The organism is Brevibacillus sp. IT-7CA2 (genome assembly GCF_949767855.1).
Lineage (GTDB): Bacteria > Bacillota > Bacilli > Brevibacillales > Brevibacillaceae > Brevibacillus.
In genome coordinates this window covers 518,699-576,369 of sequence record NZ_CATKQT010000033.1, presented here as the reverse complement: position 1 = coordinate 576,369, position 57,671 = coordinate 518,699, and the positions used below count along the sequence as shown (strand labels likewise).

The following is a 57,671-nucleotide window of genomic DNA, read 5'->3' as shown; positions in this document are numbered from 1 at the left end:
TGCCAAAGCCGCGATGTTTGCCAATCTGGAACCATTTATTGCCATGCTTTTTGGCTTATTATTGCTGGCAAAGCCTGTAACAGCCGTACAGTTTTTCGGTGCGATTCTCATCATCGCGGGCGTGACTTTGACCACAACTTCCAAGGAGCCGCGTGAAAAGAAGAACCTCTCCTCACTTTCATCCTGAGCAAAGCAGTTCGCCGCATTTTCATACTAAAACAGTCGGAATTGTAGTTGAGAAGTACAATTTCATTGCTTTATACTAGAAGAAAGCGGGCGAGTCTGTACCGTTACATCGTGATAAGAGGAGGGACAGTCCATGTCTACCGTAAAACTATCCCAGTGGGAAACGATGCTGTTAGAGGCAGCCCGTGCCCATGGATTCGTCGATGAAGAAATCATCCACAAGCTGAGAACTGGTGACTCTGCGCCTTTTTCGGACGTGGAGGGCGGTAAGTACGATTACACCCATCTCTTTGAACTGTCCAAAAATGATCCCTCTACGCTGGAAGCTGCGATTCGCGAAGGCTACCAGATCAAGTTCACCACTTTTAACGGGATCAAATTTTTGCTGAACAAACGCTACAACATCCAGGCGGAAAGCGATTATCAAGTCGAGGAAACAGCGCTGCACCACGTTCGCTTACCAGACGATGCATTGGCGTGGATGCGCAGGACAATCTCCCATAACTGGCGAATTGTTGAACTAGAAAAGCTCGCGGACACCAAAGAAACGCTCGTCAGATTTGAACTGGCAGCATCGTAAATACGAAAGAGCACTTTCCTTTGGGGAGAGTGCTCTTTTTTCGAAATGCGGGGTATTGGAAGGAGAATCATGATGACAACGCAAGCGTATATCCAATACATTCAAGCAACGTATCCAGAATGGACCATCACTTCCGCCTACTTTAACGAAATGGGCCAAAACAATGATGTGCTCATCGTCAATGACGCGTACGTGTTTCGCTTCCCGAAATATACCGCCGGAATCGAGCAACTGAAGGTCGAAACGAACATTTTACGTACGGTAAAACCATATCTCTCCCTGCCGATTCCGGCTCCAATCTATTTGTCCTTTGCCGAGGAAATACCTGGGCGGGTGTTTGCCGGATATCCGCTACTCGAAGGTGAGCCACTTACTCGAGAAGCTTTTCAAGCAGCCTCTCGTCAAAATTCCGTACCGACTGTCGCTGCCCAGCTGGCACAATTTCTTCATGAACTGCACCAGCTACCCGTCTCTTCCTTGCTCCCGGAGCTTATCCCTGGCCATTTTGACATGGCCAAGCAGTTGACTGAGCTGTATGAACAGATTGTATCGCAATTGTTCCCAGCCATGCGTGAGCAAGCGAAAAAGGAAGTAGCAGAGCGGTTTGAAGCATACCTGACTGACCCCGCCCACTTTGATTTTCAGCCTTGCCTGACTCACGGAGATTTCGGCACAGGGAATATCTTGTACTCCCCGGCAAAACAACGCATCACAGGCATCATCGACTTTGGCGGCTCGGGTGTGGGCGATCCGGCATACGACCTCGCAGGACTCTGCGCAAGCTACGGGGAACCGTTTTTGCAGCATTTCACTCCGGTGTACCCCCAGCTTGAGCAGGTGATGACAAGGATGCGATTTTACCGCAGTACTTTTGCTTTGGAAGAAGCGCTGTTTGGTCTGGAAAACGACGATGAGGCAGCGTACCAAGCTGGCATGCGTGACTACCTCTAGCCTTTTACGGCACCTTGTGTGAGCCCTTCCACCAAGTACTTTTGGCAAAAGGCAAACAGCAGCATCGTCGGGATGACTGACAGCACCGTAGCTGCCGACATCGCTCCCCACTCGATGTCGTACTTTTTGATGAAGGCATTCATCGCGACGGGAATCGTTTTGACCGACTCTTCATCAATGAACAGAACTGCCATAATCAGCTCGTTCCAGCATTGCACAAAGGCGAAAATAAACGTGGCCGCAATTCCGGGGAGCATGATCGGCACGATGACGCGAAACAGGGCGCTCAACCGGGAACAGCCGTCCATCATCGCTGCTTCCTCCAAGGCGTTGGGTATCCGTTGGAAAAAGCCAGACATGATGATCGTACAAAATGGAATTAGCATGACCGTGTAGATGAGCATCAACGAAAACAGGCTGTTTAAGATGTGCATCTTGGACATCATCATGTACAACGGCGCCATGCCAATGAACATCGGGATCATTTGGGTGACGAGAAATCCGAACATCACCTGCCGCTTCCCTTTAAACGAAAAGCGGGCCAACACGTAGCCGCCGAGCATCGAGATGAACACGACCATAGCCGAAGCGACCAAGGAAACGAGAAAGCTGTTCCAGATATATACCTGAAAGTGGGAAATCTGAAAAATCTCCAAGTAGTTGATCAGTGTCACCTGTTCCGGCCAATATTGAATCGGGAGCGAAAAGATTTCCTTTTGACCTTTGAGCGACGTAATGATAATCCAATACAGCGGGAAAATCGCGAATGCAAGAAACAAGGTCAATACAATCGCTCTGACAGTCCTCCACCCTAGATGTTCACGGTGCATCAGAAGTCCCCTCCCTTCTCTACTTTGGTCGCTTTCACGTAAAAGATCGTGAATAACATCAAAATCAGCACGATGATGACACCCACTGCCGAGGCTTGCCCGTAGTCTTGTCCAAAGATGACTTTATCGATCATGTAGGTAGCGAATATATGCGTGGAGCCTGCTGGAGCTCCATTCGTCATCGCGTAAATAATGTCCGGGAAGTTGAGAATCCAGATGACCCGCAACAGGATCGTCACCAGCATCGTGGGCATGATATACGGCAGCGTCACTCTCCAAAACTGCTGAATCCGTCCCGCTCCGTCCATCGCCGCCGCTTCGTACAGCTCCTCTGGGATCGATTGCAACGCAGCCAGAATCATGATGGCAAAAAACGCGACGCCATACCAAATATTCGCGATAATGACAGCAGCCATCGCCCAAGTGCCATCCGCCAAAAAGGAGATCGGCGCATCGATCAGACCTGTTTTCAAGAGCAAATCGTTAATGACGCCAAACTGAGCATTGAACATCCACCGCCAAATCAACCCAATCAGAAAGCCGGACATCGCCCACGGGAAAAAGACAAATGCCTGGTAAATCCCTCTCCCGCGAAATTTTTTGCGCATCAAGAGCGCCAGCATGAAGCCAAACAGCAATTGAAAAACGAGCGAGAAAAACACCCAGTAAAAGCTGTTCATGGCAACTCGCGGGAAGTCTGGGCTTGTCAGAACGTTCACGAAGTTGTCCAGCCCGATGAACTGAATATTCATCAAGTCAAAGAGCGTGTAGTTCTGAAAAGACATGATGATTCCACGCGCGAGTGGATAATACGTAAAGACCGAAACAAACAAAAGGGCGGGCAATAGGCACAAAAATATAAAGCGACCTTCTTTGGATATCTGGAACGATTTCTTCCCTTCCGGCACAACCTGCTTCGTCGTCATGACGATGGGTTTTTGTGTGTCCAAGCTACCATCCCCCCACGTCTACTTTCGCTCGGCTTTTTCTTTCATCCAGTATTGATCCCATTTTTTCAATAGGTCCTCTGCGGTGAGCTGATCGAGCAAAAAGCTTTGAATATCTTTATCCGCCGTGCTTTGCCAAGCTCCCCAGCCTTTGTAATCCACAGGACGTGAAACATCGAGGAATTTCGTTGGCTGCTGGCTCATCTCAATAAACGGCTGGAAGTAACCTGACTTGTAAAACTCATCTTCTGCCGCGCTTTTCACGACGGGAATCGTGGAAGTCTTTTTCGCAAAATGAGTGCTCTGTTCAGGATCAGAGAGGAATTCAATCAGCTTCCACGCCTCTTCCTTGTGCTTCGAGTACGAAGCCATCCCCCAGCCTGGTCCACCGACTACTTGTTGCGCGACACCTGAAGGACCAAACGGAATCGGAGCGGTCGCCCACGTCCCTTCCTGCATCTTCTCTTTGGCTCCATCGATAACGTCAGGGTCTTGAATCAGCATGGCAGTCGAACCCGCTACAAAGCCCTGTACCATCTCCTGAAAGCCCCAGCTCACCGAATCTTTTGGTGAGGCTTCCTTGTAAAGCTGTTTGTAATACTGCATCGCTTCCAGTGATTGCGGCGTGGAGAAGAGCGTGCGTCCATCCTTCATGAAAAAGGCTGAGTCAGGGTCAACCTCTGTCCCGTTATAGGCCCACATGGTGATCAACGCGTAATCCCACCCGGTCGCACCTCCCCGGAAGCTGTACCCGTAGCGGTTTTTGGCCGGGTCCGTCAACTTTTTAGCTGCGACCAAGAGCTCATCCCACGTCTTCGGCACCTCGATCCCTGCTTCCTTAAACCAATCCGTCCGATAATACAAGACGCGCTGGTACAGTCCATTCGGAATGTAATAAGGAGTTTTGTCCACCCAGGTGGCTCGACGTTTGGCGACATCGGTCAGTTGATCGTAATTTTGCCATTTGTCTGTGTAGGGCTTCAAATTTTCAATAAAGCCGTTCATCGAAAACTGCTTGGCATTGAATTCGCGAACCTCTAGTACGTCCAGCTCTTCTTTTGCCATCAGCATCTGTGTGATCTTCTGATCCGCTCCTTCAAATGGAGGTGAAATCAGATCGACTTTGATCCCCGGATTCTTCGCTTCAAACTGGGCTAGCATTTCTTTTAACAGCACAGTTCGTTGTGGGCTAGTAATGCTCTCGACCATTTTTAGCGTGACGCCATTCGCACCTGACGACGCTGCTGAGTCTGGAGTGGCCGCTGGCTGACTACAGCCTACAAGCAATGCTGTCGCAATCGTTAATTGGAGCGCCACAGAAATCCAGGAACGAAATCCCATACACGAACCCCCTCATGATCTTTTTGTAAGACAGTTCGTATTATATTAAATATTCTGAATTATGAGTTTTAATATTTTTACCAGTTTTTTCGTTTTCTTTACTCTTTTTTCAGTGAGGCTTTCCCGACACTATTTATTTGACTAACTGGGTCAAATAAGTTAGCATTTTATATGCTACAGCATGTAAACGAAGGAGTTTGGATTTTCTATGGAATTATTCAATCTGACTGGATTTCTTCTTCACCGTACAGATATGAAAATGACGAACTATTTTAAGAAGAGGTTAAAACAATTTGAGATCACGCCAGAGCAATGGGGAATTCTTAGTGTAATGGATGGAGAAAGAGCGATAACACAAAAGGATCTTTCGGATGCTATTGACCGCGATCAAACCACAGTCGTCAGAATGATTTACTCGCTTGAAAAAAAGGGAATCGTCATTCGCACTTTAAATGACGCGGATAAACGCTCTCATAACTTGTTGCTGAGTGACAAAGGGATGGAGCTAAAATCAAAGCTTCTACCCGTCGTTACCGAAGCGCATATCCATGTAACGCAAAACCTTACCGATGTAGAGATTGCGGAATTGCATGCATTGCTCGACAAACTATATCAAGTAGTAAAAGATGAATAAATGGAGAGGCAGATACTTTCTCCATTAAATACATGCTATAGCATACATTTAGTTTAATACGGAATAACGAAAGTGAGGAAGCCGTCATGATCCTAATCGTTTTGCAAGTCATTGTTGCGATCTTCTTTATGTTTACAGGTACAAAAATTATTTCCGGTAAAATGGCGAATGAGTTTGATCGATTTGGACTCCCTCCCATCTTTAACTTCTTAACTGGCTTTATTGAAATCATCAGTTCCATTGGCTTGATTGTTGGAATATGGTTTTCGATCGCTGCATTACTATCAGGATTACTTTTAGGCGTGACCATGTTGGTAGCTGCCTTCATCCTACTTGTGATTGCTAGAGATCCTTTTCCAAAAGCAATACCGGCGCTCGTTCTTTGCTTTCTGTCCTTTTTAATCTCGACGTATCATTTTTAGTCTAGGCAGGGGAATACCAACCAAACTGAGGATACAGTCATAACAGCGGCGAGTCCAAGACTTTATTACCATGTCTTAGCTCGCCGCTGCTTCATTTATTGAGTCAGTCTAGACCTACTCGCTCCTACAAAGCATCCTCAGCCCCATGAGGACCGCCCATGCATGCTGCTGTTTTTTGAAAAAGAAGTGCAGCGGTTGACCGTTTTGTACGTCGATCAGCGTATCGTGGCTGCTGGCCCGTAACTCGTACTCCATACCAGCTACCTCTGCAACAGGAGCATCGTCTCGAAGGAAGAGTCGCAATCTTCCGCCTTCCCCTGACGTGTACGTCCCGACGAGCTTCTCTAGCTCTTCTCTCGTTGGCGAATAAAGCGGGGCTTCGTCTTCTTTATATGCAAGCGGTAAACCAAGGGCAGCATTCACAGCAGCCAGCCATACGCCCTGGATCGGCACGTTTTCCAGGTTAGAAAGAACAGTGACGACTAGACCTTTTTCTGGTACAAACCCGAAGTTCGACGACACCCCTGGCTGACCGCCCCCATGCTCAACTAGCGTTATTCCTGCATAATTGGGCGTTGTTTTGAGCGCATATCCGTACCAGGCGTCTTTTGTCAGTCGATGAACCGGCTGCCACATGGCTCTAAGCGAGGCTCCATCTGCTACCTGCTTCTCTTTATAGCGACCGGCATTGATATAGAGCTGACCGTATTTCAGCAAATCAACGACATTGGAGCGGATGCCTCCCCCCACTTCATAGTTGCCGAGCGTGGGCCACGGCACTTTTTTTAGTTGTTGCTCCTCCCCTTTGACATAAGGGACGGAGACATCGGAAAAGAGAGCGACTTCTTCCAGGTTATAGGTCGAGCGGTTCATTTCGAGCGGCGCTAGCAGGCGTTCTGTTACATAGGTACGGTAGCGCTGCCCAGTGACACGCTCGATAATAGCTCCTAGCAGGAGAAACATGTCGTTACTGTAACTGATATACTCACCCGGCACACCAAGGGGAGCAAAATGGACTTCGTTCAAATAGGCAATATGCTCGGGCAGTCTCGTCAGTTCTTCACGGCGCAGCAGCGGTGGAACACCTGAAGTGTGGGAGAGCAAATGGTGAATCGTGATTTTGTCAGTATGTATGTCCCCCTTTACTTGTAAATCAGGCAAATAGCTGCGAATTGAGTCGTCAACAGACAGCTGGCCTTCTGCTACGAGCTGCATGATGGCAGCAGCCGTAAACGATTTGGTAACCGAAGCAATGCCGAAAATGGTCTCGGGTGTTACTGACTGATTCGTCCCCAGATCGGTGACACCAAAGCCTTTTTGATAGATGGTCTCACCATCCCGGGAGATGCCAATGGAGAGCCCCGGCACCTTTTCCTTCTCCATGAACTGCTGCACAAATGCTTCCAGAGCTGAAACGCTTGCGTAGTCCATTCCATTCCCCTACCTTTGGCTATAGATTCTAGCTAGCAAAAAGAGTGTTCCAAAAGCCATTCAACATGCCTTAGGAACACTCCTTTTCTACGTAATCTCATATTTTTTCATTTTATTGTACAACGTGCCCCGGGAAATCCCCAGCAGCTTGGCTGCCTTTGTGTAGTTGTAGCGGCTGTCGTTCAATGCTTCCACGATTTGCGTACGTTCATCATCTAGCGGCGTGGGCTGCAAAAGCCGTTTGCTGTCTTCCGTTGTCCCTGTTGACTCCTGGATCATATCCGGTATATGCCATGGGAAGATTCGGTCATCCTCCGAAAAGACGACAGCATGCTCGATCGCATTTTTCAGCTCACGGACATTTCCTGGCCAATCGTACAGTCGCAGTGCGTCCATCGTGTCGGGCATCAAGCGATATGCAAATGATCCGTGCCTCTGTGCGCCCAAAAAGTGTTCCGCCATCGGGACGATGTCTTCTTTTCGCTCGCGCAGTGGTGGGACTTTTAGTTCTATCGAATTCAACCGGTAATAGAGATCCAAACGGAATTGTCCGGCGTCAGCCATTCTTTTCAGGTCCTTATTGCTAGCAGCGACGATCCGAATGTCTAAAGGACGAGCTTTGTATTCTCCGATGCGGGTCACTTGCTTCTCCTGCAATACACGCAGCAGCATCGCCTGAATGGGTAATGGGAGCTCCGCGATTTCATCCAGGAACAAGGTGCCCCCGTCCGCAACTTCAAACAGCCCCACTTTCCCTTCCTTCAAGCCGCCCGTAAACGTCCCCGGCGCATAGCCAAACAATTCGCTCGCGACCAGATCATGGGCAAAAGCGGCGCAGTTTACCGCAACAAAAGGCTTATGTCTTCGCAAGCTATGGTCGTGAATGTACTGGGATAGCACTTCTTTCCCCGTTCCGCTTTCCCCAATTAAGAGCACAGACATATCACGCCCAGCTACCTTGTCCAATTTTTGCAGCAACCCAAGCCATTGAGGTGACTCTCCCACCATTTCTTTCGCAGTTCCCTTGATAGGCAGTCCACGGTTTTGGGATGGATTGTCGGCAATTTCAACGATTTTCGCAGAACGCGCAGGTTGGCGGCGCATTTGAATAAGCGCACCGATCATCCGATTTTTGTAGTACACGAGCTGAAGTCTGCCTGTAGCAGGATCGGGAGAAAAAGGCAAAGGCCGCTCAGCCGGAACGATTGTGGATAACAAGGAAAGGTCGGATTGCTCCTGACAGGATTGGAAGAAGCGCTGCCAGTCGAGTCTGTTGCACCACTCCTGCTGGTCGCTCGTAGTCGGATCATTGCTCCGTACGATCTGCCCTTCCAAATCAATGGCCACCAGTAAATCGTTGGTAATGGACAGCTCTTTTTCTAAAAACGTATTTTCGAGATACAGTCGATGAATTTGAAGCTGATTGAAAATCTCCATCTCCATGCTTTTCGCAACCGTTTGCGTTAAAACCAAGGCATGGGCAGGAAAGTCTTCTGCAAAGCTCGTCAAATCCAATACGCCAATCACCTGTTTCGTGATCGGATGAAAAATTGGCACACCCGCGCAGGAAATGTTTTGCCAGCTCTCACAAAAGTGTTGTGCATCATGGATGACGACTGGCTGCCCCGCCACGAGGGTGGTGCCGAACGCGGTCGTTCCGCATAGCTCTTCGCTCCACACTCCGCCTGGAACTGCATTGAAGCTGGTTAACAACTCCATCAATTGGTGGTCGGCATTGACATGGAGTAATCTCGCTTTATGATCTGCTAACATGATGGAGTATTTTGTATGAATGAAAGATTGGATCTTTGGAATAATCGATTGATATGCATGGTATAACAAGCTGGATTCCTGTAGCATGTGGACATCCATTTGGTTGAGTACTTCAGGCGTTTTTCGCAAATTCGGATCGATTTTATAGGACAGGCTCCTGCTCCACGACTCTGAAATACTGACGGGAACATCAGCCTTCACTTGTCCGGCAGAGAGAAACGTATCTCTGGCATTCATCCGATTTTTGTACATAGCCTACCCTCCCATCTAGTTATCTCTCCTTCTTTTATTATACCTCTATGTCGGGCTGTAGTGGTGGGGAGAAAAAAGAAGAAAACGCTCAAGTTCTTGGGCTACCTGCTACGGGGTCATCCCTGCCCAGCTCCATGGAAAAAAAGAAACCCGCGTCCAAAGTCGCGCATCTACGAAGCATCTCAGAGGTGGACGCTACAGGCAGGTTTCCTTTTTTCCATTGCGCTTCGGTTGGTATCCCAAAGACTTTCGCTAATTTCTTCTTTTTTCTCTTACCAGCTTGGGTCGTTTTACTCACTTAAAAGATTATTGCTCAGATTAAGCTTAGGAAGATACTTCGATGCAAAGCTTGCGAGATCATTGCATCCTCTCATGAATAAACGAACAAAGACTTTGACAAAAGCTGCGTAGAAGAAGCGCATTTCCAGTCCAAGCGCCTCTGGAGCCCAACCCAGCTCCGGAATAAATGGCGGGGAATTTCAGCTTTTATCACATACAAAAACGTTGGAACGTTTTCTGGTTTGAAGCGCTCCCGCCATTTATTCCGGAGTGGGCAGTCAATCCCCCTTGCGGGGCGGAGGCCGAAGCGTAGACTGGAAATGCGCTTCTTCCCCCCACTACAGCTACTCAAACAAAAAACAAATCCCTTCGGTCTTTTGAACCGAGGGGATTTGACATTTCATGATTAAAACGGAAACGGACGAGTTTCCTTCTGAACGGATACCCAGCGCGGAGACGTAAACTCATGCAGAGACCAGTCGCTGCCATGGCGTCCCAAGCCGGATGATTTTTCTCCACCAAATGGTACGTTCGGCTCGGTGTTGATGCTTTGATCGTTGATATGCATCATACCTGTTTCGATTTGCAGAGCCACTTCTACGCCATGCTCCAAATCGCGTGTAAACAAAGATCCGCTCAAGCCAAAATCTGTTTCGTTTGCCATGCGGATTGCTTCCTCTTCGCTATCCACCGGCAAAATATTGGCAACAGGACCGAAAACTTCATTCTTAGCTGTCGCCATATCATTCGTGACATCTGCCAGAATCACCGGCTCCATCAATGTGCCATTTACTTCACCGCGTTTGATGACACGCGCACCTTCCGCGATTGCTTGATCGACCAAGCCTTGAATTTTATCCACTTGTCTTTCGTTAATAAGCGGACCGACAAAGGTATTCGGGTCTGCTGGATTGCCCGCTTGGATGACGGAAGCTTTTTTCGCGAAAGCGTCAATAAATTGATTATAGATTTTGCGATGAACGATAATGCGGTTCAACGCCATGCAAACTTGTCCTTGGTGGAGGAATTTACCGAAGACAGCCGCACTTGCTGCTTGCTCGACATCTGCATCTTCCAGGACAATCATCACGTTGTTTCCGCCTAATTCCAAAGAAGCTTTCTTCAAGTTTCTGCCACAGATTTCGCCGATTCGACGACCAGCAGCGGAAGAGCCTGTGAAGGAAATGACTTTTGGAATCGGATTTTCGATCATGGCATCGCCGATTTCTGCAATATCTGCAACGACTACGTTAAACAAGCCTTTTGGCAGTCCAACTTCTTCAAGCAGCTTCGCAATGACCAATCCACCAGAGATGTATGTTTGCAGATCCGGCTTGACTACAACGCCGTTACCAGTAGCCAGAGCAGGGATGATGGCACGGATAGACAAGTACAGTGGGAAGTTAAACGGGCTGATTACACCTACTACTCCAACTGGCAGATGGTAGACGCGGTTTTCTTTGCCCGGAATGAAGGAAGGCAAGATTTCGCCTTTCATCCGTAATGGCAAGGAAGCATATTCCTTGATATCGCCGACCACAAAATCAACTTCCGCGTTTGCTTTTGCAAATGTGCTGCCTGTCTCGGAGACTAAAATATTCACGAGCAGCTCACGTTTTTTTTCTACCACTTCTGCGATTTTGTGAATGATGCCAGAACGAACGTACGCATTCGTTTTTGCCCACTCTTTTTGTGCTGCTTTTGCAGATTGGTACGCCTGCTCTACATCTTCAACCGTAGCAAGCTTGATGCTCACCAGCTCCGATTGATCGTATGGGTTGCGGTTGGTATAGCTATTCTGGCTCTTGCCTTCTCGCCATTCGCCATCCATGAATTGTTTTGTGTACTCGTTGAAAATGTTGCTCATATGAAGTGTCCTCCTAGCTTAGTCCATCTTGATGATTGCTTTGATTGTTTTACCGCTATGAGAATCGGCTACCGCTTGGTTGATTTCATCGAAACGATAGAATTTTACCAGCTTGTCCATCGGGAATTTTCCTTGCTTGTACAAATTGATCAACTGCGGAATGAAAATGCGCGGTACGCAAGCCCCTTCTACTACGCCAGTAATCGTTTTATTGAGCAAGAGCAAGTCGTTCGTATCGATTTTCTCATCGGTTCCGAGTGGTGGTGCCCCGATTTGCGCTACGACTCCGCAGAATGTGAGTGCATCGACAGCTTGACGCAATACGCCTGGTCGACCAGCAGTTTCTGCTGCATAGTTTACGCCGCCATTGGTAATTTTCTTGATCTCTTCTACCGGATCAACGTTTCGCGCATTAATGACATGGGTCGCACCCAGTTCTTTTGCCAGCTCAAGACGGTTTTCATGTACATCGACCGCAATGATCGTGCCGCAGCCGATTGCATTCGCAGCCATGATCGCGCTAAGCCCAACCGCTCCTGCACCAAACACGGCAATGCTTGATCCTGCCTCTGGCTTCAGCCTGTTAATGACCGTACCACTACCTGTTTGAATACCGCAGCCAAGTGGTCCCAAAAGAGCCAAATCTACATCTTTATCTACTTTCACCAGATTGCGCTCGTTTACAATCGTGTACGTTCCGAAGGAGGACTGACCGAAAAAGTTGGACAACCCTTTCTCTTCGCAGTGATGTCTTTTTGTCCCATCTTCCATATTGCCAAGGAAATTCAGCTCGAAAAATCTTTCACATACATACGGGCGTCCACTCAAGCAATAGTGGCATTTTCCGCAATGGGCAAAACCGAGCACCACATGATCGCCTGGCTGTACATAAGTAACACCCTCGCCTACCTTTTCAACTACTCCCGCACCTTCATGGCCCAGAACGGCAGGAAGCGGAACAGGATATTCTTGATCACGCGCAATCATATCTGTGTGGCAAATTCCAGAAGCTACGACGCGAATCAGAACTTCTCCGCTCTTAGGTTCATCGAGTTGAATCGTTTCAATACGAAATTCTTCACCTTTTGAGTGAGTAACAGCAGCTTTCATTTGCATAAAATATCCCTCCGGTGATTTCTTCGCACCACTCGATCATTTTTCGAGGATTAACCTACCAGATTCATTTATGATTTCGTAAAGACACATGAATATAACACCTTGCTGTAGGAAATGAAGAAAAATCCAATCGAGTGTTGTGCGTCGAGAGTAAAGTATTAGTTTCTCTTCTCCGAGGATTATTCCAATAGCAATTTTCATGCCAAATATATTTTTCAACTGAAAATGAACGTAATCCTGACTCTATCCGTACTTTTTCTACGCGTACATTTGTCGATTGCCTTTGAACGAATTGAACAAATTGTCTAGCTCACGTTGAACAAATTGTTCAACGTAAGACAAAAAACAAAGGCATCGCCCTCTTGTTTGCAAGAACGGGCAATGCCTTTTAATTTCTCTTGGTATTTCTAGCTGGGAGAAACCGTTATTTTATTTTACTTTCCCCCATTCTACCTCTTCCCATTCAAATGAATAGGCCAACACATCGATACATGAATCATGCGCGCATAATACCCAATGCTTTATTCTAGGGGACGTAAAACCAAATCCTTCTTTTACTGTTGACTCAACAACTTCGTAAAATCCTGGATTTGGGCAAACGTCAGTTTTATCCCATTCATCACGAAAAGACAGTCTCCCATCATAGTACTGATCGAGCATGCTGAAATCATATCGCTCGTAACCCTCTATTTTGCCGTACATCGTAAAAAGACAAATCGGCTGGAAAGTAATTTTGATGATAGCACTGCCCGCCTTATTGTATTCGTCGTCTGGGATGTCCTCCCCATATTGCTCTTGCAGCTTAGACAAGACTTTATCGTAGCGCTTTTTATTATATCCACACATCACTTCCACGCTTACTTCCCGCTCCTCATAACCAGTAAAACCGACGAAATCATGTGAGGGGCTGATCATCCAGGGAACTTCGACAGGTACAACTTTCATTTTACTCATCGACTTACCCCCGCTTCAAAGAACACCCTTTGATCAAATGTAATTCCAAGATAGCTGTACTTTATATTCACTCTGTCTATTGCTTCATGATGAATAAGACTAAGCCCATAAATTTCATCGTTTTTCGTAGCAGTACCCTCATCCATTTTTTTAAAATAAACAGAAGGAGATGTGCCAGCTTTTATCGCTACATCCTCTATATTCTGAAATCCATACGGTTTGGAGCCCGGATTATCAAAATCATCCGTTATGATGAACCCTTGTAATGCATTACTAACCTGCACTTTTGTTTTTGATGGTTTTTCATCGTTATTCACTGAGACATCTATGATTTTCACTTCACCAAAGCCCTTATTACCCATTCCCACAACAACAGATTTATGATCTTTGCTTGAAGCAAGGGTACCAATATCCAATGACAGATTAGCTTTTACAAGGGAATAAAAACCTCCCACCAATATTGCTATAAGTAGTATAGATATCCACCGTTTTTTCTTCAATTTCCCCATCCTTACTCGTTGTTTTTCCAGTGCTATTGAAAACCTTGTTTTGGTAAATTCTATAAAAAACAGCCAATATCCTGCACATAAGGCAGAAGTATCGGCTGTCAGTGCCCTTACGAATTATGATTGAATAAACGCCATCAGCTTCTTATTAAAGTCATCCGCCTGACATATCGGCAAGCCGTGTCCACTGTTATCAAACGGAAACAGCTTCGACCCTTTGATTTGTTGCTGGGTGAGCTCGGCGCTTTTAAATGGAATCAATTGATCGTGAATCCCATGGAAGATTCCGGTTGGCACACGGATTTGACTCAAGTCATTGATGACATTCTCTTTCGATGCTGCTTGCATGATTTTGATGAGCGCATAGGAAGCGGAGTCCAGCCCCATTTTGACAAACCACTGGAGCGTAGCAGTCCCTAAATTTCGATTGAAAAACTGCAAAGAAACCGTGTTTAATAACTCAGGTAAATTGGCGTACATCTGACTGATCAGCCCATCCGCTTGCTCCTTCGGGACGCCGTATGGAGAACCCGGCATTTTCACAAAGGAAGGAGAAACCGCATCCACTAACGCTAGCTTGGAAATATGGCGCCCCTCATAACGAGACATATACCGAATCGAAATGGCTCCACCCACTGAAAAACCTAGCAAGACGGCATCCCTTATCTTTAATGCTTCCAAAACGACATAGATGTCATCTGCTAAGCGATCATACGTATAGCCGCTCCACGGTTTGTCCGATTGGCCGTTGCCGCGTATGTCCATAGCAACACAGCGGAACCCGTGCTGGGGAAGTACGTTGAATTGGTAGGAATACATGTTATGGTTGAGCGGCCAGCCGTGAACGAAAAAAATCGTTTTGCTATTCGGGCCAGGATTGAGGTCTTCAACGAAAACCGTGACACCCTTTTCGACTTCAATGTACATAACCCTACCTCCTGTTTCACACCATGCACCTCTTTACACTCAAGGTATGTCACCAGTTGTAGGGTTATGTTACTACTCTCCTATGTCCTGACTCGGATACGCATGAACGATGCGTCCTTTTCGTCCCGTAGTCGTGACTGCTTGCGAAAGAGAATGGTAGATGGCTTCCTCTGTCGCTTCTGCCGCAGCAGCAAACAGTTCGTTCATGATCGGGTGATCCTCGCGTAATTGCACACGCGTTTCCGTAACGGCTGTTGTCTGATGTGGGATTTTTTGCGCTGTGGAAAAAGCGATAACGATGTCGCCACTCCCATGCCCAAAATGGCTCCCCGTTCGTCCCAAGCCGATTCCTGCACGCTTTGCTACCCGAAGCAGTTGTCGATCACTGAGCGGCGCATCTGTCGCCAGTACGATGATGATGGAGCCATCCTCGGACTTTTCTACTGCGTTTTCATTGCTTTTACAGCTTGTGAACAGATTTGTTCCCAAGAAATCATTCTTGTTGCCAAAGTTGCTGAGTACCAAAGCCCCCAATGTATAGGCCTGCTCCTCAGCCACAACGATACGAGAAGACGAACCGATACCACCTTTATAGCCAAAGGCAATCATCCCCGTCCCTGCCCCGACAGCTCCTTCTTCTACGGCATGGTCCGTTGCGTTCAGAATCGCTTCTCTAGCATCTTCCGGGCGCACGACACAGCGGCGAATGGAATTGAGATGACCATCGTTGCATTCGCCCACGACAATGTTGATCGTCCCGGTCGTGTCCCCGATCTCTTCGTTCGTATCCAGCATGTATTGCAGAGTCCCATGTGTAACCGCAGGAACGGAAAACGTATTCGTGAGCATGATCGGCGATTCCAATACCCCCAGCTCATTTACTTGCACGAGTCCCGTCGTTTTGCCGAAGCCATTGATCACATAGCTGGCTGCGGTTACCTTTTCGCGAAACAAGCTACCGCCATGGGGCAAAATAGCTGTCACTCCTGTGCAGGCATAGTCGTCGTTGTCCAGCTCATGCTGGATCGTCACATGTCCCACTCGGACTCCAGCTACATCCGTAATGTCATTTTTCTCACCAACCGGAAGCCTACCGATTGTCGCACCGAGCTGCCGAATTTTTTTCGTCATGCATTCCATTCCTTTCGTAAGGCTGTGCCGATCGTTACATGGGACAATTACGCAGAAAGTTCTCATAGGCAAACCCGCGCACTTCTTCTTCCTTATAATGCTTGAGCAACTCGTTGATCAGATTTTGGCTCTGACCCGCATGCTCCAAGCCCACGACCTTTGCGGTAATGCCGTCGAAGTCAGAGCCGAGCCCGATATGACGCACGCCACCGAGTGAACAAAAATGATCGATATGCTTGATCAGATCATCTATCGTGGTTGGTGTCGTTTCATTGATAAACTGAGTGCAGTAGACGACGTGTACATTTGCACCTTTGGCAAATAACGCTTTTGCCTGTTCATCCGTCAGATTGCGTGGATGGTCGCAGATCGCTCGTGCATTTGAATGACTCGCGATCGGGTATGTAGCAAGCTCAATCGTATCCCAGAAGCTACCCTCTCCTAGATGCGAGACGTCCGTCAACATTTTATGCTCATTGTGGAACTGAATGATTTCCTTGCCAAAGGTCGTCAGTCCGGCATTCCTCGGTTCCAGCGCACCATCCGCAGCGAGATTCGCGAAGTTCCAGGTGAGGCCCACAGAGCGAACCCCTAACTGATACAAAATGTGCAGCTTCTTCAAATCGTTGCCGATTGGCTCTACACCTTCCAACGTCAGCAATGCTCCGATCTCACCCTCTTGCAAATGGTCGAGATCGCTCCAATCACGAATTTGTTTCATTTCTGGATGTTTTCCGAGCACCTCTGTATAAAAGTAATGAATTTGATCCAAAGCTTTTTGAAAACGTTGCTCCGTGGACAATTCAGGTGATGTCCAGATCGCATAGCACTGCAGCTTTACCCCGCCATCGTGTAGCCGTTTTCTGTTGACGTCCAGCTCGTCCGCATCCGTAAAGGACAGAGCCCCATTTTTCTCCCAAATTTTCAGAAGTGCATCACAGTGCAAATCGATAATCGGCATCTTGGTCATCTTTATCCACCCCTTGTGCTAATTTCCTTTGAGAACACTACCTATTCTGTTAATTTTAAGGTAATGTATTTTGGAGAGCGAATCCAATAAATTATTGCTATGAGTCACTTAAGAAAACATTATCGAGGCATGTCCGAGGAGGAGCAGCCGCGTTTTTGCGGAAAGTTTAAACATGGTCGCTTTTACACTGTGAAGCACGTAAACTTTTCTACACGATTTAAAAATTCACATAATGGAGCCACTACTCATGAATATGGAGCAAATTGAAGCATTCATCTTTGTCGCCCTGACCGGGAGCTTCAGCAAAACGGCTGATTTGCTCTATCTGTCACAGCCCACGGTCAGCATGCGGATCAAGGCACTCGAAACGACTATGGGCTGTAAGCTGTTTCAACGTACGGGTCATACGATTTCTCTTACAAAGGAAGGCGATCTGTTTCTTCCCTATGCGAAAAACATCATGCACATGCTACAAGAGGGACAGCAAGCGATTCAGCGATCGCAAGGCGATGTAGAGGGAGAATTGACCATCTCCTCCGTTTTTGTCTCCGCCTTTTACATTTTGCCTGATCTCGTCCAGCAATTCCAACAGCTGTACCCTAAAATCAAGCTGACGATCCTCACCGGACATTCCCATCAGGTGCTCGATATGGTTCTGAACCACGAGGTGTCATTCGGAATTGCTCGTGCCGTTACCCATCCACAGATTAACCGGATTCAACTGATGCCGGATGACATGGTCTTAGCGATTTATCCCGACCATCCTTTCTCTTTCCGCCATCAGGTCTCCATTGAAGAAGTCGCACGTGAACGACTGATCTTGTTCAATCGTGGCTCGCTCGACTGGAAGCTGATCAACAATGCGTTCAGCCATTTTCAGCTACAAAACAATGTCGTCATGGAGGCTGACAACATCGAGGTCGTGAAGCGGATGGTTAAACAACGGCTGGGCATCGCCTTTTTGCCTCGCTTTGCCATCTCTAAAGACTTGAGCGAAGGCGAGCTGCAGGAAGTAGACGTCCTGAATCTGCCGCAAATCAACCGGAACTTCGAGCTGATTTACCTCAAGGATACACCTGTTCACGGGATTATGCGTACGTTTATCGATTTTTTGATGCAGAGCAAAGCCTTGCAGCAGTAGGTTAGCCGCCACATTCTATTCATTCAGATCCCCTGGAGGTGATTTCCCATGTCGTCTCACAAAGTCGAGCACTCCGCCAAAGTATCTGATCGGCGGCCACCCGTACAACAAGTCCTCCCCCCAACTACTCCATCCGTCATACCAGATAGCCAGTCGCACTTAATCCAACTGCAGAAGTCGATTGGAAATCGAGCTTTGATTCAGTTAATGAAATCCCAGAGACAAAGAACAGCTTTTGTTCAAAAAACAAGTTCACTTAATCATAACGGCGAACCGATACAACGTTTTAAAGGGGAAGACAAGCATAATACAGGTCGAAGAGAAAAAGCTCGTAACCAAACGAACGAGGACATGAAACTGGATCATACAATATCACAAGAGTCACTTGAAAATTTTACGGATCATTTGGACTTGATCAAACTTGCTACCGAATCCAAGAAAACTTTTTATTTTTCAACCAAGGAAGCATACGGCGATCTTATTGATACAATTGCCAGCCTCCCCGAATTTAATGGTAAGACCGATAATCTAAAAAACCCATTCTTGAATTTTCACAACAATTTAGTTCCGGGATTTCAAGATACAACAGGTGATCGCGGTTCTCGATTCGATCCCCAGATCGAAATGAAGGGGAATCAGGCTATAGAAACCGAAACCTCCGAACGCCTACGGGAGATAGATACACATGTGCGTAAACTAGGCAGATTATGCGCTCTGCTGCCCAAAAACCAAGATTGGAACGATATGAATAACTACAATGAGAAGCTAGATGATCATCTGGCAAAAACGCTTAATGAGATTGCAAAACATTTGAGCTTTGTGGGTAATCAATCAGAACCTGCCTTTAATCAAAACATTTGGTACAAGTACACCACATACCCCAATAATGAAAAGGAACAGCAACAAATCAAGGTGAAAAATGTGAAACGTGTTCCTAGCGAATGGCTAGACAACAAGCCAGAATATTTATCGAAATCAAAAGACAAATATCCTACTTTGTCGGAAACAAGCTTCACTTGGGATTATATGGTGACTAACTATAAAGTATTAGAGCGATCTACCGAATTGTCCGATAACGCCGATAAAGCAATGGGCAAAGGTCGAATCACTGGAAGTGCCGATACATACGAAAATGACGAGAAAATTACTTTCAACGTGACTATCCCCCAAAGTTGTTGGCAGCACATTTATGATCGGCATACAATAGCTGGCTTTGCAAATGACATACAATCAATTAATACATTTTGGAAGGATGACCCCATTACTAAAATTACTCAAGATCTTCTTCAACCCGAGATCGAACTGCTGGTCGATAGATTGGTCAACCTGAGTAACTTGAATGAAGACGACTACTATGATCTTAATGGAACAGCAAATAAATTGTTCTTTCAAGGTGATATGGATGTTACCTTCCATGAGGTCGAAGTCAAATCTGAAAACAATGCCGAAGACGAAACGGATGATTTCAAAAATAACAGACATAAAAAATCAAAAACGAAAAATATCAAAAACAAAAAAGTTAAAAATGAAATAACAAAAAAAATAATCAATAAGATAATCAATATTTCACTTAAATCAATTGCTCCGGAACATCCCGATTTGGCCTATGCAATCGAACCGAGTATTTTACAACAAAAATAAAAAAAGCCTCGCATCAGCCTAACCTCGTCGGTTCTGATGCGAAGCTTTACCTAGGAAAAGTTGAGTCTCTCATGCTTTTTTCGGTGCTCGCAATTTCGTACGAATGATCATCTCCGCTGTCACGACAAGTCCAATCATGGCAACATATACACCGATTGTGTAGCTGAGCTCATACGGCAATCCTACTACCTTCTCTACGATCAGCTTCACGAGATGAATCAGCATGTTGGTGAACAAGAAGACGAAACTCCGGACCATCCATTCCTTATGCTTCATGACTTGGCGCTTTTTAATTTTGACGAGCGCCGTAATGGTGATGGCCGGCCAGATGATGTTCAATAAATGGAATGGCCAACTCGCCACTTTTCCGCCCGTTACATAAGGGGCCATATAACCGGATGTAACTACTACAACCAACACACTAAAAAGATAAACATAGCCTGTTACTTTATGTAGCTTGCGGTTCTTTGCGAGCAGCTTGTCCGAAAAGTTAGCCACCCCACAGACCAGGGCAATCAGAGCGAATAACAAATGGACATACATGACCGTAAGCCAGATCGATGTGTTCATTCGATCTTTGTTGTAATCAGATTTGTGACTGAGAAAGCCTTTCGCTTCTGGATCGATGATAAAGTTTTGCACGAGCGCATACGTGATCGCTATACAAGCGACGAAAATGACAATCGAATACGGTTTGATACGGTTCATCCTGTCACACAACCCTTTGTTCAATTTTAAAGACCGAACGGTTCGGTCTCTTTTGATTTTACATGAATGCCTTCTTTCGTACACGAGAGAAATGTTACAATAACTTGGACGAATATAGACCGTGTTGGCCGAATGAAAGGACTATCGCGATGCGAAAAGGCGAAAAAACAAAGCTGCATATTATCCAGAAGTCAGCAGAGCTGTTTAATCAAAACGGTTATACAGGAACCTCCATGCAAGACATCATGGATGCCACGGGACTTACCAAAGGCGCCCTCTACAGAGGTTTTGCCAGTAAAGATGAAATAGCAATCGAGGCCTTCAAATATGCTGGTGAAATATTGAATGAACATTTTGCGGCTGCGCTAGAAAAACAGGACACAGCCACTGCAAAACTCGTAGCCATGGCAAAGGTATATTCTGATGCGGTAAACAATCCCCCGCTCCAAGGCGGCTGCCCGCTTCTCAACACAGCCGTCGAAAGCGACCATTCGTTCCCTGTTCTTCGCGACTACGCTGTCGCCGCTTACCAAGAGACCATATCGTTCATGCAGGGATTGCTGGAAGAAGGAATCTCCCAGGGAGAATTTCGTTCCGAAATGGACGCAGAAGCAGTCGCTTCGGTTATCTTCTCATCCATTGAAGGAGCCATAATGGCAAGCAGACTCACCCGCGATAACAAGCATGTCCATTTTGCCATCAATCATATAGAGCAGCTTTTACAGACATACAAGCCATAGCAAAAAGAATAGAGCAGCCGAGCAGGAGTGATACCCCTGCCCAACTGCTCTTTTTTCATGGACTTTTCCTGCTAATTTCTATTTGATGTAGTGTACTTTTTCATGTCCGAGCAATGCTTCCAGCACTTGCTGTACTTTCACGCCTGTCTCAAACGTAACCAGTCGGGCATCCCCACCGTTTATCGCAATGGACAGCTCATCCAACAACAGGGAGAGACGGTCTTGCTGTGGAATTTCAGCCGGAACGAGCGCTTCGCCGTGTCCACCCACAAACAGATTGCTCCAGTTCACGACACTCAGCGTCCCTTTTGACCCATACACGCGATAATCCAAATGCTCTTGATGTGCAATACCCGCCAATCCATTGATCGTAACCGGGGTACCATCTGTCAGACGCAGGAAAGCCGATACACCTGTCTCGCATAGCGCAGGATCTGCTGGATAATCTACCTCTGAGCGTACTACATGCAGGTCTCCGAAGAGCGCGTAAGTCAGGTGAGTGAAATGAGGGAGCACTTCACGGATGAAACCGCCTTGCTCACGACCAGCCAGCCAAGGTGTTTGCTGCCATGGACGCGGCCACTGGTGAAAATGCGTCAGGATATCGATGCGTCGGATATCTCCGATTTCTTCGAGTCTGCGGGAGAGCTCAGGAAAAACACCTTGATAGTAGAGCGGGAAGTTCATCGCATGGACAACCCCTGCGTCATTTGCTGCTTCCATCATTTCTTGCGCTTCTGTCAACGAATTAGCCAGCGGCTTTTCGCAGAGCAAATGCTTTTTATGCGACAGTACATCCAAGGCAATCGTGTGATGGAATTTGGGAGGTACCGCCAAATAGATGACGTCCAGCTCTACCTTTTTCAATAATTCCTTATAATCTGTGTACCAAGGCACATCACCGGACTTTTGCGCGGCTTCCTGTGCTCTTTCCGCAGATACATCACTCACTGCGGCTACTCGAAATTTTTCGTGGGTACGGATCGCGTTCATCATGCGTTCGCCCATGACGCCTGCGCCAATCACCCCAACGTTCCATTTCACTTGGTCCATCTGCATTTCCTCGCTTCCTGGTGAATGTTCGTCTTCGTGCCTCTACCCCTTTCTCCATTTGTCTGAACATTCCTCCTGAATTGCTCAGATTGACAGCTGATTCTGCGCTTCCTTTTTGTTCCGCTTCTTCTCCTTGTGAATCGCGACAACTGTATAGAGAGAGGGAACGACAATCAGCGTGAGTAACATCGAGAAAAGCAAGCCAGAAATGATCGTAATAGCGAGCGGCTGAAAAAGAACGCTTCCCTTAATCGCCATCGGTGACAGACCAGCTACTGCGGCAAATGTCGTCAGCAAAATCGGGCGCAACCGTGCTTTCCCCGCCCCGATGACTGCTTCGTTCAAAGAGGCGCCTTGATGCCTCGCTTCCTCAATAAACTCGATTAAAACAATCCCGTTGCGAACGACGATACCCGCCAATGCGATAAAGCCTGCAACTGTCATGAATCCAATCGGTGTGGAAGTGATAAATAGCCCGATCAAGCTGCCCGCAATGGCGAGGTAGACTGTACTCATGACCAAGACAGGAATTGACAACGAGTTAAACTGCAGCACGATCAGCAAAAAGATGAGGAAGACCGCCACAATCGCAAGCACACCCAAATCGAGCAAAACTTCCGATTCCTCTTCTGTTTCACCTGTTACATTCCAGCCATACCCGTCTGGCAATTCCAATTGCTCCATTTTCGCTGTTATTTCGCTCATTACGTCGGCAGCCGTCCGATCTCGGACATCACTCGTGATCGTGACACTGCGGGACATATTGTAACGAGGAATACTCTGCATCGATAAATCTGGCTTCATTACTGCAATTTGTGAAACCGGGATGAGCTGCCCACGCGCATTCGGAACTGTAAGTTGCGCAAAGGCTTGCTCTGTCGTCATTCCCGACTGATCGGCTACCAGCGTGATATCGATCAAATTTTTCCCATTGTCAAATTGACCCATTGGAATCCCTTGGCTGATCAAACGCAACGTTCTCGTCAAATCCGCTTCATTGATCAGTTCCTTGTCCATCTTTTCCTGGTTCACATGGAATTGAAGGGAGTACTGTTCATTTCCGAGCGTGTCACTGATGTTGTACGTTCCTTTTGTCTCCATGATGAGCTGCTTGATCTGCTCAGAGATTGCGTACAGCTCCTGCAGATCATCCCCATACACCCGAATCCCTACCGGGTTGCCCGAATACATCCCCGCTTTCACGCTGTACGGAATGATGTTCGCTTCTGGATACATCTGCTTAAAATGCTCCGTCCACGGTGCTAGCACTTTTCGTGCATCCATTTTGTGATTGTCAAAGGTAATGATCAATTGCGCCACATTTTCACCTGTACCAACCGGCGGTGCAGAGGGCATCATCTGTGGTGCATTGCCACCTACAAAAGACGAAACTTTTTGAATATGTGCCTGTTTCTCAATCCATTCAGAAACACCACGGACAATGCGATCCGTTTCCTGTAAATTACCACCAATCGGCGTCGTTATATTCACGACCATCTGTGGCCTGTCATCATCAGGAAAAAGCTGAACAGGGATGACTGCAACGAGTCCGTAGATAGCTGTGGCAATCAGTACTCCGCTCACGCCTGTTTTCAGCGGATTTTTCAACAGCGACCTCAGAACACGATCGCCATACCAATTCGTCAGTACATCGATTTGTCTGCCTAATAAGCCTGCTGGCTTACGATAATCTGTCTCTGCTTTGCTCCGTTTCTTGTTCCTTCGCTCGTTCCATTCCCGGTAAATCGGAATGATCGTAAGCGACATGAACATCGAGGCCGCCATCGTAAAAATGATAATGAGCGGTACCGGAAAAATAAACTGACCTGCATCACCAGACAGAAACATAATCGGCCCAAACGCAGAGATGGTAGCAAGGGTAGCGGTGACGATGGAGATGGCGACTTCCTTCGTCCCGGATACAGCAGCCGTGTAAGGATCTTCTCCCAAAAGAGACAGTCTGCGCTCGATGTTGTCATTTACCACCACTGCGTCGTCTACTAAAATTCCCAGAACAATGATGAGCCCGAATACGGTCATTTGATTGAGCGTAATGCCAAAGAAGGGCAAGACCACCATTCCAGCCGCTAAAGAGATGGGGATCGCCAATGCAACCATCAAGGATGTCGTCACATTCAATCCAAGGATGCAAATAAAAAGTACAGCTATGATCGCAATGATCATTTCCAGATACAGTTCGGAAAAAATACTGTCAATTCGATCCACTTGTAAAAATACGGGCTCTTTTTTCGCCCACGCTGGGAGATTCTTTTCCAACGCTGCAAGCTTCGCATTCACTGCTTTTTGCACCGCTGGAACATCGCTTCCCAGCTCAGCATTGATACTAATCGTCGCAGCGGGCTTCCCATTGTAATACGTTCGATACTCCAACCGTTTGGTACTGTCGGAAATGGTGGTAATATCCTTCAAATAGACGGGCATTCCTTCCTGCGTACGTGTCACGACTACCTTTTCAAATGTCGCTACTTCATAGCTGACCGGTAAAGTGAGCTGATATTTTTGCGTATCAATATTGACGTCACCTAGGGGTGTTGTTTCGTTTTTCGTTTGCACAGCATTCATGACTTGCGCCCAGGAAATGCTGTATTGTTGCAGCTTCTGGGGATCGACCGCTATTTTTACTTCCTGCTCCGGCAATCCCTGGATCGAAACATCGGAAACGCCCGGCACGGTTCGAAGCTGATCTTTCCACAGATCGAGCATATCGCGCAATTGGAGGATTTCTTCAAAAGAATTAGCAGTGATTTGAAAAGTTTGGATGAAGGTATGGCTCATGTCGTCATTGATGATAGGCTGCTCTGCTTCATCCGGTAAATCCGCCTCGGCATCCTTTACTTTTTTCCGTACATCTTCAAACACCGTTTTCGGTTCTACGTCATTCTCTGTTCGCACGCTGATAATGGATACACCGGAACGGGACTCCGAACTAATGGATTTGATTCCTTGTACTTCGTTGATTTTTTCTTCCAGCTTCTTCGTGACCGTCTGTTCCACCTTTTCCGGAGTCGCTCCCGGATACACGGTAGTGATGGTGGCCATGCTGACGATAATGTCTGGTTGCTCTTGCTTCGGAAGCGTAACCGCGATGAACATACCAATCAGCACGAGCATCGCAAAGAAAACGAGGGTGATTTTGCGCTTGTTGATGAAAAACTCGATCATGGCTGATTGCCTCCTTTTACGGTGACAGAGTCCTCACCAATCAAACGATCAGCACCTTTCGTAATCAACATGTCCCCTGCTTTTAAGCCAGCAGTAATTTCCAAATGATTGTCAACATACTGACCAATCGTGACAGGGGTCTTAACCGCTTTATCATCCGCTAGCAAGAAAACGTAAGGCTCAGAGCCTCGGCTAAAAACGGTTTTGGCAGGGACAAAAATTCCTTTCTTTTGAGGCAAGGTTCGCTTTGCGCTGATGACTTGCCCTGCAAACCAATCTTTTTTGGCGTTATCAATGACGACTTCCACGCTTATCGTGCCCGTCTGCTCGTTCGTCGCCGGATAAATCGTCGTCACCTTTCCGATTCGTTTGTCCTCATACAAACGAATCTCGACCTCATTTCCTACCTTCCACGATGAGATGTCCTTGTCAGGTACGGGCAAGACTGTTTTCAGCTGTTGGATGTTGCCGATTCGGTAGACAGGAGCCCCTGGACTTGCCAACTGCCCTACATCAGCCAATTTTGCCAGGACGGTTCCTTGAATAGGTGCTTTCACTTCCGTTTTTGCCAAAGTAGCTGCAGCCTGATCGCGAGAGACCATCGCCCCTTGGTAGTTAGCATTTGTCGCGCTAATATCCTCCGTCCTAGTGCCTTCTATCACCAGTGAATACGTCTCTTGCGCTTGTGCATAATCTTTATCTGCTAGTTCAAAGCCTTGCTTGGCATTTTCAAATTCGGTTTCGGAGATCGCCCCATTTTTAAAGAGCTGTTCCATGCGCTGATAATCCTTCTGTGCTTGATCCCGTGAGATTTTCTTCGCGTCGACCGCTACTTTTGCTTGCTGAACTTCTTGTTCCCGCGCTCCGTTTTTTACTTTGGAAAGCTCGGCGCTCGCACCATGCATGTCAGCGTTTGCCAATGCCAGCTGGAGAGAGTAATCTGTGGCATTGAGCCGGGCCAGCACTTCTCCCTTTTTGACACTGTCTCCTTCTTTGTAAGGCAACGATTTAATTTCCCCACCTACTTCGAACGAAACAGTCGTCTCTTCGATAGGGGCAAGTGTCCCTGACAGTTCACTGGTCGATTGGAAGCTTTTTAGCTCGATCGGCTCCACTTCCACGATTTGGGCCTCGGCTTGGCCTTCGCTTTCTGTTGTCTTCGTCATTTGATTGCAAGCCGTCCCCATGATTGCTAGGGAGATGATTAGCAACATCCCAACCGCTTTTCTTACCGTCTTATTCACGTATGCCTCACTCCTATTTACTTTGATCTCTTTCTCGGCGGAACTTCATGTCCGGAATGAACATTCATTCCGTTTTATTCAAAAGAAGGATCAGAATCAATGAATTCTGATCGCATCCCAGCAAGCTTCCTCTACGCCTGCAAGCAATTCGGGGGTTTCTTCGATTTCGCCAGCCATGATGCACTTGTATAATGCAATGAATGCACCGTCGATAATCGCAATCAATGCATCCGCTGGCAACGGGCGAATGACTTTATTTTTTTGCCCCTGTTCAATGAACTCGCATAAAAATGCGCGCAGCTTCATGTATGCATCTCGGCTGGCTTCGTCCAGGTAGTGACCATTCATATGGGAATCCAGAAACAGCAGGGCGTTCAAATTCTTTTTGGCGTAGCGAATCACCTGCTTCGCAATATGCCGAAATTGCTCACGGAAGTCGTCAGATGTGCGAGGATACCCATCATTGAGTGTCTCAAGTAGCTCCCCCACACATTCTTGAAACAACGTATTGACGAGCGCTTCCTTGTTTTCGAAATAACGGTAGATGGTACCGGCACCGACCCCTGCTTTTTCGGAGATCATCGGAACAGTCGTCCCATCAAAACCGCGATCTACAAACAAAACGAGCGCTGCATCCAAGATTAATTCGCGCTTGGTTTCTGACAAGTTCATGACTCCTTTCTCCTACGGAATGAATTTTCATTCCGGTAGAATTATAGTATACGCTTTACCGGAGTGTCAAATGGCATGTGACTCAGAGATATTACATGATTGAAGAAAACAGCTAGGGAACCGGTGTACCAACCATGTTCCCTAGCATTTTATTTATTCAACTGATTCGTTACCCGATGTGCAAACCAAACGTTTTATCTCCGAACGAAACGGTCTCCATGTCTGCTTTTTTCGCAAAAGACACATCCGAAATAAGTACACTCTCACGCAAAACATGATCAAAACGCTCCAATGCTGCTCGTAGCTCATCGTCCACATCCATTGTGAGCTGGACACGTTTAGCGATGGGCAGATCCAGCTTTTTGCGTGCATCCTGAATGACACGGATGACTTCACGAACCAAGCCTTCTTGCTCAAGCTCTTCTGTGAGTGTCGTATTCAAGGCCACATGGAGCTGATAGCCGGACGCAGAAGCGAAGCCTTGCTTCCCTTGCTTTTCCACGAGCAGCTCATCTAGTGTAAGCCGCACACTCTCGCCTGCGACCTCTACATCCAGGTAGCCATTGTCCACCGCTTTCTGTGCATCGGCTGCGTTCAATTCTTTTAGATACCCTTGGATTGGCCCAACGAGCTTGCCGTATTTTTTCCCAGCTACCTTCAGGTTGAGCTTGAAATGATACGTCACGAAGCTACTGTCACTTTGCTCCACCCGAATGTTTTTCACATTGATCTCGTCTTGGATAATGCCGGCAAATCGCTCGAGGTTCAATGGCTGCTCCATCGATACGATCAGCTCGGACAGAGGCTGTCTGGTCTTGAGTCCAGTTTCGTTGCGGACATTTCGCGCCAGCTCCACGATGTGTCGAGCCGTTTCCATGTCCCGCTCAAGGGTTGCGTCGATTGCTTCTGTGTTCACCTTCGGATAGTCAGTCAAATGAACACTGCCTTCTCCCCCCAGATTGCCATACATATCTTCTGCGATCAGCGGTGTGTATGGTGCGATCATCTTCGCCAGCGTCAGCAACACTTCCCGCAGGGTCTGGTAAGCAGATACTTTGTCAGGCGTCATCCCGCTGCTCCAGAAACGATCCCGCGAACGACGGATGTACCAGTTGCTCAGCTCGTCGACGAACACTTCGATATGTCCGGCCGGATTCATGAAATCGTAGGTTTCCAGACCTTTTTCCACGTGCTGCAAGGTGGTACTCAAGCGGGATAGTATCCAACGATCCAATTCGTTCACAGGCGGTTGTGGCAGATGCTCTTCAGGCTTGAATGCATCGATCAAGGCGTATAACGAATAAAAAGCATGGGTGTTATGGATCGTATCGATCACTTTGTACTTCGCCTCGGAGACGATCCGCTTGGAGAACCGCTTGCTGCTCCACGGCGCACTGTCAGACAAGAGTGCCCACCGGAACGCATCCGCCCCGAATTCCTCGATAACCTCCCACGGATCGATCCCGTTTCCTTTGCTTTTGGACATCTTTTGACCGTGTTCATCCAAAACGTGACCGGTAGAGATGACCGCCTTGTAAGGTGCTTTTCCGTTATACAAAGTTGAAACTGCCAATAAGCTGAAGAACCAGCCACGCGTCTGATCGATTCCTTCCGAAATGATGTCGGCAGGGTACTGCTCCTGGAATACCTTTTCGTCGCCGAATGGATGATGGTACTGAGCAAACGGCATCGAACCGCTGTCGAACCACACATCAATGACCTCAGGGGTCCGCTCCATCGTACCGCCGCAAGAGCAACGCAGCTTCACCTCATCCACAAACGGCTTGTGCAGCTCCAGATTCTCGTCGAGTGGCGCCACAGACTTCTCACGCAACTCTTTTAAACTGCCTGGCGCATATTCGCAGCCACAATCCTGACAAAGCCATAAATTGAGCGGCGTCCCCCAATACCGATTGCGGCTGATATTCCAGTCTACAAGCTCTTCGAGGAATTTCCCGAAGCGCCCTTCGCGCAAATGGCCTGGATACCAGTCGATCTTGCTATTGTTTTCGATCAGCTGATCCTTGATCGCTGTCGTTTTGATGAACCAACTCTCCATCGCGTAGTAGAGCAGTGGCGATTTGCAGCGCCAGCAAAACGGATAGCTATGCTCGTAGCGCTCCTTGGAAAACAGCAGTCCGCGATGAGACAGATCCTTTACGATATCGATGTCGCAATCCTTAACGAAGCGACCCGCGAAATCTGAGATTTGATCGGTATAGCGGCCAGCCAAATTCACGACGTTCACGAAATCAAGTCCATGCTGACGGGTCGTGCGATAGTCATCCTCCCCGTGCGCTGGCGCAGTATGCACAATGCCAGTTCCGCTCGTATCACTGACATAGTCCGCATCGACGACGATATGCCCATGGTTTACCCTGATATAGCCAAAAGGCGGCTCATACGGGGTACCGACGAATTCTGCTCCTTTGTGCGTGGACAAAACCTCGTAGTCTTCCTTGAACACTTTCTCCGCGAGATTTTTTGCTACGACGTACACTTCATCCTTGTGCATCACCCGCACGTAATCGAGCTCTTTGTTAACAACCAAAGCCACGTTTGCTGGAAGTGTCCATGGTGTCGTCGTCCATGCGAGGAAGATGTCATCGTTTGTCTTGCTTTTGAATTTGACGGTCGCACTCAAGTCCTTCACGTCTTCATAGCCTTGCGCCACTTCATGGGAACTGAGCGTCGTCTGGCAATCCGGGCAATACGGACTGACACGATGTCCTTTGTACAGTAGTTCTTTCTTATGAATTTCAGAAAGGATGTGCCAGACGCTTTCGATGTAGTCGTTGGTCAAGGTGACGTATGGATGCTCCATATCTGTCCAGTAAGCGATGCCTTCCGTCAGCTCGCGCCATTGCTTTTCGTACTCAAAAACGCTGTTTTTGCACTCCTCGACGAACTTGGCCACTCCGTAGTTTTCGATCTCCTGCTTGCCGGAAATGCCGAGTCGCTTTTCCACTCCAAGTTCTACTGGGAGGCCATGCGTATCCCAGCCTGCTTTGCGGACGACGCGGTAGCCGGACATCGTTTTGTAACGTCCGATGAAATCCTTGATGACCCGTCCAAGCACGTGACCGATATGCGGCTGTCCGTTTGCAGTCGGAGGGCCTTCATAAAAGACGAAGTTTGGCTTTCCCAGCCGATTGTCCATCGACTTGCGGAATGTGTCGTCTTCCCTCCACTGATCCAGAATGCGTAACTCTCGTGTCCTTGCTTTTTCTTTTACGTCTACTTTCCTCATCATGTACACTCCTTCTTCTGTAGTTTGCGTAGAAGTGTAGGTTCATAGAACGCAAAAAAATCCCGCCCCCTAAGGGACGAGATTTGATCTCGCGATACCACCCTTGTTCCGAAATCCTCATGCAAGCATGTCATTTCGGCACCTCTACTACGTACCATCATACGCGTCCCTTGTAACGGTGGGACTCCGGGTCAGCTTACTCCAGATGCTTCAGCTTTCCTTCTCGGAGAGGATTTTCGGCTAAGTCTTGAACGTTGGCTTTCAGCACTAGGGCCAACTCTCTGGGGAACAAGGGGATTAGCTTACTCTTTCTCGTCAATGAATTTGTTGGTGTTATTATTGTTACTTTACTTTTTACACTGATTTCAAAAAACTGTCAAGGGTTAGGCCACGACGCGCTTCACGCTGCGGCGGCTTTCCACCTGCGACAAGAACAAGCTAAGAACCAGGATAATCGCGCCGAACAAATACGGTGCGTTCAAATGAACCCCGTACAGCGTACCTGCCACTGCTGGCCCAAAAATATTCCCCAGACTCATATAGGCATTGTTCATCCCTGCTACGAAGCCCTGTTCATCCCCTGCTCGTTTGGAGATCAGCGTGTTGATCGCTGGACGCATAATAGACGTCAGGGTAAAGAAGATAACCGTCATAATCAGCATATACCAGAAGTTACCGGACAATAGCATCATCACCATCGATACAGCAGACAAGAAGAACGTCACGTTAATGAGCTTCTTCTCGCCAAAACGAGTAATAAGCTTGCCGATCAGCGCTGCCTGCACAATCGTACCGGCAAGTGCTCCCACTGTGATAATGATAGAAATATCACGCGGAGTATATGCGAACTTCGCATCGACGAACAGCGGGAAGATAACTTCGAAGTTCGCCAAGCCAAACGTCATCGTAAAGACCAGCACCAGCATGATGAAGTACGACGATTGAAACGACTTGCCGAGCTGTGCGAAGATGTTTTCCTGCTTCTCTTTGGCGTTTCGTGCTGCGAGCTGCTTTTCCTTAGGAAGTGATTCAGACAAGAAGAAGATGGAACCGAGTGTGGCTACCGCACCAACTGCCGCGGAAATATAGAACGGCATACGCAAGCCAAGCTCTGCCAAAAATCCACCAATACCAGGCCCGATAACAAATCCGAGCGACATAGCAGCTCCGAGCATTCCCAGTCCTTTTCCACGTTTATCCTCTGTCGTAATGTCAGCTACATACGCCAGCATGGACGGAATCATCGCTGCTGCCCCGATCCCGCCGATCAGACGAGAAAGATAGAGCACCCAAGTCTGTTCAGCCAAGGCAAAGACCAGATTGGAGATCGTAAACAGGACGAGTCCCATTACAATCATGATTTTTCGTCCGTACTTATCCGACCATTCCCCCGCAATCGGAGAAAAAAGAAATTGGGTCACACCAAAGGCCGCCACCAAGTATCCAGCCGTCTCCCCACCCGCGCCGAACTCTTTGAGAAACTCGGGCAAAATCGGAATAATCAAGCCAATTCCCAGCATGGCGATAAACATGTTGATCATCAGGAAGAGAATCGGTCGCTGACTATTCTCTTGTGCATTCATATTCATTTATCCAGTCCTATCCTTATAGATTTTTCTCTTTAGCCTTGCAGCTTCGCTATCACACTTTCAATCACCGTGCGCCAAATGGCAGGGTCTGTTGAAATCTGTTGCTTGAAGTTGCGGTACAGCTCCTTTTGCTTTTCCTCAAAATCAGGAGCGTCTGCAGCCGGCAATCCTGCACGGGCAGTCGTAATCATTTCCTGCACTTCTGGAGAACGCGGTCCCCAAACTCTTGCCTCGTAGCCATCCTGGTCGAGGAAAATAAAGATTGGGATCGCACGTGCTGTGCCATTGGTCAGATATTGATCCATCAGCTCCAAATTTTCGTCACGGATGAGAAAGCGCAATTCAATGTTGCTTTCCTCGGCAATTCGCTGAATGACAGGAACGCACAAGGAAGCATCCCCACACCAGTCTGCGGTCAGCACGACCCCTTTCCAATTGCGCTGGGAAAGATCCTTCCAGACAGCCAGATCCTCGTCAGTAAACGTGAGCTGATCGTATACGCGGGACAGCTCTTCTTTGTTGACGTTCATGCTTTCTTTGTACGCGGCAAAGCTCATTCCTTTTTCAAACCAACTGTTATGATTCACGTTAGACATACTCCGTACTCCTCCTGTATAGTGAAAAATTATTGCTCCCAAATAGCAGAAGTTCCCAAGCGATTGCGAATGGAAGAGCTTCTTGTTTTGCGGGCTTCTTTCCCTGACGTCTGTTTCATGGTGCTTGCCTTGGTAGTCAGGTCCATAAACCACTCTCTATCTTTGGTTGCGAGGGCGAGGTCGATCAAATCATGCATGTGCTCTTCATCATTAAAAGAACCTACTGGAATACGTTCCATCCACTGTCTTGGAATCACCACCAGCTTGCCGATTGTCTCTTCGTTGTCGCATTGAACCACATAAACTTTCGCGGTACCTCGCAATGAATCATCTGTTTCGACGAAGCCTTGAACTAACTCGCCGAATTTGGTTTTGCCTAATACCCATTCTCCGACTTCCAATAACTCATCTCGATTCATTCTCGTGCACCTCCTAATTGTAACGGAAATCATTACAGTTTCCATGTTAAAAATTTGTATGGTTACTGTTGCGAATTCTCCTGACATCCTTGACGGACTTTATCTAGTACGGTCTGGATCGTGATTTGTTCCAAATACTTCGTAAAGTACATCTCTGCTTCGGTAAAAATCTGATCCATGACTCCGTGCATATTCGCAGATACCTGACATGCTTCTTGCGGATCGCCCGAGCACCAGTGCGGCTTCAGTGTACCATTCGAGATCGAACGATATATCTCGGACAAGGTGACCTCATTCGGGTCGCACGCAAGTATATAACCGCCGCCAATTCCCTCTTTGGTCTTCACAAACCCGTTCTTACGCAGAATGCTCATGATTTTGCGAATTCTGGCAGGATTCGTACATACATTTTTTGCGATGAGCTCACTGCTTGCCATATGCTCTGGGATATGAGCCAACAAAGCCAAGCTGTGAACAGCTATGGTAAATTCACTATTCACGTCACAGACGGCCTCCTTGCGAAGAGTACTGTAATAATAATTCGTACAGTTACGAATGTCAACAATTGTGTGGGGGCAAACTTTTTTAAAAAGCCGGAGGCTTTCATTCCGCGGTGGTCGGGGGGAAGCGCAGGCACATGTTTTCCAGTCGCCTTTTTCCTCACTTCGTTCGGGCGGTCTCCTTCCAAACATGTACCTGCGCTTTTCGGACAGCTATTGCTTCTACGATGCTTTTTTAAAGAAGTTCTTTTATAAAAAGGATTTCATCTCGAATGGGGATGCCGTTGTCTGCGATGAGGGGGATTTCTGGTTTGATTTGGCGGGCCTTGTCCACTGCATTGATGTACAGCTCGTGAAGCTGATAGCCTCTTCTTTGGTAAAAGCCCATGGCGTGCAGGTTATCGTTGGTGGTGACGAGCTTCATGCGGTGACAGCCTTTTTCTTTGGCGGTCTGCTCTACTTGATTGAGAAGTGCGGTCCCGATTCCTGTGTTTTCGATCACGCTGTCCAGGGAAATGATTTCACATTCCTGATCTTCAAGTACATAGGAAATAAATCCGTTGATTGCACCATCTTCACCCTTCGCTGCGTAGCCGTCCAGCGCATCGCATTGGAAGACGCCATTGGAGATGACCATTTGCGGACTTCCCCAGTGTTTGATGAAAAATTCAGTGATGACGTTTTTGTCCAGTTGGCTTGTTGAAATTATCTGCACAGCAATCACCTCTCAAAAATGATAAAGAGAAAGCCCCCGCTTGTGAGTCAGCAAGGGCTCCACATTATTATGAACGCACATCCAGCAGTACTTTTCCTGTACTCGCCCTGCTCTCGACCCATGCATGAGCACTCGCTGCTTCTTCCAATGCAAAATGCTTGCCGATTTTGATGTCGAGCTGGCCATTCGCCAAATACTCCAGAACTTGCTTGGCTGTATCCTGCAACAAGTGTGGACGCAGCTTGCGTGTCGTACCAAAGCTGAAGCCTAATACAGAACGGCAGCTTGCGTGCAGATCGATCGTCTTGATCTGACCGATTTCGCCGCTGGCATTGCCGAAATGGACGAGTCGGCCGTACCAAGCGAGGCACTCGAGACTACGCTCGCTCACCGTTCCGGAAATCGAGTCCAAAATGACATCGGCTCCCGCACCATCCGTCAGCGCACGTACCTTTTCCACAAAGTCTTCGCGATCATTGCAAATCACGTGGTCGGCACCGGCTGACAAGGCAATTTCCGCCTTTGCTTCATTACCTACTGTGCCGATGACTCGTCCTGCTCCGAGCAGCTTGGCTAATTGAATCGCCGTCGTCCCGATTCCACCTGCCGCAGCGTGAATCAGTACGGTTTCCCCTTTGGCAACGCGGGCAACCTTCGCCAGTAGCTGGTACGAAGTAAATGACACGACTGGGCAAGCGGCTGCTGTTTCCGTGCTGATTTGATCTAGCAGTGCAAAGGTCAAGCTCTCATCCGCAACGATATACTCGGCGTATGAACCGTTGGCCGGAAATGCGATGACTCTTTGCCCCACCTTCAGGCTTTGCACCTCTGCCCCCACCTGTTCGATCACGCCAGTCGCATCGAGTCCCGGGATAAACGGCAGCTTGGATGCTCCCTTTTTTCCATATCTGGATTTGATATCGGCAAAATTGACACTAGTCATCTCGACGCGGATCAGGACCTGTGTAGGTGACATAGTCGGCATCTCGATTTCCGCATATTTCATCGTTTCCGGCCCGCCTAATTCCGTTACCAAGATCGCTTTCATGAGAACCCTCCAGACAAGATTGAAATGGAATGTTAGTTTTGCAGAATAGTCATGATTGCGGCTTTTTTCGCTTCGAACTCCTCGTCGGAAAGCACAGGGGTAAACGCAGCCCGCGGAATGTCCACCAATAGATCATGCCAAGATTTGCAGCCTTGATAAGCAGCGTCAATTGGGATTTCTACAGGCTGCTCTATTCGATACATCCGCACGAACAAAATGTGCAGCGGCTGTTTTTTCTTCCAATGCAAGCGCACATCTGCGAAATTATCCGTCCAGATGTGGAAGGGCGAAAGCGCACGCAGCTTGGCTTCGTCCATCAACTCAACATCGTCGGTTACTTCGGCAAAATATTCGATCGTCACGGTCTTCTTGTCCATTGTCCAGCCTTCGAGGGTCACGTCTAACAGATGTTGGTAGTCTGCCTTTACCATGTCGCGTTTCTGGTGCTCATAGGTCGGATACAAATAAAATTGATTGTTTTCCAAGCGGAATTCTCGTGTTTCTTCGTATAATCCACCCTTGCGGATCGTGATGATCTGCTCACCTTCTCCAAGTGCTTTGACGGCGACTGCCCATTCCTTCAAGCTAAGGGGGGATAGCGGCTGTACAATCGACTGCATGCAGCACGGCTCCCTTCTACTGTCAGAATCGTTTGATGACTTTAGTCTAGCCCAATTCCAGCGCGTTGAGAAGTCGTCTTCAACAGTTGATCGACATGCTGCATGGCTCCTTGCAGTCTCTCGGCATAATTTCCTCGCAGTGTCACATAGGTTATTCCACGCTCATCCAACATCTGGCGCAGCTTTTCATGATTGTGCAGGCGTACTTGCTCCTCTCCGTGCACACGCAGTCCATCATCCACCCACGCGACATCTGGCTCCATGAACAGCCACAAATCATACGCTTGCTCGTCAGCAACCTGATCGAGAACAGGGATGGTTTGCCCGGTGTACAGTTCGGAATAAAACTGGGTGACAATCGCTTCGGTATCGATGAACAAGAGCTTGTTGGCTTTCTGGAGCGCTTCGTACTCTTTCATTTTGTGACCATACGCGATATGCGGGAAATACTCCGATGTCAAAATCGTATCGCAGCCCCCGACCTCTTCGCAGATTATGCGTCCATACTCCTCGACAAACACGGTATTGTAGATTTTCGCAAGATAACGGGTCAAGGTCGATTTCCCGCAGCTCTCTGTTCCTACCACCACTACCTTTTTGACGAAATAGGGCTGAACAACAGTCGGGATGTGCTGCCAATGAGCGTAGACCCCTTCGTTGCGAATTTTGGTAGCGGAAATCGGCACTTGGCAACGCGATTCATCGAGAATGATGTGCGCTGCCTCCGGGTATAAACGGCGAAAAATCGGATCGTAGGAGGGCTCAGAGCTGAAAACCAGATCGATTTTTTTCCCAATCATGCGCTTGATGTCCGCTGCTCCCGCCTCCCAATCGTAGCTCTCGTCACTATCCGCACGATCCTCGACTGCAAGCACTCTGACATTTTCCATGTCCTTGACCAGCGTGGACAGCCATCTCAATCGCACTTCATAGGGAATTGGCTTGATTCCTGCCTCCTCACACAGCTTTCGGTCGCGAGTAGGGCTGTGCGAGAGAACGACGTACAGCTCGTCGCAGCGGCAGGCCGCCTGTGTAATCGCGTATACATGTCCTTGGTGAAGTGGCAAAAATTTGCCGCCAATGAAGCCTACGCCCCCCATGTCTGCTCCTCCCTTTGCTTGCGGTACTGCCGAACCCAGTTCATCAATCCGTAGATGGCATTCACCAAATAAGCGGACCACATGACCAGCATCGAGATATCGCTTCCGTCCTTCAAAAACGCTACCAGCCACATGTAGATCGTGAACAAATCAATGATGATCCAGACCACCCACTGCTCGACCAAACGCTTCACCATGAAGAGCATGGCGATGACGGAGAGCACAGCCGTCAAGGAATCGACAAAAGGCAAGGCCCCGCCCATTTGCTTCAATACAAACCCGTAAGCAATCGTTGCGATGATGCTCAAGATCGTCCACCAGATGCGTGCTTGGTTGGACAAAATGGTAATCTTAACGTCATTTTGCTTGACTTCGGACACGCGGTTTTTACGCCACAGGTAGAGTCCAATGAATTGCATCGGCAAAAAATAGAGAAGATTCAGCATTACTTCGCCATAGTACTTTTGCCCATAAGCGACGAACGCGTACAAAACCACATTGATGATACCCGGGTAGTAACTCCACGTCTTTCCTTTGGCGACGAGCACGACACTCAGCATCCCCGTCAAGGAGGCGATCAAGCCGATTAATGTATCATCCAGTGCGAAATACAAATAGAGGGTAACGAGTGTAAACGAGATGAGCCATATTTTTTCAAACCAATTCCAGTCTGCTAAAAAGCCGGTGCTTTTCGCATTCATGCGAATCTCTCCTTGAACGCTCGCAGGTTTTCCTGGCGCGCAGAATTGTCGTAGACGGCAAAAACAATGTGGTCAAAAAGCTGTGCATACTGTTCGTCGATCAAAACAGTCGCAAAGTAATCTGCTACGTCCTCCGCTTTGTTGCGAAATACTCCGCAGCCGTACGCTCCCAAAATGATCGTCCGGTGGTTATGAATGGCTGCTGCCCGCAAAATCTTCCGGATGCGCTCCTTCATGACAGGTCCAATCTTCGCGATATTTTCAGGCTCTCGCTCACGAACAACCCCAGCATTCACGGCAGGCGCCGTAATAAAAGACAAAAGGTATGGGTCATTCAAAAGCTGATCGCTTTGATCGCGGAGCACGGGGACCCACGGTGAATAAATCATGTAGTCAGAATAAAAGCAGGTTTTTAACTGGCGATGATAGGTGTACATTTCCTGCATTTGCACGATGCAAGGATACAGCCCGGAGGAACGCGCCAAGCTCTCTTCCTGCGCCTGGCTTCCCCCGAGGAAGCCTCCGCCCGGATTTTTGGCGGAAGCAAAATTCAAGCATACGACATCTGCTCGTTTCTCGGAAACGACGAGGCGCTTGGCAGCATCCAGGCTGGATTCCGAGGTTACCTCGACCTTGGCACGCAGCTGTGCAGCCGTTGTTTGATGCGGTGGCAGTTGCAATGTGTCTGCTGCCAAATCATGTGGACGATACAGAACGGATTGGCTGATGGCAGCAGCTATATCCTCCGTAATGCTCTTCTTTTCTCCCGCTTTGTTCACATAGTAGCCCTGCTCTATGATTTGCAGCGTCTCCTGCGCGATTCGTACGCGAACGCTTCGATTGTGTCCCTGATTCATTGTGATTTCCTCCCTGGTACGGGGCTACGTCTGATCCATCCATTCCGGGTTAAAGCGGAAATACTTGGATGGTCGGTGCCCGGCATGTTTTCGATATTGATTCGTTTCCAGCACTTTGTCGGCTACCTTCCTACGAAATGCCGCAGCCAACAGCTCACGTCCCAAAATCACTTCGTACACCTGTTGCAGATCGCTTAACGTGAACAGCTCTGGCATTAAAGCAAAGGCGATGTCCGTGTATTCAATCTTGTTACGCAATCGCTCCAGTGCGTATTGAATAATTTTGGCGTGATCAAATGCGATGTTGTTCGTCTCTACAATTTCGCGGGTCTCACGTACGGTACGACCCGTTACTGTTTTGGTGATCTTAATGGTGGCAGACAATTCTTCGCTCTCATGCACAAGTCGCAGCTCCAGCCATTTTTCAGTAATGGAGCCGTCAATAGTCGCTGTCTTCGTTTCTTTCACCCACCTGTCCTCGATGCGGTACCACTCCGCTTCATCTGCATCATCCCCTGCCTGCAGCTGTAAAGACGAGCTATCTACCAAGGCCATATACGACGTGCTGATGACCCATGTCCGCGGATCTCTGCCCGCATCGCCCCAAGTGTAGAGCTGCTCCAGGTAAATGTCGTCTACGTTTGTTTCCGTACGCAGCTCGCGTCTGGCTGCCTCCTCGAGACTCTCCCCCGGTGTAACAAACCCGCCTGGCAACGCCCATTGGCCGATATATGGGTGTTCCCCACGCTTCACGAGCAATATTTTCAACGACTTGGGTGAGAGCTTGCGGTAATTCTCCTCCAGCTCATCCATCACGGTGAATACCAGCATATCGACTGTCACAGACGGCCGCTCGAATTGGCTGACATCATAAGCCTCCAAGTACTCCTGTTCGGTTTGACCTTGTTTATTGACATTTGGTTTATCGTTCATGCAATCGCCTCTTTTAGTTGATGAATTGTTGTTGTCTTTTTGTTATTAACAAAATGTTATTATCAATTTGTTGATATCATATTACTCTTTCCTGTTTTTGGTGTCAACTAATAAAAAAGCATTAGACCGGAACCCCTTATGGTACAAGGAGTTCCGGTCTTCTATATCACTAGATATTTGAAAATTAGTTTTTAGACTCCACGTTAGAATGAAGCAATCCATGGCTCTAAACTGAATAATAAAGTTTTAGACTGACTCATTTAACTATCGAACCCGATAGCGTGACACTTGAACATAAATTTTTCTTACTTTCCTCCAACATGAAACACACCAATTACGGTTTTACCATCAACGTCATATAGCGGAATATCACGACCTCCTGGTGATCTACTGTTCTGTATCGCAATGGCTTCCTCGGGTGATTTTGGACGCTCACCGTCTAAGTCTTTTTTTAGCACGTATCCTGTAGTACCATCCACACCTATTGCACTGATTAATTCAGGTTCCGTATCTGGAGAAGCAGCATCTGTGGCAGAACCGTATGTCTGTCCATTTTCATTTTCTGGATAGTGAGGAGGATTCGTCGGGCTTTGATTAATCGCGCTTTTAACAAATGTCCTTTGGAATGCCAGTGCACCTCCCACTACACAAACGATAAAAATCACACCAATCATTATTTTGATGCCTTTAGAATACATCCTCACAATTGTTCACTCCTTAAAGTTTCTCACTCTTCACTCTAAAGTTGTTCGTTCCGTCCTTTCACTTCTTATACACCACCAAATAATGGAAAGTTACGCAAATCTGCCTATTAGGTAAGCAAAGGCTACAGGTATCAACACCTGCAGCCTTTATTAATGTTCGTTCTGTTATCGTTCCCCGTTAGTTGAGTCCCTTTAATTTGGTTTTGCATTGATTTCCGTTAAAGTTCATGCATCACGAAGTCCCACCGAGTTAAGGCAGCTTGCTGCCGGCCGCGATGCGGTTAGTCGGTGCGGATGTGTCCCGGCAATTACTTCCTTGTTCCTTGTTTCCGGGACCGAGGGTCGCCCAGACCCGGAGCGTGAATGGGTGTTTATATGATGCACCCGACTTCTTCGAGATACTTTCACACTGCTTCTGCTTCTATTTTTACTCTAGTCATGTATTTTTCAGTTAAGTCTTCTTTTAAACGTCACTTATTTATTACCGAGTTGTTCCGCCAAACCGATTAGAAGTCCTTCATTTCCACGAATGTAGCAGAGCCGATACGAGTCCTCGTACTGAACCACTTCGCCAACGAGCTGAGCACCATGCTTAGTGAGTCTGGATACCATTTCGTCAATGTCTTCAACGGTGAACATGACGCGTAGATAACCGAGGGCATTTACAGGAGCAGTTCGGTGATCTGATATAGTAGGTGGGGTGAGAAATCGCGAAAGTTCAAGTCGGCTGTGGCCATCTGGGGTAACCATCATAGCAATCTCTACACACTGTGAACCCAGCCCGGTTACGCTACCAGCCCATTCACCTTCGACAGTAGCTCGCCCTTCGAGCTTCAAGCCAATCTCCTCGAAGAAAGAGATTGCGTCATCAAGGGATTCTACAACGATGCCAACATTGTCCATTCTTAGTAATTTGTTTTTTGCCATAGTTTTATCTCCTTATGTGTACAAATTTATTACCTGATTCTATCAATAATTACCAATTTCCCTAAAAAAATTAACATCTTGTCACAGTTCATGATAACAAAAATAAGTCACAGTATAGTAAAATGTGAAATTTGGTTTTCGGACATGTCATATTTTAATGTGGCCCCAGCCTAATACTCTATTAATCAGTCTAAAAATTTGTTATCTCTGTACACGTAGAAGAAGCGCATTTCAAGTCCAAGCGCCTCTGGAGCCCCTCCCAGCTTCGTAATAAATGGCGGGGAATTTCAGCTTCACTTATGAATACCTCTTCGAAACTTCTACGTTTGAAAAGCGCTCACGCCATTTATTCCGGAGCGGACAGTCTTCCCCCTTGAGGGGCGGAATCCGAAGCGTAGACTGGAAATGCGCTTCTTCCTTCCACTACGGCCACTTTATCCACCAAAACAAAAAGCCCCCTGCCAGTTCTTACACTGACAGGAGGCTTCTTAAACACTGTTTATAACTATTATTAAGCAGCACTTGGATCGGCTTTTACTGCCTGAACATAATCGTCTGCTTTCTTTTTGTCGAACTGACCTTCCCAACGAGAGATCACGATTGCTGCCAACGCATTACCTACTACGTTAACAACTGTACGAGCCATGTCCATCAAACGGTCTACACCGGCGATGAAAGCAAGACCTTCAACTGGGAGACCTACAGAGCCGAGCGTAGCCAACAGTACTACGAACGATACTCCCGGTACACCAGCGATCCCTTTGGACGTAACCATCAGTACGAGCATCAGCGTGATCTGTGTGCTGATTGGCATATGAATACCATACATTTGCGCAATGAACAGAGCAGCCAGTGCCTGGTACAGCGTGGAACCATCCAGGTTGAAGGAGTAGCCTGTCGGAATGACAAAGGACGTGATCGCCTTCGGACAGCCCATCTTCTCCATTTTTTCCATAATTTTAGGCAGTACAGTCTCGGAGCTGGAAGTGGAGTAAGCCAACAACAGCTCGTCCTTCAGTACACGCAGAATGGAAGTGATTTTGACTCCGCTGATACGTGCGATGATGCCCATTACTACCAAAATGAAGAACAACATGGCAACGTGAACCAGAATAACCAGTTTGCCCAATGGAATGAGCGATGACAAACCAAACTTGGAAACGGTAACACCAATCAGTGCAAAAACACCAAACGGAGCAAAACGCATGATTGTGTTTACAACCCAGAACATCGCGTCTGCAACCCCATTGAAGAAGTTGAGAACGGGCCTTCCTTTTTCTCCTGCTGCTGCTACACCAAGTCCAAACAGAACGGAGAAGAAAATAATGGCTAACATGTCGCCACGAGCCAGTGCATCGAACACGTTAGTAGGAACAATATTGACGAATGTTTCCACCATGCCGTGGCTTTGTGTCGTTTCTGCCGTGTCTACATACTTGTGGATATCGGTCTTGGTAAGAACTGTTCGATCCACACCGAGACCCGGTTGAAAGATGTTCGCCGCCAAAAGACCGACGATAATGGCAATCGTGGTAACGATTTCAAAATACAGAATTGTCTTACCACCGATTTTGCCCAACTTCTTCATGTCACCTACGCCTGCTACGCCCACAATAAGCGTGGCAACAACGATCGGAACGACAATCATTTTAATCAATCGGAGAAAAATATCACCGATAGGCTGTAAATAGGTCGCCACTGCTGGGTTGCCGTAAAAAATAGCACCCACCAGGATACCCAGAATGAGACCGACGACAATCTGCATCGCTAATCCAAACCGCTTCATTCCGACACCTCGCTATGAAAGATTAAGATGTGACTCTCAAGCCGATATGCTTATACGCATCAAGCTTAAGTGGTATATAGGTGAGCATCATATCATGACTTTTTGTGTTTTCCCCTTTTTTGTATTCTTTTCATTTCTTTATTTTTTCTGATAATCTCTATCGAATCGCGATATAATTGGGCTCGTTGTATTCGTTTCTGGAAAAATGATAAAATAAGGGAATCAGTTTTCAGCGATTTTTCATTCAGAATGGAGCGCAGTCATGACGATTCGGAAAATGATCATCCTGCTACTAGTTCTTGCAGTCGGGTTGTTTCTTTTACCTTACTCCGTCCCCTTTTTGCTAGCACTGTTAACAGCAATTCTCGTTGAGCCGCTCGTCTTGTTTCTTATCAAAAGGCTACGAATGAATCGGATGAGTGCGGTAATCGCATCCTTTTTTCTTTTCCTCATCTCTTTTGGGATCGTATTGTACTGGATCGGTACGCAGATCGTGATTCAGGGAATTGATTTGGCTCAGCGATTACCCGCTTTTTCGCAGCATATTTTTGAGTTGGTCGAGTCCTATTTGATGAGCTGGGAAACTTACTATGAATCGTTACCTGCCGAAACCGTCTCGGAAATCCAGAGTGTCTTCGCTGGACTTAAAAGCTGGGCGCTTACTTCAGCTTCCACGGTTGCCAAAGGCATTCTCGGTGTAGCAGCCATCGTTCCGGGCTTTTTGATCTCGACAATTATTTACTTGGTTGCCTTGTTTTTGATCAGTCTCGATTTGCCGAAATTGCGTGCGGGCTTCATGAGAATGTTCACGGTATCTGCTCGTGAAAAGGTCGAGGTGGTTATCTCTCAATTGAACCGTGCCACCCTTGGGTTTTTACGTGCGCAAATCATCTTGAGCCTGATGACGTTCACACTGTCCTTTTTGGGATTGCTCATTTTGCAGGTCAAGTATGCAGCCGTCATTTCGCTCATGATCGTTTTCGTCGATATTCTCCCCATCTTGGGCGCAGGCTCGTTCCTCGTCCCATGGGCTATTTACAACTTCTTGATGGGCAACTCTTATTTGGCAATCGGCCTGATCGTCATTTTCCTCGTGATTACGGTCGTCCGCCGCATTATTGAGCCCAAGGTACTCGCATCTAATCTGGGAATTAGCGCCCTAGCCGCTCTTGTCAGCTTGTTCCTCGGATTTCAGGTAATGGGATTTTTCGGGCTCATACTCGGTCCAGCGCTCGTCATCATTTACGAGGCGCTGCGGAAAGCTGGTTTCTTGAATTTCAAAATAGATTTTTGATGGGCACAGTAGATTGGTAGTGCTGCGGCCGTTTTTTCCGGTGATGGAATCGGAAAAGCGGCCGTTGATATAGAAAGATCTGGGGGAGAGCTTATGTGTGCATACAAAGAACTGACCACCTCACAACGGACAATCATGACGCCAGGGCCCGTCGAGGCCGAGCCTAGTGTTCTTCGCGTGATGGGTTTACCCATTTTGGGGCAATTCGATCCAGAATTCACGAACATCATGAACGAAACAATGGAAATGCTTCGGAAATTGTTTCAGACATCCAATCATTGGGCATTCCCTATTGACGGAACTTCCCGGGCGGGCATTGAGGGCGTTTTGTGTAGCATAATCGAACCAGGAGATAGGGTGCTTGTACCCATTTATGGACGATTCGGGCACTTGCTCACGGAGATTGCGGAGAGGTACGGCGCAGATGTGGTTACGATGGAAACGCGCTGGGGAAGTGTCTTTGAACCGCAGGACGTCATTGCCGAAATCGAGCGAGTTCAGCCCAAAATCGTAGCAATGGTTCACGGCGAAACATCCACCGGATGTGTTCAGCCTTTGAAAGAAATCGGAGAAGCTTGCCGCCAGATGGATGTCCTGTTTGTCGTCGATGCTGTCGCTTCAATCGGCGGGACAGAAGTGAAGGTAGACGATTGGTATATCGACGCATGTATTGGCGGCACACAAAAATGCTTGTCTGTCCCCTCTGGGATGGCTCCTATCACGTTTAATTCTCGTGTAGAGGCACTCTTGCTCCTACGGAAAAAAATTGAGCGTGGACTCGCTGATCCCTCTGCTCCGAAATCTATTCAAACCCGAACGATCCGCAGCAACTATTTTGACTTGAGCCAGCTCATGGATTACTGGGGACCCGCACGGCTGAACCATCATACGGAGGCGACAACGATGCTGTACGCCTTGCGTGAGGGAGTGCGCATTGCCCTCACGGAAGGTCTGGAGGCGAGATTCGCCAGACATCGCTTGCATGAACAAGCCTTAATCGCAGGTGTATTGGCGATGGGATTGCAGCTCTACGGCGATCCGGCTTGCAAGCTTCCCGTCGTGACCTGCATTAAAATTCCTGAGGGACTGGACGGAGAGTCAGTCCGCGCCATGCTGCTCGAAGATTTTCATATTGAAATTGCCAGTTCCTTCGGGCCACTAAAAGGGACAATCTGGCGGATTGGCACAATGGGCTACAGCTGCCGGAAGAAAAATATTTTGCATGTGCTAGGGGCATTGGAAGCGGTTCTCATGCGGCATGGAGCACGTGTGCATGCAGGACGGGCTGTACAAGCTGCTTTAGATATTTATCATAGCTAAAAACAAAGGCCGCTGGGGCAATATAATACCCGAGCGGCTTTTATTATGTTCACAACTGATTGCGAATTACCGTGCCACTAGTCACATTTGTAAGACGCCCATCTGACACGGTGATCTTCCCATTGACCAGCACATGGCGAATACCCATTGACTGCTGCATCGGTGCCTCATATGTTGCCCGGTCTACGATCTTGTTCGGGTCAAATACGACGAGATCTGCCCAGTATCCTTCTCGCAAAAATCCTCGATCCCGCAACCGCAGCAATTGAGCTGGGGCGCCTGTCATTTTTCGCAGGGCTTCCCAAAGTGGAAACGATTGTTTCTCTCTTGCGTAATGACCTAGCACACGAGCAAATGAACCGTAGAGCCTGGGATGGGGCTTTCCGCCGAACACACCATCTGAACCCACCATTTGTAGCGAATGCTTCATCACTCTCTCGACATCATCTTCGTCCCCCCAGTGGATAATGATGGTTACCTCGCCTTCTTCTTCAACCAAAAGATTAAATGCGGCATCTGCCGGATCCATCCCTTGTTGCTGGGCAATTTCCTGCAAATTCATTCCTTCCAGCTTCCGATTGTTCGCTGAGGCTACAGATGCGATGACAAGATTGTCCCAGCCGTTGTTTCTGACGGGATTGTCGTATTCCCCGTTTTGCTCCATTTCTTCTTTTGCTCGCTCGCGAATTTTGAGGTCATGTAGCCGCTCCAACATTTTTGCGATACCACCATCATGCATCCATGGGGGAAGAATGGCATGGAGAAAAGTGGATGCTGCTGCATACGGATATTGATCAAATGTAATCTCGGTACCGTCAGCACGTCCCTGCTCCAACTTTTCAAAGGCAATGTCCAGCTTATCCCGATTTCTGCCACCACAAATTTTAAAATGAGAGACATGCAGACGAACTCCCGATCTGCGTGCAGCGTCGATCACTTCGTCTAATGCCTCCAACGAGTAATTGCTCTCGTTGCGGATGTGAACACCAAAGCAGCCATCATATTTAGCGGCACCCTTGCAGATTCCAACCAATTCTTCTTTGTTGGCATAGACGCAAGGCGGGTATTGGATACCGGACGACACGCCAAAAGCGCCCTGCTGCATGCCTAGTTCTACCAGCTCCTGCATCGCTGCGATTTCTTTTTGCGTAGCCTCTCTACCGGCAAAACCCATCACCATGGATCGGATATTTCCATGCGGTACCAAATACGCTATATGGCCAGTCAGCTTCGCCTGTTCAAGAAATGCCAGGTATTCATCAATGCTGTGCCATGGCCAATCTCCGATGTCACCGTTGATCCTTTTCAATTGCTTCATCCAGAGTGGTTTCGTCTCACTCGTCACGGGAGCAACAGAAACCCCATCCTGCCCGACAAGTTCTGTCGTGATTCCCTGCAACACCCGGATCTGGTGAATATCAGGTCGTGTACACCACAAATCTGAGTGAACATGTACATCAATGAAACCAGGAGCGACCACCATTCCAGTCGCATCTATTTCCGTGATTCCTCCAGAAGGAATGAATCTCGCCATATGGGCAATTCGCCCGTTTTCGATCCCAATATCCAGCCTCGTCCACGGATTTCCTGTACCATCACAAACCATCCCATTGCGTATGACGATATCAAACGTTTTCTGTACCATTTACACGTCTCCTCGCTATTGGACAGAAACATTCCAGAATGGCGCATCCATGAAATACTGATAGCCCTTCACGTAGTTACGATGAGCCGCCAAACCGTGCAAGTCCCCTATTTTTACAATCGGGAGATCCTCCCAGAACAAGGTTTGGATTTTCTCAAATACGACCTTCTGCTCATCAAAGGTAACCGTATGGCGAAGTTCATCCAGCAATGCATCCATCTCAGGGTTGTTGTACCAGCCTGGCCACTTGTTTCGAGAGTCTAGATACAGTGTTTGAACCGGGTTTGTGTAGGTTGGAAAGCCAGTGAAAAAGATGTTCCACTTCGTTTCATCTGAACGTTTGCTGACCATCGTAGGCCAGTCGTAAATCTCGAAGTTTACTTTGACCCCGATTTTCTCCAGCTGGTCTTTGACCATGATGGAGCTTTTGTAAATGTATTCGTAATCCTTGGTGGTGATGATGGTCACGGGCTCGCCGTTGTAGCCCGCTTCAGCCAACAGCTTTTTCGCCAATTCTGGATTCTTCTGATTGTATTTTTCTTTACCTGCTTCTGAATGCCATGGCTGCTCTACAAACATCAGGCTGTGATCCAGTCGAAAAAAATCCGGGTTCCCGCTTATCCCCATCATGATCATTTCATGGTCAAGTGCAGCATTCACTGCTTGGCGTGCCGTTACATTCGCAAACAAACCTTTTTTCTTGTTAAAAATCATGCCTACGTATTTTTGTGGCTTCGACACGACCGTCACCAGATTAGGGTCACCTTTTAACTGTTCGTAGTTGTCAAAGGGAAGCTCATCAGCAAAATCGTACTCCCCCGATTGAAGACCTGCCACACGTGTAGCTGCATCCGGAACGGTGTGGAAGTAAATGCGGTCTACCATGGCTTCCTTTTTCCCGCCCAATCCGCTTGCTGGATCGGATAACGCTTGATAGTTGGCATATTTTTCGAGATGAATGTATTGATCTTGCTTCCACTCCACAAATTTGAACGGCCCTGTCCCAATGTATTCTTTTATTCCTTCTTCCGTAGCCGCTTCAATGACTTCCTTCGGCATGATCATTGCGCCCTGTTGAGGAAATGCGAGAGAGGTTAGCAAGGTGCCGGATGGCTTTTCCAAAGTAATCATAATTTTGTCATTGTCCTTGGACGAAATCGTGGCATTTGCGAGTGCTGTTTTTCCATTCGGGGAAAGCTCCTTCCAGCGATTGAGCGAAGCAATCACATCCTCAACCCCCAGAGCTTTCCCATTATGAAAAGTGATTCCTTCCCTGAGTGTGAAGGTGATCTCTTTCCCGTCTTTGCTCACTTCAAAAGCTTTCGCCAGCATCGGAATAGGCTTGTAGTCTTTATCCAGCGTGACGAGCGGCTCGAAAACATGCCAACCGACTTGGAGCGCCACTGTCGTGGACGTTTTCACCATATCAAGTGAAGGCGGTGAAACCGACAACGCAACGCGCAGTTCGTTCGTCTCTTTTTTCTGATCACCGCTGGAAGCAGGATCGCTTGAAGACGGAGCAGACGTGCAACCCAGCAATGAAAGTGTCACGATTAATAGAAATGTCAACATGTAACCAATCGGCTTCTTGATCATGGAAAACCCCCTTCATTAATCGAATTTTCAGGTTATTTTCAAGCTGATCTCTTCATTGCGGATTACTGTACCCGCGGTCAAGCCAGTGAAGGACGAGCGATCCACCGCCATTTTCCCATTCACGAGTACATATTTGATCCCGATCGGCTCAAGGAGCGGCTGCTCGTAGGTCGCTTGATCTGCAACCGTTTTCGGTTCAAAAATAACAATATCAGCCCAATACCCTTCAGTGATGAATCCTCGATCCTTGAGTCGAAGCAGCTGCGCAGGCGCTCCTGTCATATGACGAATGGCTTCAGACATCGTGAGAATTTCTTGTTCCCTGACAAACCGCCCCAATATTCGTGGGAAGGTTCCGTAGAGCCTTGGATGCGGTTTTCCGCCGAATATCCCGTCCGAACCGACGATTTGCAATGGATGTTTAAGCGCGTTCGTGATATCTTCCTCTTCGCCCCATGAAATGACCATCGTGACCCCGGCATTTTCCTCCAGCAACAGCTCAAAGACAGCATCAGCAGGTGTTGTTCCACGCATCTGGGCAATTTCCAGTAGATTCTTCCCCTCTACCACACGGTTTTTCTCAGAAGTGACAGACGCAATCACGATATTTCCCCAGCCGCAGCTCTCTACCCAGTTTTCAAAATCATGGTTGTTCTCAAAGTCATCTTTAATCCGCCTGCGAATCTCCGGGTCTTGCAGCTTGGCGAGCAGCTCCTCTGTACCTCCATTGTGCATCCACGGGGGCAACAAGGCATGTAATACGGTTGATCCTGCTGTGTACGGATACTGATCAAAGGTGATCTCGATGCCCTCAGCGCGGGCTTGATCCATTTTATCTAATGCCTGTTGGAAGTTGTCACGATTGTTTCGGCCAATCACCTTGAAATGAGAAATATGCAGACGCACACTTGAACGGCGTGCAACATCGATCATCTCGTCGAGCGCTTCGAGAATGTGATTGCTTTCATTTCGCATATGGACGACGAAGCATCCATCATATTTGGCTGCTCCTTTGCATAACTCGATGAGCTCTTCTTTGCACGAAAACAAATTAGGCGGATACACGAGCCCTGACGACAGGCCGACTGCTCCTTGTCGCATTCCCTCTTCTACGAGCTCACGCATCTTTTGCATCTCTTCTGTCGTAGCCATTCGTCCCTCAAACCCCATCACAAGTGTTCGCACAGCACCGTGGGGAACCAGGTAAGCGACATTTCCCGCCAGCGTAGAGCGGCTTAAAAACTGGAGGTACTCGTCTATCGAATGCCAAGGCCAGTCTCCAATGTCACCGTTCAACCCGCGGAGTTGTTTTTGCCATAAAGGCTTCGTCTGTTCATTAACAGGGGCAACAGAAATACCGTCTTGCCCGAGCAGCTCTGTCGTTACTCCTTGCATCACCTTGATTTTGTGCATATCCGGCTTCGTGCACAGCAAGTCAGAATGTACATGCGTGTCAATAAAACCGGGAGAAACAACCAGCCCTTCTGCCTCGATCTCTAGCACGGCTTCTGAGTCGTGAAGCTGTCCAATCTTCACAATCCTGCCGTCCTTAATACCGATGTCCAACCGGGTCCACGGATTACCAGTTCCGTCGTACACCTGACCATTCCGAATAACGATATCCAGCATTCTTCTTGCTCCTCTCTGTCCTTGCAATTTTTATGAGACGAGATGACAAGCGACACGATGGCCCGTACCCATTTCCCGCAAAACCGGAACGACTTCCTTACAGGTGGCGATCGCTTGTGGACATCTCGGATGAAACACGCAGCCTTTTGGCAGATGGATCGGGGAGGGAACCTCGCTTGAGAGGACGATCCTCTCTTTCTTTTTCTTGGGATTCGGCTCTGGAACAGCTGACAATAGCGCTCGGGTATAAGGGTGCAGTGGTTGGGAGAACAAGGCATCCGTAGGGGCTTCTTCTACTAAATGCCCCAGGTACATCACGCCGACTCGATTAGAAATATGTCGGACGACGCTGAGGTCATGTGCGATGAATAAATAGGTGAGTTGAAAATCTTCTTGCAGCTGTTGCAATAAATTGAGAATCTGAGACTGGATGGAGACATCGAGTGCGGAAACAGGTTCATCACATACGATGAAGGCAGGATTTACTGCAAGTGCACGCGCCAACACAATCCGCTGTCTTTGTCCACCTGAAAACTCATGCGGATATCGGTCGTAATGCTCTGGCTGTAGTCCCACTTTACGAAGAAGGTCAAGGACAAGCTGCTTATGCTGCCTTTTCTCTCCCAAATTGAAAATACTCATCGGTTCAGCGATGGCTTTGCCTATTTGTTTGCGGGGATTGAGCGCTGAATACGGGTCTTGAAAAATGATCTGCATTTCTTTTCTAGCGTTTCTGAGTTCTTCATCCGAGAATTGAGTGATATCCTGCCCTTTGTATTGCACACTGCCAGACGTTGGTTCTAGCAAGCGAAGGATCATGCGGCCCGTTGTGCTTTTTCCACATCCGGATTCTCCAACCAGCCCGTAGGTTTCCCCTTTGTATATTTTCAAGGAAAGATTGCTGACCGCTTTTACGTACGCTTTCTTTTGAAAGTAGCCCCCTTTGATCGGAAAATGCTTCACTAAATTGGATACCTGTAAAAGTGGTACCGCTGTTTTCTCCTTAGCTGCCAAATACAACGCCTCCCAACCCGATTCTTTCGTGATGCCAGCATCGAACCTGATGCCCGTCCGCTATTTCGAACAAGTCTGGAGGATACTGCCTGCACTTTTCATCTGCCAGCGGACATCTGGGTGCAAAACGACACCCTTTTGGAATCTGATGGAGCGACGGAACGATGCCTTCTATCACATGGAGCTTCTTACCGCGATTGCCATCAATGGTCGGGATCGATTTCATCAAACCAATCGTATAGGGATGCTTCGGATTCTCAAACAAGGTGTCCACAGGAGCTTCTTCTACGATCTGCCCCAAATACATGACCAGAACCCGATCGCACACTTCCGCAACGACGCCAAGATCATGGGTGATTAGCAGGATTCCCATTTGTAATTGCTTTTGCAGACCGAGCATCAAATCAAGAATTTGCGCTTGAATGGTAACGTCCAATGCGGTCGTCGGTTCATCGGCAATCAACAGCTTGGGCTGGCAGCACAAGCCCATGGCGATCATGACACGCTGCCTCATCCCACCTGAGAGCTGATGAGGATAGTCGTTCACCCTCTTTTCCGGTGAAGGGATGCCGACCAAAGTAAGCATCTCAATCGTTTTTTCCTGCGCAGCCTTTTTGGACAGCTTTTGATGCAGCATGAGTGATTCGGCAATTTGGTTTCCTACGGTATAGACAGGATTGAGCGAGCTCATCGGGTCTTGGAAGATCATCGATATCCGATTGCCGCGTATCTCTTGCAGCTCTTCCATGGATGATTGCAGCAGCTCTTTTTGCTCAAAAAAGATTTCGCCTGTAAGCTTCGTTCCACTGTGTTTTCGGAACAGCCGTAAGATCGACAAGGAGGTCACACTTTTTCCGCACCCCGATTCCCCAACCAATCCGACCGTCTCGCCGGAATCCACCTGAAAGGAAACCCCATCTACAGCTGTCACCTGACCTAGCTCTGTGGAAAAGGTCGTTCTCAAGTTTTTCACTTCCAACAATGGCACATGAATCATCCCTTTCCCGCCTTGCAGCGCTTATTTTTTTGCTCGATTCGTATGCGGGTCCAATAAATCGCGGAGGCCATCTCCGAGCAGGTTGAGCCCCAGTACGGTTATCATGATGGACAGTCCGGGAAAAACAGTCATCCACCATGCTTGCTTCATGATCGTTCTACCGTCATTTAAAATGTTTCCCCAGCTTGGCTCAGGCGGCGGAGTTCCCGCTCCCAAGAAGCTCAGGGAGGCTTCCGTAATGACGGCATACGCAAAAACGAACGTTGCCTGGACAATCAGAGGAGACAGGCAGTTCGGTGCGATATGCAGCCAAATGACCCTCCATGACTTCCCACCCAGCGCATGAATCGCCTCGATATACGTCTGCTCTCTCACCGTTATCGCTACCGATCTGATCGCTCGGGCTACCGTTGGAATATACACCACACTCAGGGCGATAATCACATTGCTCATTTTCGGACCGAGTGCGGCCAGTATGGCAATGGCCAGTAATATCGCTGGAAATGCCATTAAGCCGTCATTAATCCGCATGAGGAAGTTGTCCAATCTTCGGTAGTAGGCTGAATACAGCCCAAATATTAATCCCACGACGGAAGTAATCACGACTACTAAGAATCCAACCCCCATCGAAATTCTGCTTCCGTACACAACACGGGTAAAAACATCTCGGCCAAACTCGTCCGTACCGAACCAATGACTTGCGCTTGGCGGTTTGAGTCGATCCTGCACTTTCATTTCGAGTGGATCATAGGAGGTGAGCAAAGGAGCAAGGACACAAATGAAGGTGATAAACAAAACGAGAATACTCCCGGAGACAGCCAATCTGTTTGAGAAAAACCGATTCATGGCAACTCTTACGTGATGCCTTGAAGGTGCAACAGGTTGGCTTGTGGCAATCGTTACCGAAGATGTTTCCATTCATCCATCCCCCTTAGCTCTTGTCGTATCGCACACGTGGATCGATATACGCGTAAAGCAAATCAACGATGAGATTGATGAGAACATACGCTGTTGCAATCATGAGCACGGTTCCCTGGATGACCTCGTAATCCCGTCTTAAAACAGAATTGACAATGAGCTTGCCGATCCCAGGTATGTTAAAGACGGTTTCAGTCACGACTGCTCCCCCGATCAGCGTCGCAAACGAAAGTCCGATTACCGTAAGGATGGGGATGAAGGCATTGCGAAGCGCATGCTTATAGGTGACAATCCACATCTTCAAGCCTTTTGCTTCTGCCGTTCGAATGTAATTTTCGTTCAACACTTCCAGCATGGAGGATCGCGTCATTCGCGCAATTAAAGCCCCTTGCATAATGCCAAGTGATATCGCGGGCATGATCAAGTATTTAAAATGATTCAGGAGTCCATTGGACATCGGTTGATAGCCTGCTGCAGGGAGCCAATTCAGTTGGACAGCGAAAAGCAAGATCAGATTCAATCCGATCCAGAAGCTAGGAAGCGAGATTCCCAGTAAAGCAAATGTCATAAACGATTGATCCATCCAAGTGCCTCGACGATTGGCAGCCATCACACCCAAGGGGATCGCAAACAGAATCGCGATGATCTCAGCCATAATCGTTAAGGAAAGGGTAGGTCCTAAATGCTCCCATATCGCTTCTGTCACAGGCTTATCCATAAAAATCGACCAGCCTAAATCCCCTTGCAGCAAGCCCCCTATCCATTCGAAAAAGCGGATATAGATGGGAAGATTTAAACCTAGCTGCTCTCGTAATTTTGCTAATTCTTCTTCCGTAGCCTGTGCCCCCAGAATGACAGAAGCAGGGTCACCAGGGGTAAGATGAATGATAATAAAATCAACAACCGCTACAACCAGAAGGACAGGTAATAAGGACACGACACGCTTAAGCAAATAACCTCCCATTTTCGTCTTTCCCCCTCAATTGTCATCGATTAAAAACCATGAACGTGTAAAACTCAGCATTCATATATGCAGTTTCAGATCATAGACCTGACGGGGCCTTCCTTTACAGATCGGCTGCTCTTCACCGACGACCATTGCCAATTGACTCTGCTCTAATTTGCTTAAAATCCGTCTGGCACTGCGTAATGAAACGCCAAATCGACTAGCGAGGTCAGCTGCGGTTATTTGTGAGCTGCCGTAGTTTTGGCAAAAGGAGATCAGTTTGTTGATCGTCCCGACGCTCAAACCTGATTTTCGGGCGGCATCCAAACGCTCTGGATTGTTGCTTCGGAGGGAGTACGCTAACTGAAATTCTTCACCCAGCGGTCCGACAACATTGCCATCGTGCATAGCGATAAAACAGCTTCCTCCTCCGCCGGCTTTTGCTTTGGAGAGAGCTTCCCCGGCTTTGCTTTGCGCCTCGTTCGCGGTTCGGCCCAGCCCAATTCCGATACTGGCCGAAATGTTTAAACGGTTTACAATTCTCTCTAACAGAGGGAACCGCGTAAACATGCTCGTCGTCCGTTCAATAACTCCTCGAGTCGTCACGAAGATGACTTCATTTCGATCCGGCCAGTTCATCAAGGCTTGAATTTCTTCCCCATAATCAATCAAAATTTCCTGGATCGCGATTTTCTTTCGCTGAAGCTCATATTCGGATGAATGCCATTTTTTCACGATGTTTTCAATATTGATGATGCCAATTGCGATCTGCGTATCATTTAACTGGAGGTTCTTTCCTTCCATTTGCGCTCGATACAAACCGTCTTGAATCGTAGATTTGGTGGGGGTCACACGATAACAGGGGATTCCTAATCTTCGAAGCTCCCAATAAACAGATGCCACGCAAGTGAAAATCGCGTCTATCTTGTTACTTGTCCATAAGTCGTAATGAAACTGAAGAATGTCGCCAGCGCTCTGCTCTTGCCGATATTCCATCGTGTACATACGATCCACAGGTATAGAAAGCTCATCCAACCTTTGTTCAATCTCTTGTAAAGACAGAACATCGATACTGAACCGCAACCGACTATCTTTCAGTAGAGTCCCGCTATCTCGCAGCAATTGAAAGAACACGCGGTAGAGACTCGTTCCATTGTAAGGCAGGTAAACCATCGGCTTTGGACCATCAACGTGTTCACGAGCAATTTGGTATGGAATCGGACCGGCAAATAAAAAGACATCCACCTCTTCCTTGCAGGAAAGCACAAGCTGTTTAACCTCCTGAACATCTTTGTAACCGAGGGGGAGCAATATTAAGGCCGGAAATGTTGTTGCCATATGCAAAACCTCATCAAGCAAATCGTAAGGACCTATAACTGCAACTTTTATTTCCATCGTTCCCTACCACTTTCTCTCAGATTTTTTACTGCCAACATACATTTTATTAAATTTTTCAAAAATTCTTTCTATTATCATACATTCGGCCATTCTTACATGCAATTTCCGTTAATAGTCCTTTTATCCCCTTTTTTATTAAAAAAACGTGTAAGGAGCCACTCCGTCTTCCGGAATGCTTCCCTACACGTCTTCTCGTTAAGAGATCCTATTATTTCTGGCTGACACGCGCCAATAAATCGACGATGTGCACGGCCTCCATCTTTCCTTCCAGTCCAGCTCGATGAATGCCTGCTTTCATTTGCAACAGACATCCCGGATTCGAGGTCACGAGAATATCTGCTTGGGTAGCCGCTACATGACCCATTTTTTCATCCAAGAGGCTCCCGGCCATCTCAGGCTGCACCAGATTGTAAATGCCCGCAGAGCCGCAGCAGCGATCTCCCTCGCGAAGCTGTACGTATGTGGCTCCCGGAATGCCTTGCAGCAGGTTCACCGGCTCTTTGGTCACCTTCATCCCGTTGCGCAGGTGACAGGAGGATTGATAGGTGATCCGCTGCGGCAATGATTGCCATGTTTTTGGCTCGACGAGGAGTGCAAGCACTTCGCTAATATCCTTCACGCGTGAAGCGAACCATTGTGCCTTCTCCTGCCACTCGGCATCTTCCGCCAGCAAATGGTCGTATTCTTGCAACATCGCCCCACAACCGCCTGCATTGGATACAATGATATCCACATTAGCCTTGTGAAAAGCAGCCACATTTTTTCGCGCCAGATGGCGAGCCTGTTCACGCTCACCGCTATGTGCATGGAGAGCACCGCAGCACACCTGGTCTGGAGCGATGATGACCTCACAGCCTGCCTCACTCAGAAGCCGCACGGTGTTGCGATTCGTCTCATTGAATAGGACATCCATGATGCAGCCGTGAAACATTCCTACGCGATATTTGCGCTCGCCTACGGCTGGAATAACCGTGCCACCGAAAAAGTCCACGATACCTGTTCCAGATGCTTCAGGCATGATCGCTTCCATTTCCCGCATTTGCTTTGGCAGGGTGGATAACACTCCCAGCTTGCGAACAGCTTTTTGCACACCTGAGCGCTGATAAAAGCGCAAGAGTCCGCCGAGCTGGTACATGCGCTTCTGATGAGGGAACAGGTGGAAAAACGCGAGCTTGCGGACGGCTTTGACCCACCATGGATGCTCCTGCACCTCTTCGATCGCTTCTCGCGTCTGTTCGATCAGCTGACCGTACGGCACACCTGCTGGGCATACTGGTTCACATGCTCGGCAGCCTAGACACAGATTCATTTGATCAACGAAATCTTTGTCCGGCTCCATGACACCGTCTGCTACGGCTTTCATCAAGGCAATGCGACCTCGTGGAGAAGCTGCCTCATAGCCTGTTTCCCGAAAGGTCGGACAGGCTGGCTGACAGAAGCCACAGCGCATACAGTTGGACAGTTCATCGTAATCGAGTTTATTTACCAAGGCTTCTTTAAGCACGCTGAACCACCACTCTGTTCCGGGACTGTTTGGCAAACATCTTGTCAGGATTCAGGAGATTGTGAGGATCGAAAGCGTGCTTGATGCCTTTCATGATCTCCATACCTGCGGCTCCTACTTTCCACTCCAAATACGGTGCCTTGACGATCCCTACGCCATGCTCTCCCGTAATTGTCCCCCCCAAAT

52 protein-coding genes and 1 other annotated feature (2 of these 53 running past the window's edge) are annotated in these 57,671 nt (G+C 47.9%); of the genes, 10 read left to right on the top strand and 42 right to left on the bottom strand.

What is annotated here, in order from left to right; all coding sequences use genetic code 11:
- The 3 genes from ACM6JA_RS19340 to ACM6JA_RS19330 form a co-directional block, all read left to right on the top strand.
- A protein-coding gene (locus tag ACM6JA_RS19340) for a DMT family transporter (RefSeq protein WP_414853642.1) crosses the window boundary here: on the top strand, positions 1-187 show its 3' portion. The gene continues 707 nt to the left of window position 1, outside the view; the window shows 187 of its 894 coding nt (coding positions 708-894); its start codon lies beyond the left edge, outside the window; its stop codon occupies positions 185-187.
- A gap of 132 nt (positions 188-319) precedes the next feature.
- Positions 320-766 carry a hypothetical protein gene (locus tag ACM6JA_RS19335; protein ID WP_007716070.1) on the top strand — a complete coding sequence of 149 codons (447 nt, stop codon included), beginning with the start codon at positions 320-322 and terminating at the stop codon, positions 764-766.
- Between the two features lie 72 nt (positions 767-838).
- Positions 839-1,717, top strand: a complete 879-nt coding sequence (locus ACM6JA_RS19330) for a phosphotransferase family protein (protein ID WP_414853641.1) — start codon at positions 839-841, stop codon at positions 1,715-1,717.
- On the opposite strand, the gene ACM6JA_RS19325 is transcribed toward ACM6JA_RS19330, so the two are convergent.
- From ACM6JA_RS19325 to ACM6JA_RS19315, 3 genes are read right to left on the bottom strand one after another with little or no spacing between them, the layout of a single operon-like run.
- Complete coding sequence (locus tag ACM6JA_RS19325; RefSeq protein WP_414853640.1) at positions 1,714-2,547, bottom strand: carbohydrate ABC transporter permease; 834 nt, start codon at positions 2,545-2,547, stop codon at positions 1,714-1,716. The genes ACM6JA_RS19330 and ACM6JA_RS19325 overlap by 4 nt on opposite strands.
- Positions 2,547-3,497 (bottom strand): carbohydrate ABC transporter permease, encoded by a 951-nt coding sequence (locus tag ACM6JA_RS19320; RefSeq protein WP_414853639.1) that lies wholly within the window; start codon positions 3,495-3,497, stop codon positions 2,547-2,549. The genes ACM6JA_RS19325 and ACM6JA_RS19320 overlap by 1 nt, the downstream gene beginning before the upstream one ends.
- An 18-nt stretch (positions 3,498-3,515) precedes the next feature.
- Positions 3,516-4,835 carry an ABC transporter substrate-binding protein gene (locus ACM6JA_RS19315; RefSeq protein ID WP_414853638.1) on the bottom strand — a complete coding sequence of 440 codons (1,320 nt, stop codon included), beginning with the start codon at positions 4,833-4,835 and terminating at the stop codon, positions 3,516-3,518.
- 208 nt (positions 4,836-5,043) lie between these two features.
- Here ACM6JA_RS19315 and ACM6JA_RS19310 point away from each other — a divergent pair, with 208 nt between their 5' ends.
- Both ACM6JA_RS19310 and ACM6JA_RS19305 read left to right on the top strand, forming a co-directional pair.
- Positions 5,044-5,469, top strand: a complete 426-nt coding sequence (locus ACM6JA_RS19310; RefSeq protein WP_414853637.1) for a MarR family winged helix-turn-helix transcriptional regulator — start codon at positions 5,044-5,046, stop codon at positions 5,467-5,469.
- A gap of 86 nt (positions 5,470-5,555) precedes the next feature.
- The gene (locus tag ACM6JA_RS19305) at positions 5,556-5,891 is read left to right on the top strand and encodes a DoxX family protein (protein WP_414853636.1); all 336 of its coding nucleotides are present in this window, start codon (positions 5,556-5,558) and stop codon (positions 5,889-5,891) included.
- Between the two features lie 114 nt (positions 5,892-6,005).
- On the opposite strand, the gene ACM6JA_RS19300 is transcribed toward ACM6JA_RS19305, so the two are convergent.
- The 9 genes from ACM6JA_RS19300 to ACM6JA_RS19260 all read right to left on the bottom strand — a co-directional run bounded on the left by ACM6JA_RS19300 (position 6,006) and on the right by ACM6JA_RS19260 (position 17,097).
- Positions 6,006-7,322: a serine hydrolase domain-containing protein gene (locus ACM6JA_RS19300; protein ID WP_414853635.1), complete on the bottom strand. Its 1,317-nt coding sequence runs from the start codon at positions 7,320-7,322 to the stop codon at positions 6,006-6,008.
- An 87-nt stretch (positions 7,323-7,409) separates the two neighbouring features.
- Entirely contained in the window at positions 7,410-9,347 is a 1,938-nt protein-coding gene (locus ACM6JA_RS19295; protein ID WP_414853634.1) for a sigma-54-dependent Fis family transcriptional regulator, read from the bottom strand.
- Positions 9,348-10,032: 685 nt separating this feature from the next.
- On the bottom strand, positions 10,033-11,493 hold the full coding sequence (locus tag ACM6JA_RS19290) for an aldehyde dehydrogenase family protein (protein WP_414853633.1): 1,461 nt from the start codon (positions 11,491-11,493) through the stop codon (positions 10,033-10,035).
- Between the two features lie 18 nt (positions 11,494-11,511).
- Positions 11,512-12,609 (bottom strand): NAD(P)-dependent alcohol dehydrogenase, encoded by a 1,098-nt coding sequence (locus ACM6JA_RS19285; RefSeq protein WP_414853632.1) that lies wholly within the window; start codon positions 12,607-12,609, stop codon positions 11,512-11,514.
- 429 nt (positions 12,610-13,038) lie between these two features.
- Positions 13,039-13,563: a hypothetical protein gene (locus ACM6JA_RS19280; protein WP_414853631.1), complete on the bottom strand. Its 525-nt coding sequence runs from the start codon at positions 13,561-13,563 to the stop codon at positions 13,039-13,041.
- Positions 13,560-14,072, bottom strand: coding sequence for a hypothetical protein (locus tag ACM6JA_RS19275; RefSeq protein WP_414853630.1), 513 nt, complete (start codon positions 14,070-14,072; stop codon positions 13,560-13,562). The genes ACM6JA_RS19280 and ACM6JA_RS19275 overlap by 4 nt, the downstream gene beginning before the upstream one ends.
- 114 nt (positions 14,073-14,186) lie before the next feature.
- On the bottom strand, positions 14,187-14,996 hold the full coding sequence (locus ACM6JA_RS19270; RefSeq protein WP_414853629.1) for an alpha/beta fold hydrolase: 810 nt from the start codon (positions 14,994-14,996) through the stop codon (positions 14,187-14,189).
- Between the two features lie 72 nt (positions 14,997-15,068).
- Complete coding sequence (locus tag ACM6JA_RS19265) at positions 15,069-16,127, bottom strand: P1 family peptidase (protein ID WP_414853628.1); 1,059 nt, start codon at positions 16,125-16,127, stop codon at positions 15,069-15,071.
- A gap of 34 nt (positions 16,128-16,161) precedes the next feature.
- On the bottom strand, positions 16,162-17,097 hold the full coding sequence (locus ACM6JA_RS19260) for a dipeptidase (RefSeq protein WP_414853627.1): 936 nt from the start codon (positions 17,095-17,097) through the stop codon (positions 16,162-16,164).
- Positions 17,098-17,344: 247 nt separating this feature from the next.
- On the opposite strand from ACM6JA_RS19260, the gene ACM6JA_RS19255 reads away from it, so the two are divergent.
- Complete coding sequence (locus ACM6JA_RS19255; protein ID WP_414853626.1) at positions 17,345-18,238, top strand: LysR substrate-binding domain-containing protein; 894 nt, start codon at positions 17,345-17,347, stop codon at positions 18,236-18,238.
- 48 nt (positions 18,239-18,286) lie between these two features.
- The gene (locus ACM6JA_RS19250) at positions 18,287-19,879 is read left to right on the top strand and encodes a hypothetical protein (RefSeq protein WP_414853625.1); all 1,593 of its coding nucleotides are present in this window, start codon (positions 18,287-18,289) and stop codon (positions 19,877-19,879) included.
- Between the two features lie 69 nt (positions 19,880-19,948).
- On the opposite strand, the gene ACM6JA_RS19245 is transcribed toward ACM6JA_RS19250, so the two are convergent.
- Positions 19,949-20,587, bottom strand: a complete 639-nt coding sequence (locus ACM6JA_RS19245; protein ID WP_414853624.1) for a DUF2306 domain-containing protein — start codon at positions 20,585-20,587, stop codon at positions 19,949-19,951.
- A gap of 149 nt (positions 20,588-20,736) precedes the next feature.
- Here ACM6JA_RS19245 and ACM6JA_RS19240 point away from each other — a divergent pair, with 149 nt between their 5' ends.
- Complete coding sequence (locus ACM6JA_RS19240; RefSeq protein WP_414853623.1) at positions 20,737-21,327, top strand: TetR/AcrR family transcriptional regulator; 591 nt, start codon at positions 20,737-20,739, stop codon at positions 21,325-21,327.
- Between the two features lie 78 nt (positions 21,328-21,405).
- Here the strand turns inward: ACM6JA_RS19240 and ACM6JA_RS19235 are convergent, their stop codons facing one another.
- The 19 genes from ACM6JA_RS19235 to ACM6JA_RS19145 all read right to left on the bottom strand — a co-directional run bounded on the left by ACM6JA_RS19235 (position 21,406) and on the right by ACM6JA_RS19145 (position 43,224).
- The gene (locus ACM6JA_RS19235) at positions 21,406-22,380 is read right to left on the bottom strand and encodes a Gfo/Idh/MocA family protein (RefSeq protein ID WP_414853622.1); all 975 of its coding nucleotides are present in this window, start codon (positions 22,378-22,380) and stop codon (positions 21,406-21,408) included.
- Between the two features lie 84 nt (positions 22,381-22,464).
- Positions 22,465-25,563, bottom strand: coding sequence for an efflux RND transporter permease subunit (locus tag ACM6JA_RS19230; protein WP_414853621.1), 3,099 nt, complete (start codon positions 25,561-25,563; stop codon positions 22,465-22,467).
- Positions 25,560-26,807, bottom strand: coding sequence for an efflux RND transporter periplasmic adaptor subunit (locus ACM6JA_RS19225; protein ID WP_414853620.1), 1,248 nt, complete (start codon positions 26,805-26,807; stop codon positions 25,560-25,562). The genes ACM6JA_RS19230 and ACM6JA_RS19225 overlap by 4 nt, the downstream gene beginning before the upstream one ends.
- 96 nt (positions 26,808-26,903) lie before the next feature.
- Complete coding sequence (locus ACM6JA_RS19220; protein ID WP_414853619.1) at positions 26,904-27,479, bottom strand: TetR/AcrR family transcriptional regulator; 576 nt, start codon at positions 27,477-27,479, stop codon at positions 26,904-26,906.
- Positions 27,480-27,648: 169 nt separating this feature from the next.
- Complete coding sequence (gene ileS / locus ACM6JA_RS19215; RefSeq protein WP_414853618.1) at positions 27,649-30,729, bottom strand: isoleucine--tRNA ligase; 3,081 nt, start codon at positions 30,727-30,729, stop codon at positions 27,649-27,651.
- A gap of 69 nt (positions 30,730-30,798) precedes the next feature.
- Positions 30,799-31,057 (bottom strand) — a binding site (T-box leader).
- A gap of 55 nt (positions 31,058-31,112) precedes the next feature.
- Positions 31,113-32,318, bottom strand: coding sequence for an MFS transporter (locus ACM6JA_RS19210; RefSeq protein ID WP_173619188.1), 1,206 nt, complete (start codon positions 32,316-32,318; stop codon positions 31,113-31,115).
- Between the two features lie 32 nt (positions 32,319-32,350).
- The gene (locus tag ACM6JA_RS19205; protein WP_414853617.1) at positions 32,351-32,914 is read right to left on the bottom strand and encodes a thioredoxin family protein; all 564 of its coding nucleotides are present in this window, start codon (positions 32,912-32,914) and stop codon (positions 32,351-32,353) included.
- A 29-nt stretch (positions 32,915-32,943) separates the two neighbouring features.
- Positions 32,944-33,333, bottom strand: a complete 390-nt coding sequence (locus ACM6JA_RS19200; RefSeq protein ID WP_414853616.1) for an IDEAL domain-containing protein — start codon at positions 33,331-33,333, stop codon at positions 32,944-32,946.
- A gap of 62 nt (positions 33,334-33,395) precedes the next feature.
- Entirely contained in the window at positions 33,396-33,833 is a 438-nt protein-coding gene (locus ACM6JA_RS19195) for an RrF2 family transcriptional regulator (RefSeq protein ID WP_414853615.1), read from the bottom strand.
- A gap of 235 nt (positions 33,834-34,068) precedes the next feature.
- A complete protein-coding gene (locus ACM6JA_RS19190; protein WP_414853614.1) occupies positions 34,069-34,548 on the bottom strand; it encodes a GNAT family N-acetyltransferase in 480 nt (159 codons plus the stop codon).
- Positions 34,549-34,615: 67 nt separating this feature from the next.
- Positions 34,616-35,596: a quinone oxidoreductase family protein gene (locus ACM6JA_RS19185; protein ID WP_414853613.1), complete on the bottom strand. Its 981-nt coding sequence runs from the start codon at positions 35,594-35,596 to the stop codon at positions 34,616-34,618.
- A 32-nt stretch (positions 35,597-35,628) separates the two neighbouring features.
- Positions 35,629-36,216 (bottom strand): DUF1802 family protein, encoded by a 588-nt coding sequence (locus ACM6JA_RS19180; protein WP_414853612.1) that lies wholly within the window; start codon positions 36,214-36,216, stop codon positions 35,629-35,631.
- 41 nt (positions 36,217-36,257) lie between these two features.
- Positions 36,258-37,316 (bottom strand): multifunctional transcriptional regulator/nicotinamide-nucleotide adenylyltransferase/ribosylnicotinamide kinase NadR, encoded by a 1,059-nt coding sequence (gene nadR, locus ACM6JA_RS19175; RefSeq protein ID WP_414853611.1) that lies wholly within the window; start codon positions 37,314-37,316, stop codon positions 36,258-36,260.
- Positions 37,304-38,017 (bottom strand): nicotinamide riboside transporter PnuC, encoded by a 714-nt coding sequence (gene pnuC, locus ACM6JA_RS19170; RefSeq protein WP_414853610.1) that lies wholly within the window; start codon positions 38,015-38,017, stop codon positions 37,304-37,306. Before pnuC ends, nadR begins: the two co-directional genes overlap by 13 nt.
- The gene (locus tag ACM6JA_RS19165) at positions 38,014-38,874 is read right to left on the bottom strand and encodes a TIGR02452 family protein (RefSeq protein ID WP_414853609.1); all 861 of its coding nucleotides are present in this window, start codon (positions 38,872-38,874) and stop codon (positions 38,014-38,016) included. Before ACM6JA_RS19165 ends, pnuC begins: the two co-directional genes overlap by 4 nt.
- A 24-nt stretch (positions 38,875-38,898) precedes the next feature.
- Positions 38,899-39,807: an NUDIX hydrolase gene (locus ACM6JA_RS19160; protein WP_414853608.1), complete on the bottom strand. Its 909-nt coding sequence runs from the start codon at positions 39,805-39,807 to the stop codon at positions 38,899-38,901.
- Between the two features lie 305 nt (positions 39,808-40,112).
- Positions 40,113-40,505, bottom strand: a complete 393-nt coding sequence (locus tag ACM6JA_RS19155) for a peptidase M56 BlaR1 (RefSeq protein WP_414853607.1) — start codon at positions 40,503-40,505, stop codon at positions 40,113-40,115.
- Positions 40,506-40,985: 480 nt separating this feature from the next.
- Positions 40,986-41,438, bottom strand: coding sequence for a VOC family protein (locus ACM6JA_RS19150; protein ID WP_414853606.1), 453 nt, complete (start codon positions 41,436-41,438; stop codon positions 40,986-40,988).
- Between the two features lie 511 nt (positions 41,439-41,949).
- On the bottom strand, positions 41,950-43,224 hold the full coding sequence (locus tag ACM6JA_RS19145; RefSeq protein ID WP_007716158.1) for a cation:dicarboxylate symporter family transporter: 1,275 nt from the start codon (positions 43,222-43,224) through the stop codon (positions 41,950-41,952).
- A gap of 262 nt (positions 43,225-43,486) precedes the next feature.
- On the opposite strand from ACM6JA_RS19145, the gene ytvI reads away from it, so the two are divergent.
- Positions 43,487-44,518, top strand: a complete 1,032-nt coding sequence (gene ytvI / locus ACM6JA_RS19140) for a sporulation integral membrane protein YtvI (protein WP_007716162.1) — start codon at positions 43,487-43,489, stop codon at positions 44,516-44,518.
- A gap of 93 nt (positions 44,519-44,611) precedes the next feature.
- A complete protein-coding gene (locus ACM6JA_RS19135; protein WP_414853605.1) occupies positions 44,612-45,838 on the top strand; it encodes a pyridoxal-phosphate-dependent aminotransferase family protein in 1,227 nt (408 codons plus the stop codon).
- A gap of 49 nt (positions 45,839-45,887) precedes the next feature.
- Here the strand turns inward: ACM6JA_RS19135 and ACM6JA_RS19130 are convergent, their stop codons facing one another.
- The 10 genes from ACM6JA_RS19130 to ACM6JA_RS19085 all read right to left on the bottom strand — a co-directional run.
- Positions 45,888-47,483 carry an N-acyl-D-amino-acid deacylase family protein gene (locus tag ACM6JA_RS19130; protein ID WP_414853604.1) on the bottom strand — a complete coding sequence of 532 codons (1,596 nt, stop codon included), beginning with the start codon at positions 47,481-47,483 and terminating at the stop codon, positions 45,888-45,890.
- 15 nt (positions 47,484-47,498) lie between these two features.
- On the bottom strand, positions 47,499-49,079 hold the full coding sequence (locus ACM6JA_RS19125) for an ABC transporter substrate-binding protein (protein WP_414853603.1): 1,581 nt from the start codon (positions 49,077-49,079) through the stop codon (positions 47,499-47,501).
- Positions 49,080-49,106: 27 nt separating this feature from the next.
- Positions 49,107-50,708, bottom strand: coding sequence for an N-acyl-D-amino-acid deacylase family protein (locus ACM6JA_RS19120; protein WP_414853602.1), 1,602 nt, complete (start codon positions 50,706-50,708; stop codon positions 49,107-49,109).
- A gap of 30 nt (positions 50,709-50,738) precedes the next feature.
- Entirely contained in the window at positions 50,739-51,722 is a 984-nt protein-coding gene (locus ACM6JA_RS19115) for an ABC transporter ATP-binding protein (protein WP_414853601.1), read from the bottom strand.
- Entirely contained in the window at positions 51,712-52,719 is a 1,008-nt protein-coding gene (locus ACM6JA_RS19110; protein WP_414853600.1) for an ABC transporter ATP-binding protein, read from the bottom strand. The genes ACM6JA_RS19115 and ACM6JA_RS19110 overlap by 11 nt, the downstream gene beginning before the upstream one ends.
- A 21-nt stretch (positions 52,720-52,740) precedes the next feature.
- Positions 52,741-53,637, bottom strand: coding sequence for an ABC transporter permease (locus ACM6JA_RS19105; protein WP_414853599.1), 897 nt, complete (start codon positions 53,635-53,637; stop codon positions 52,741-52,743).
- 13 nt (positions 53,638-53,650) lie between these two features.
- Positions 53,651-54,601 (bottom strand): ABC transporter permease, encoded by a 951-nt coding sequence (locus ACM6JA_RS19100; RefSeq protein ID WP_007716172.1) that lies wholly within the window; start codon positions 54,599-54,601, stop codon positions 53,651-53,653.
- 60 nt (positions 54,602-54,661) lie between these two features.
- Positions 54,662-55,921, bottom strand: coding sequence for a transcriptional regulator (locus ACM6JA_RS19095; protein ID WP_238543228.1), 1,260 nt, complete (start codon positions 55,919-55,921; stop codon positions 54,662-54,664).
- A gap of 268 nt (positions 55,922-56,189) precedes the next feature.
- Positions 56,190-57,485 carry a (Fe-S)-binding protein gene (locus tag ACM6JA_RS19090; RefSeq protein WP_414853598.1) on the bottom strand — a complete coding sequence of 432 codons (1,296 nt, stop codon included), beginning with the start codon at positions 57,483-57,485 and terminating at the stop codon, positions 56,190-56,192.
- Positions 57,478-57,671 carry the final stretch of an FAD-binding oxidoreductase gene (locus tag ACM6JA_RS19085; protein ID WP_414853597.1) on the bottom strand. The gene runs 1,222 nt beyond the window's last position, so the window shows 194 of its 1,416 coding nt (coding positions 1,223-1,416); its start codon lies off the right edge, out of view; the stop codon is at positions 57,478-57,480. Before ACM6JA_RS19085 ends, ACM6JA_RS19090 begins: the two co-directional genes overlap by 8 nt.

Excerpts from the sequence above, each read along its gene's own strand:
- ACM6JA_RS19335 (WP_007716070.1), top strand. The coding sequence starts at position 320 with ATGTCTACCGTAAAACTATCCCAGTGGGAAACGATGCTGTTAGAGGCA.
- ACM6JA_RS19330 (WP_414853641.1), top strand. The coding sequence starts at position 839 with ATGACAACGCAAGCGTATATCCAATACATTCAAGCAACGTATCCAGAA.
- ACM6JA_RS19325 (WP_414853640.1), bottom strand. The coding sequence starts at position 2,547 with ATGCACCGTGAACATCTAGGGTGGAGGACTGTCAGAGCGATTGTATTG.
- ACM6JA_RS19315 (WP_414853638.1), bottom strand. The coding sequence starts at position 4,835 with ATGGGATTTCGTTCCTGGATTTCTGTGGCGCTCCAATTAACGATTGCG.
- ACM6JA_RS19310 (WP_414853637.1), top strand. The coding sequence starts at position 5,044 with ATGGAATTATTCAATCTGACTGGATTTCTTCTTCACCGTACAGATATG.
- ACM6JA_RS19305 (WP_414853636.1), top strand. The coding sequence starts at position 5,556 with ATGATCCTAATCGTTTTGCAAGTCATTGTTGCGATCTTCTTTATGTTT.
- ACM6JA_RS19300 (WP_414853635.1), bottom strand. The coding sequence starts at position 7,322 with ATGGACTACGCAAGCGTTTCAGCTCTGGAAGCATTTGTGCAGCAGTTC.
- ACM6JA_RS19295 (WP_414853634.1), bottom strand. The coding sequence starts at position 9,347 with ATGTACAAAAATCGGATGAATGCCAGAGATACGTTTCTCTCTGCCGGA.
- ACM6JA_RS19290 (WP_414853633.1), bottom strand. The coding sequence starts at position 11,493 with ATGAGCAACATTTTCAACGAGTACACAAAACAATTCATGGATGGCGAA.
- ACM6JA_RS19285 (WP_414853632.1), bottom strand. The coding sequence starts at position 12,609 with ATGCAAATGAAAGCTGCTGTTACTCACTCAAAAGGTGAAGAATTTCGT.
- ACM6JA_RS19280 (WP_414853631.1), bottom strand. The coding sequence starts at position 13,563 with ATGAGTAAAATGAAAGTTGTACCTGTCGAAGTTCCCTGGATGATCAGC.
- ACM6JA_RS19275 (WP_414853630.1), bottom strand. The coding sequence starts at position 14,072 with ATGGGGAAATTGAAGAAAAAACGGTGGATATCTATACTACTTATAGCA.
- ACM6JA_RS19270 (WP_414853629.1), bottom strand. The coding sequence starts at position 14,996 with ATGTACATTGAAGTCGAAAAGGGTGTCACGGTTTTCGTTGAAGACCTC.
- ACM6JA_RS19265 (WP_414853628.1), bottom strand. The coding sequence starts at position 16,127 with ATGACGAAAAAAATTCGGCAGCTCGGTGCGACAATCGGTAGGCTTCCG.
- ACM6JA_RS19260 (WP_414853627.1), bottom strand. The coding sequence starts at position 17,097 with ATGACCAAGATGCCGATTATCGATTTGCACTGTGATGCACTTCTGAAA.
- ACM6JA_RS19255 (WP_414853626.1), top strand. The coding sequence starts at position 17,345 with ATGAATATGGAGCAAATTGAAGCATTCATCTTTGTCGCCCTGACCGGG.
- ACM6JA_RS19250 (WP_414853625.1), top strand. The coding sequence starts at position 18,287 with ATGTCGTCTCACAAAGTCGAGCACTCCGCCAAAGTATCTGATCGGCGG.
- ACM6JA_RS19245 (WP_414853624.1), bottom strand. The coding sequence starts at position 20,587 with ATGAACCGTATCAAACCGTATTCGATTGTCATTTTCGTCGCTTGTATA.
- ACM6JA_RS19240 (WP_414853623.1), top strand. The coding sequence starts at position 20,737 with ATGCGAAAAGGCGAAAAAACAAAGCTGCATATTATCCAGAAGTCAGCA.
- ACM6JA_RS19235 (WP_414853622.1), bottom strand. The coding sequence starts at position 22,380 with ATGGACCAAGTGAAATGGAACGTTGGGGTGATTGGCGCAGGCGTCATG.
- ACM6JA_RS19230 (WP_414853621.1), bottom strand. The coding sequence starts at position 25,563 with ATGATCGAGTTTTTCATCAACAAGCGCAAAATCACCCTCGTTTTCTTT.
- ACM6JA_RS19220 (WP_414853619.1), bottom strand. The coding sequence starts at position 27,479 with ATGAACTTGTCAGAAACCAAGCGCGAATTAATCTTGGATGCAGCGCTC.
- ileS (WP_414853618.1), bottom strand. The coding sequence starts at position 30,729 with ATGAGGAAAGTAGACGTAAAAGAAAAAGCAAGGACACGAGAGTTACGC.
- ACM6JA_RS19210 (WP_173619188.1), bottom strand. The coding sequence starts at position 32,318 with ATGAATATGAATGCACAAGAGAATAGTCAGCGACCGATTCTCTTCCTG.
- ACM6JA_RS19205 (WP_414853617.1), bottom strand. The coding sequence starts at position 32,914 with ATGTCTAACGTGAATCATAACAGTTGGTTTGAAAAAGGAATGAGCTTT.
- ACM6JA_RS19200 (WP_414853616.1), bottom strand. The coding sequence starts at position 33,333 with ATGAATCGAGATGAGTTATTGGAAGTCGGAGAATGGGTATTAGGCAAA.
- ACM6JA_RS19185 (WP_414853613.1), bottom strand. The coding sequence starts at position 35,596 with ATGAAAGCGATCTTGGTAACGGAATTAGGCGGGCCGGAAACGATGAAA.
- ACM6JA_RS19180 (WP_414853612.1), bottom strand. The coding sequence starts at position 36,216 with ATGCAGTCGATTGTACAGCCGCTATCCCCCCTTAGCTTGAAGGAATGG.
- nadR (WP_414853611.1), bottom strand. The coding sequence starts at position 37,316 with ATGGGGGGCGTAGGCTTCATTGGCGGCAAATTTTTGCCACTTCACCAA.
- pnuC (WP_414853610.1), bottom strand. The coding sequence starts at position 38,017 with ATGAATGCGAAAAGCACCGGCTTTTTAGCAGACTGGAATTGGTTTGAA.
- ACM6JA_RS19165 (WP_414853609.1), bottom strand. The coding sequence starts at position 38,874 with ATGAATCAGGGACACAATCGAAGCGTTCGCGTACGAATCGCGCAGGAG.
- ACM6JA_RS19160 (WP_414853608.1), bottom strand. The coding sequence starts at position 39,807 with ATGAACGATAAACCAAATGTCAATAAACAAGGTCAAACCGAACAGGAG.
- ACM6JA_RS19155 (WP_414853607.1), bottom strand. The coding sequence starts at position 40,505 with ATGTATTCTAAAGGCATCAAAATAATGATTGGTGTGATTTTTATCGTT.
- ACM6JA_RS19150 (WP_414853606.1), bottom strand. The coding sequence starts at position 41,438 with ATGGCAAAAAACAAATTACTAAGAATGGACAATGTTGGCATCGTTGTA.
- ACM6JA_RS19145 (WP_007716158.1), bottom strand. The coding sequence starts at position 43,224 with ATGAAGCGGTTTGGATTAGCGATGCAGATTGTCGTCGGTCTCATTCTG.
- ytvI (WP_007716162.1), top strand. The coding sequence starts at position 43,487 with ATGACGATTCGGAAAATGATCATCCTGCTACTAGTTCTTGCAGTCGGG.
- ACM6JA_RS19135 (WP_414853605.1), top strand. The coding sequence starts at position 44,612 with ATGTGTGCATACAAAGAACTGACCACCTCACAACGGACAATCATGACG.
- ACM6JA_RS19130 (WP_414853604.1), bottom strand. The coding sequence starts at position 47,483 with ATGGTACAGAAAACGTTTGATATCGTCATACGCAATGGGATGGTTTGT.
- ACM6JA_RS19125 (WP_414853603.1), bottom strand. The coding sequence starts at position 49,079 with ATGATCAAGAAGCCGATTGGTTACATGTTGACATTTCTATTAATCGTG.
- ACM6JA_RS19120 (WP_414853602.1), bottom strand. The coding sequence starts at position 50,708 with ATGCTGGATATCGTTATTCGGAATGGTCAGGTGTACGACGGAACTGGT.
- ACM6JA_RS19110 (WP_414853600.1), bottom strand. The coding sequence starts at position 52,719 with ATGATTCATGTGCCATTGTTGGAAGTGAAAAACTTGAGAACGACCTTT.
- ACM6JA_RS19105 (WP_414853599.1), bottom strand. The coding sequence starts at position 53,637 with ATGGAAACATCTTCGGTAACGATTGCCACAAGCCAACCTGTTGCACCT.
- ACM6JA_RS19100 (WP_007716172.1), bottom strand. The coding sequence starts at position 54,601 with ATGGGAGGTTATTTGCTTAAGCGTGTCGTGTCCTTATTACCTGTCCTT.
- ACM6JA_RS19095 (WP_238543228.1), bottom strand. The coding sequence starts at position 55,921 with ATGGCAACAACATTTCCGGCCTTAATATTGCTCCCCCTCGGTTACAAA.